The organism is Variovorax sp. (assembly GCF_035634955.1).
GTDB lineage: Bacteria > Pseudomonadota > Gammaproteobacteria > Burkholderiales > Burkholderiaceae_C > Variovorax.
Window position 1 is genome coordinate 1 of the sequence record NZ_DASQBZ010000005.1, and the last position, 57671, is coordinate 57671.

The following is a 57671-nucleotide window of genomic DNA, read 5'->3' on the forward strand; positions in this document are numbered from 1 at the left end:
CCGGAGATCGAGCAGACGAGCACACAGCTGCAAGGCGTGGAGCAGCAGGTGGCGCTGCTGCAGCAGCAACAGCGCGAACACCACCGGGGGCGCGACCTGACGCAGGGACACGAGCGCGGCCTGACGATGTAGGCCGGCGCAGATGCCCAGCGTCTCGGGCAGCGCACCGCACCGCGGTTGAACGCAGAGCGACCGGCCCGAGGCGCTTTCCACCCGGGCAGCGTTCCGCTTCAGACCTTGCTGAAATCCGGCTTGCGCTTCTCCATGAACGCGGTGAACGCCTCACGGGCGGCCGGCTCGCGCAGCATGCGGCGGAAGCTATCGCCCTCCTCGGCGATGCGCTCGGGCAACTGGGCCGCCGGCGCCTTGCGAAGAAGCCGCTTGGTCTCGACCAGGGCCGACAGCGGCTTGGCGGCCAGCTTCCGGGCGATGCCGCGCGCGACGCCGTTGCACTCAGTGGGCGGCACGACGCGGTTGACCAGGCCGACCTCCTGGGCCGCCTCGGCCATGAAGGGCTCGCCCAGCAGCAGTGCCTCGGCCGCACGGTGGTAACCGAACATCTGCGGCACCAGCAGGCTGGAGCCGAACTCCGGGCACAGGCCGAGGTTGACGAAGGGCATCGAGAAGGCGGCGTTGTCGCCGGCGACGACGATGTCGCAATGGAACAGCAAGGTGGTGCCGATGCCCACTGCCGGACCGCACACCGCAGCGACGACGGGCTTGGCGAAGCCCGACAAGCCCTTCATGAAGCGGAACACGGGCGAATCCTGCCCGGCCGGTGGCGCATTGAGAAAGTCGCCCAGGTCGTTGCCGGCACTGAAGATGGTTGCGTCGCCCTGGATGAGCAGAACGCGCACCGCCGGATCGGCCGCAGCCTGCTCGACGGCATCGGCCATCGCGCCGTACATGGCGGACGTGATGGAGTTCTTCTTCTCCAGGCGGTTGAAGGTGACGGTGGTGACGCCGTCTTCGGTGTGGACGAGGATGTCGCTCATGGCTTGGTGCTTCTCGGGTTGATTCAGTTGCTGGAAAGTGCTTCGCGTACGAAGTCGAGGCGGTCCTGTCCCCAGTACATCCGGCCTGCGACGAACATGGTGGGCGCGCCGAACACGCCTCGCTCCACTGCCTCTTGCGTGACGGCCTTGAGGCGATCCTTGACGTCCTGCTGCCCGCACAGCGCCACCAACTTCCCGGCGTCGAGGCCGGCTTCGTGCAGCACGGCACCCACGACGGACGGATCGTTCATGTTGCGGCCGTCCACCCAGATGGCCTTGAACACGGCATCCACGTACGGCCCGAAGCGATCGGGCTGATGCATCTGCAGCGCGACGGCGCCGCGCATGAGCATCAGCGTGTTGATGGGAAAGTGCGGATTGTGCCGGTACGTCACGCCGTAGCGCTCGGCAAAGCGCGCCAGGTCGGCGAGCATGTAGGCGCCCTTGGCCGGCACCTCCACCGGCGAGCGGTTGCCGGTCGCCTGGAACACGCCGCCCAACAGGAACGGGCGCCACACGAGTTCGGCGCCGCTCTGCTCGGCGATGCGCGGCAGCTGGCTGTAGGCCAGGTAGGCGGCAGGGCTGCCGAAGTCGAAGAAGAACTCGACGGTCTTGCTCATCAGGGGTGTCTCCTTGTCATGTTGTGCCGGCTCAGAAGCTCTCGCACCAGGGACGCAGGTCGAGCTCGTGCGTCCACGCGTCGCGCGGCTGGCGGTGCAGCATCGCGTAGGCGTCTGCGATGTGCTCGGGATCGAGGATGCCGCCCTGCTCCTTGAGTGCGTAGCGCTCGGGGAAGTTGCTGCGGATGAATTCGGTGTCGATGGCCCCGTCCACGACCACGTGCGCCACATGGATGCCCTGCGGCCCCAGCTCGCGTGCCATGCTCTGCGCCAGCGCGCGCAGCGCCATCTTGGCGCCCGAGAACGCGCCGAACTTGGCGCCGCCGCGCAGCGAGGCGGTGGCGCCGGTGAACAGGATGGTGCCGCGGTGACCGCTTGCCGGCATCGGCCGCGCCACCATGCGCCGGGCCACCTCGCGCGCGTTCAGGAATCCGCCGAAACAGGCCATCTCCCACACCTTGAAGTACTTGCGGGCGGTTTCGGTGAGGATGCTTTCAGGCACGTTGGCGCCGATGTTGAACACCATCACCTCGATCGGGCCGACCTCGCGCTCGATCCGCTCCACCAGTTGCACCACCTCTTCTTCCTTGCGCGCGTCGCTGGCGAAAGCGTGTGCCCGGCCGCCGTCGGCTTCGATCTGCGCCACCAGCGGCTGCAGCTTGTCGAGGCTGCGCCGCGTCACGCAGGCAGCGTAGCCCTCGCGGGCGAAGCGGCGCGCGATGGCACCGCCGGTCGCATCTCCGGCGCCGACGATCAGTGCTGCGGGAACGGCGGTCATGGGTTCATTCCTTGTAGTAGACGATCTGGTTGCTCGTGGCGAGCAGGGCGCCGGCCTCGGACCACAGCTGCGCGCTCTGGTCGAAATAGCCGTTGAAGAAGCGCTGCGCCCTGGCGCGCCCGAGCAGGTATCCGGTCCCCACCCCGGCCAGGACGTTCGCGTCGGCATGGAAGTACGTGGTGATCGACACCGTGCCGGCCGGCACGCGCGTGGCGCGACGCAACCACACACGCGGGAAGAAGAGGTCGCTCATGGCCGCCAGCGAGGCGAAGTCCAGCGCACGCTGCGGCGCCTCGCGCAGCCACAGGCGGCTTTCGCTGTCGGTGCCGCTGCCGTCCCAGACCGACGGCGGCTTGCCGCTGATCGGGCGCATCTCGTACTGGGCGAGCCAGGCCACGCCCTCCGGGCCGATGCGGATCGGCTCGACGTCGCTCGGGCGCGGCACCTCGGGCGGCGGCAGGTCGCTCTCGCTCCAGGTCTCGCGACGCAGCGCGGTCAGGACGGTCGCAGTCGTGTTCACCTGGCCATTCTGCGAGATGCTGACGGTCCAGTGCTGCGTGGAGCGGTTGGTGCGCACCGGCAATGCCAGGATTTCGAACGCCCCGGCCTCGATGGCGGCGGCGAAGTTCACGGTCAGCGACACCGGCTCGCCCAGAAGGTCCGGATGCTTGAGCACCGCCTGCAGCGCCAGCGCGGCCGTCGCACCACCGAAAGGCCCCACCATGTTCCAGTAGGCGGGGCTGGTCGTCCCGGTGAAAAGGCCGGAACGCAGGTCGCTGTGCTGCAGAGCCAGCGCCTGGTCGAAAGGATGAAGGGTCGTCATGCCGGCAGTGTGCGCCCGGGCCTCGTGCTCGCGCAGTCGTGTACGCGACGCGGAAGCGGCCCGGGCGGCAGCGTCGGTTCAGACGCGCTCGAAGATGCCGGCTGCGCCCTGCCCCATGCCGACGCACATCGTCACCATGCCGTACTTGAGCTTCCTGCGCTGCAGCGCATGCACCACGGTGGCCGAGCGGATGGCGCCGGTGGCGCCCAGCGGGTGGCCCAGGGCAATGGCGCCGCCCATCGGGTTGACCTTGGCCGGGTCCAGGCCGAGCGTGTTGAGCACTGCCAGGGACTGCGCGGCAAACGCTTCGTTCAGCTCGAACCAGTCGATGTCCTGCTGCTTCAGGCCGGCGTAGCGCAGCGCTGCGGGAATGGCCTCGATCGGGCCGATGCCCATGATCTCCGGCGGCACGCCCTTGCTGGCAAAGCTGACGAACCGCGCCAGCGGCTTGAGGCCGAACCGCTTGACGGCTGCCTCGCTGGCCAGGATCAGCGCACCGGCGCCGTCCGAGGTCTGGGAGCTGTTGCCGGCGGTGACGCTGCCGCGCGCGGCGAACACCGCGCGCAGCCGGGCGAGGCCTTCCAGGCTGGTGTCGGGGCGCGCGCCCTCGTCCAGGCTCACCGTGCGGGTGCTGGCGACGGACTCGCCGGTTTCCAGGTTGGCGGTGCGGTCGGTCACCTCGATGGGCGTGATCTCGTCGGCGAACTCGCCGGCCTGTTGCGCCGCCAGGGCGCGCTGGTGCGACTGCAGCGCGAAGGCGTCCTGCGCCTCGCGGCTGACGTTCCATTGGCGCGCCACTTTCTCGGCCGTCAGCCCCATGCCGTAGGCGATGCCCACGTCGCCTTCGCGCTCGAAGATTGCCGGCGACAGCGAGGGCGAATTGCCCATCATCGGCACCATGCTCATGCTTTCCACGCCGGCGGCGATCATCACCTCGGCTTCGCCCACGCGGATGCGGTCGGCAGCCATCTGCACCGCCGACAGGCCGGAGGCGCAGAACCGATTGACGGTGATGCCGCCGACGGAGGTCGGCAGCCCGGCCAGCACGGCGCCGATGCGCGCCACGTTCAGGCCCTGCTGCGCCTCCGGAATGGCGCACCCGCAGATGATGTCCTCGATGGCCTTCGGGTCCAGGCCCGGGGCCTGCGCCAGCGCGGCCTTGAGCGTGGTCGCCAGGAGGTCGTCCGGGCGGGTGTTGCGGAAATAGCCGCGATGCGAGCGGCCGATCGGCGTGCGGGTGGCGGCGACGATGTAGGCGTCTTGAACTTGTTTCATTGTCGGCTCCGGATCAGTTGCGCACGGGCTTGCCGGTGTTCAGCATGCCCATGATGCGCTCCTGCGTCTTGGGGTTCAGGATCAGCGAGCAGAAGGCCTTGCGCTCGAGCGTCATGAGGTATTCCTCGGTCACCAGGGTGCCGGCGTCGACGTCGCCGCCGGTGACCACGCCGGCGATCAGGCTGGCGATGTGGAAATCGTGTGCGCTGATGAAGCCGCCGTCGCGCATGTTGACCAGTTGGCCCTTGATGGTCGCGGCACCGCTGCGGCCGGCCACCTTGAACTTGCGCTTGAGTGGCGCGCGCCAGCCGGCCTCGCTCATCGCCTTGACCTGCTGCAGGGCCACGTAGAGCAACTCGTCCTTGTTGGGCACGATGATGTCGCTGTCGAGCAGGTAGCCGAGCTGGCGCGATTCCAGGGCGCTGGTGCCGACCTTGGCCATGGCAGCGGCGGTGAAGCCTTCGGTGAGGAACGGCAGCAGGTCGTTGCCGGTGGAAGCCTCGGCGCGCTCGGCGGCGCGGCGGGCAATGTAGGTCAGGCCGCCCGCGCCCGGAATCAGGCCGACGCCCACTTCCACCAGGCCGATGTAGCTTTCCATGGCCGCCACCCGGGCCGCCGAATGGATGGCCAGCTCGCAGCCGCCGCCCAGCGCCATGCCGCGCACGGCGGAAACCACGGGCACGCCGGCATAGCGGATGCGCAGCATCACGTCCTGCAGCGCCTGCTCGGCCCCTTCGACGGCGCTGATGCCGGCCAGCGCGAAGGCCGGCAGCATGGCCTGAAGGTCGGCGCCGACGGAGAACTTGTCGTCCGGCGACCAGATCACCATGCCCTTGTATTCGCGTTCTGCGAGCGCCACCGCCTCGGCCAGCGCCTCGGCCACGTCGGGGCTGATGGCGTTCATCTTGGAGTGGATCGAGGCGATCAGCACCTCGCCGTCCAGCGTCCAGACACGCACGTCGCCCTCGTCGCTGATGGTGGTGCCCGCGTCTTCGGCGCGCTGCGCCTGGTCGCCGAGCACGCCTTCGGGGAACAGTTGCCGTGCATGCACCGGCAGCCGGCGCTGCGGCACGAATCGCTGCTCGCTCGCGCTCCACGAGCCTTCGGGCGTGTGCACACCGCCCGCGCGCGCGACCGGCCCCTCGAACACCCATTGCGGCAGAGGCGCCTTCGACAATGCCTTGCCGGCCTCGATGTCCTCCTGGATCCATTGCGCCACCTGCGTCCAGCCGGCTTGCTGCCACAGCTCGAACGGGCCTTGCCGCATGCCGAAGCCCCAGCGCATGGCGAGGTCGACGTCGCGCGCGCTCTCGGCAATGGTCGCCAGATGAACCGCGGCATAGTGGAAGCTGTCGCGCAGGATGGCCCACAGGAACTGGCCCTGCGGCCCTTCGCTCTCGCGCAGCAGCTTCAGGCGCTGCGCCGCCGGCTTCCTGAGCATGCGGCCGTAGACCTCGTCCGACTTGGCACCGCCGGGAACGTAGTCGTCCTGCGCCAGGTCGTAGCGCAGGATGTCGCGGCCGACCTTCTTGTAGAAGCCCGCCTTCGTCTTCTGGCCGAGGTTGCCCTTCTCGATCAGGCGCGCCAGCACCGGCGGCGTGGCGAAGTTCGGGTAGAAGGGGTCGGTCTCTTCGTTCAGGTTGTCCTGCAGCGTCCGCACGACGTGGGCCATGGTGTCCAGGCCCACCACGTCAGCGGTGCGGAAGGTGCCCGAGCTCGCCCGGCCGAGCTTCTTGCCGGTCAGGTCGTCCACCACGTCCGGCGTGAGCCCGAACTTTTCCACTTCCTTCAAAGTGGCCAGCATGCCCGCGATGCCCACCCGGTTGGCGATAAAGTTGGGCGTGTCCTTGGCCCGTACCACGCCCTTGCCCAGGGCGCTGGTGACGAAGGTCTCGAGGTCGTCCAGCACGTTCGGCTCGGTGGTCGGCGTGGCGATCAGCTCGACCAGGAACATGTAGCGCGGCGGGTTGAAGAAGTGGATGCCGCAGAACCGCGGCTTGATCGCCTCGGGCAGGGCCTCGCTCAGCTTGGTGATCGACAGGCCGGACGTGTTCGACGCCACGATGGCGTGCGGCGCCACGTGCGGCGCGATCTTCCTGTAGAGGTCGAGCTTCCAGTCCATGCGCTCGGCAATCGCCTCGATCAGGAGGTCGCACTCGCCCAGTCTGGCGAGGTCGTCCTCGTAGTTGGCCTGCTCGATCAGCTCTGCATCTTTCGCCACGCCCAGCGGTGCGGGCTTGAGCTTCTTGAGGTTGTCGATGGCGCGGCTGACGATGCCGTTCTTCGGGCCTTCCTTTGCGGGAAGGTCGAACAGCACGACCGGCACGCGCACGTTGACCAGGTGCGCAGCGATCTGCGCGCCCATCACGCCGGCGCCGAGCACGGCGACTTTCTTGACTTGGAATCGGGACATGGGGGTTCCTTCGAAAGGAATGAATTCGTGTATTTACCGGACGCGCGTCCAGGTCTGCGTGCGCCAGAAGGGGCCGAGGTAGCCACGCACCTCCAGCTTCGCCCCGCCGTCTACCGGCGTGAAGCTGGCGCGGTACTCCTTGCCGTTCTCGGGGTCGAGGATCTTTCCGCCCTCCCAGACGCTCTTGCCTTCGGCCTTCGCGCCGCCGCGGATGATCTCCAGGCCGGCGATCGGCTGGCCCTTGCGCTCGTCGGTGCATTCGTCGCAGCGCGTCGCCGCCCCCGGGCGCAGCGTCTTCTCGATGCGGCCCTCGAGCGCGCCGCCGCGCTCGACGATCCGGATCTCGGCCTTGGCCTCGCCCGACTTGTCGTCGACGCTGCGCCAGGTTCCGACGGGCGTCGTCTGCCCGAAGGCGCTACCGGCGCCCAGCAGCAACACACCGACGAGCGCAGCGAGCCCCGTCCGGGAAAACCTGCGAAGCACGGTAGCCTGGGAAGGGGTCATGTCGTTCAGGCCAGTGCGGCGTCGGTGTCCATCAGCGACCGCGCGCCGGCGCGCGCCGTGCGCATCAGCGTCGCCGTCTCGGGGAACAGCTTGGCAAAGTAGAAGCGCGCCGTCTGCAACTTGGCCTTGTAGAACGGATCGGTGTTGCCGGCGGCGATCTCGCGCAGTGCCACCTGCGCCATGCGGGCGAACAGGTAGCCGAACACGAAGTGGCCGGCCACGCGCAGGTAGTCCACGGCAGCGGCGCCCACTTCGTCCGGGTTCTGCAGGCCCTTGAAGCCGATCTCGGTGGTGAACTTGGTGAACTGGTCGCCCAGGCCGGCGATCGGGTTGATGAACTCGGCCATCTTCTCGTTCACGCCTTCCTCTTCCACCAGCTGCGCCACCAGCTTGCCGAACTTGCGCAGCGTGGCGCCGTTGTTCGACAACACCTTGCGGCCCAGCAGGTCCAGCGACTGCACGGTGTTCGTGCCTTCGTAGATCATGTTGATGCGGTTGTCGCGCACGAACTGCTCCATGCCCCATTCCTTGATGAAGCCATGGCCGCCGAAGACTTGCATGCACGCGTTGGTGGCGATGTGGCCGTTGTCGGTGATGAAGGCCTTGACGATCGGCGTGAGCAGCGCGACCAGGTCGTCGCTGTCCTTGCGCACCTTCTCGTCCGGGTGGTGGTGCGCCTTGTCCAGCAGCAGCGTGCAGAAGATCTGCAGTGCGCGGCCGCCTTCCGCGTACGCCTTGGCCGTCAGCAGCATCTTGCGCACGTCCGGGTGCACGATGATCGGATCGGCTTCCTTGTCCTTGGCCTTGGGGCCGGACAGCGAGCGCATCTGGATGCGGTCCTTGGCGTAGGCCAGCGCGTTCTGGAAGGCCACCTCGGTCAGGCCCAGCGACTGGTTGCCCACGCCCAGGCGCGCCGCGTTCATCATGACGAACATCGCCTGCAGGCCCTTGTTGGGCTCGCCCACCAAGGTCCCGGTGGCGCCCTCGATGACGATCTGGGCGGTGGCGTTGCCATGGATGCCCATCTTGTGCTCCAGGCCGGCGCAGAAGATCGGATTGCGCTCGCCCAGCGAGCCGTCGGCCTTCACGTGGAACTTGGGCACCACGAACAGGCTGATGCCCTTGCTGCCCTTGGGTGCGTCCGGCAGGCGGGCCAGCACCAGGTGGACGATGTTCGGCGCCATGTCGTGTTCGCCGGCCGAGATGAAGATCTTGTTGCCGGTGATGCGGTAGGTGCCGTCCGGCTGCGGTTCGGCCTTGGTCCGCAGCAGGCCCAGGTCGGTGCCGCAGTGCGGTTCGGTCAGGCACATGGTGCCCGTCCATTCGCCGCTGGTGAGCTTGCCCAGGTATGTCTTCTTCTGCTCGTCGGTGCCGTAGGCGTGCAGCGCCTCGTAGGCGCCGTGCGACAGCCCCGGGTACATGGTCCAGGCCTGGTTGGCGCTGTTGAGCATCTCGTACAGGCACTGGTTGACGACGAACGGCAGGCCCTGGCCGCCGTAGGCCGGGTCGCAGGACAGCGCCGGCCAGCCGCCTTCGACGAACTTGGCGTAGGCCTCCTTGAAGCCCTTGGGAGCGGTCACCTCGTGGGTCGACTTGTCGAGCGTGCAGCCCTCGGTGTCACCCGTGATGTTCAGGGGGAAGGTGACTTCGGCCGCGAACTTGCCGGCTTCCTCGATCACCGCGTTGAGCGTCTCGGCATCGACCTCGGCGTGGGCCGGCATGGCCTTGAATTCGTCGGTGACCTTGAGGACTTCGTGCAGCACGAATTGCATGTCGCGAAGGGGCGGGTTGTAGGCTGGCATGCGTGGCTCTCCTGGAGATTTAAGAAGCGTGTGACAAGGGGAAAGAAGAAAGACTGTTGGCGGGCCTGACCGTCAGACCACCGCCTTGAGCTTGTTGCGCGCCGGCGAAGGCTCGGCTGCCTGCTCGGCGGGCAGGTGCGCGCCCGGCGCCGCGCTGCGCGCAATGATGTTCGCGAAGCCGGTGTTGGCGCGCGCCAGCGACTGCGGGCTGCGCAGGAAGCGCGCCTCGTAATGCAATGCCAGGATCAGCGCATGGATCTCGAAGGCGATCTGACGTGCATCGGCCTCGGCGCGCAGGTGGCCCTCTTCCTTGGCCTGCTCGACGGCGCGCAGCATGGCGGCCAGCCAGATGTTGACGGACTCGGCCAGCGCGTCACGCACCGGCCCGGGCCGATCGTCGAACTCCACCGCGCCGCTGATGTAGATGCAGCCCGAGTCGATCTCGGCGGAACTGCGCTTCATCCAGTTGCCGAACAGCGCCGTCAGCCGTGGCAGGCCACGCGGGGCGGTCAGCGCCGGGTAGAACACCTCCTGCTCGAAGCGCGCGTGATATTCGCGCACCACCGAGATCTGCAGTTCCTCGCGCGAGCCGAAATGGGCAAACACGCCCGACTTGCTCATCTGCGTGACCTCGGCAATGGCGCCGATCGACAGTCCTTCCAGCCCGATCTGGGCGGCCAGGTTCAGCGCGGCGTCGACGATGACGGCCTTGGTCTGCTGGCCCTTCTGCGGGGCGCGTGCAGCCTTGGCGGGGGCTTTGCGGACGGGCATGGAAGTCTGAAAAATAATACGAACGATCGTTCTATTTTGCAGGAGCTTCGTCGCCGCGCCAAGTGCAAAGACCGGCCATCGTCAGGGGATATTCGCGGGCGCCCCCCGGCCGCTCGAAATGCGGGCGGGGCGCTGGCGCGCGCCATGTCGGCGCGCGCGGGCCATGCGAGCCGAAGGCTCAGAGCTTGAAAGGCACCACTTCCTGGCGCTGCTCGCCCAGGCCCTCGATGCCCAGGGTCATGACGTCGCCCTTTTTCAGGTACAGCGGCGGCTTCATGCCCAGGCCGACGCCCGGCGGGGTGCCGGTGGTGATGACGTCGCCGGGCTCGAGCGTCATGAACTGGCTCAGGTAGGAGACCAGCTTGGCAACGTTGAAGATCATCGTCCGGGTGTTGCCGGTCTGCATGCGCTGGCCGTTCACGTCCAGCCACATCGAGAGCTTCTGCGGATTGGCGATCTCGTCGCGGGTGACGAGCCACGGGCCGATCGGGCCGAACGTGTCGCAACCCTTGCCCTTGTCCCAGGTGCCGCCGCGCTCGATCTGGAACTCGCGTTCGCTCACGTCGTTGATCGTGCAGTAGCCGGCGACGAAGTTCAGCGCGTCCTTCTGCGACACATAGCGGGCGCGCGTGCCGATCACCACGCCCAGCTCGACTTCCCAGTCGGTCTTCTTGGAGCCCTTGGGCAGCATGACCGGGTCGTTGGGGCCCTGGATGCAGGAGATGGCCTTGGTGAAGACCACCGGCTCGGCCGGGATCGGCAGGCCGGACTCGGCCGCGTGGTCGGCATAGTTCAGGCCGATGGCGATGAACTTGCCGACGCCGGCAACGGGGCAGCCCATGCGCGGCTTGCCACGCACCAGCGGCAGCTTGTCGGTCTTGGCCTTCGCAATCCTGGCGAGGGCCGCGTCGCCCAGCTGCGCCGGGCCGATGTCCTTGACCACGGCGCTGAGGTCGCGCAACTGGCCGTTCGCATCGATGAGGCCGGGCTTTTCCTTGCCGGGGTTGCCGTAGCGGACGAGTTTCATGAGTTTCCTTTTCTAGGTTCTGGTGACGATATTTTCAGGCAGCCATGGCCACCGCAAGGCCCGCCGCTCAGTACGTGCTGCGGCCGCCGGACAGGTCGAACGTGGCGCCGGTCGCGAAGGAGCAGTCGTCCGTGCACAGCCATGCCACGGTGGCGGCCACCTCTTCGACCGTGCCGAAGCGGCCCATCGGGATCTTCGACAGCATGAAGACGATGTGCTCGGCGCTCATCTGGTCGAAGATCGCCGTCTTGACGGCCGCGGGGGTCACGCAGTTGACCCGGATGCCGGTGTCCGCCAGCTCCTTGCCCAGCGACTTTGTCAGCGCGATCACGCCGGCCTTGCTGGCGCTGTAGGCACTGGCGTTGGGGTTGCCTTCCTTGCCGGCCACCGATGCGATGTTGACGATGCGCCCGGCGTTCTGCGCCCGCATCTGCGGCACCACTTCGCGGCAGCAGATGAACAGGCCGGTGAGATTGACGTCCATCACCTGGCGCCATGCGTCCACCGGGTAGTCCCACACCTTGGCATTGGGGCCGGTGATGCCGGCGCTGTTGACCAGCGCGTCGATGCGCCCGGCATGCGCGATGGTGCCCGCCACCGCCTTGGCGACCGAAGCCTGTTGCGACACGTCCACCGCCAGCGCATGGGCGCTCTCGCCCAGGGCTGCGGCAGCCCGCTGGGCCGCGTCGCCATCGCGGTCCCACAGCGTGACGCTGCCGCCGGAGGCGATCAGGCGCTGGGCAATGCCCAGCCCGAGGCCCGACGCTCCGCCGGTGACGACCGCATGGCGGCCCTTGAAGTCGAGCTGGTTCATATGGTGATGCCTCCATCGGCGGCATAGGCCTGGCCGGTGACGAACTGCGCCTCGTCGCTGGCCAGGAAGACGATCAGCGGCGCGATTTCCTCGGGCTGCGCCAGCCGGCCCATGGGCTGGCGGGCAATGAAGGCCTTGCGCGCCTCGACCGGGTCGGCGTTGGCATTGATGCGATCGGCCAGCGACGGCGTGTCCACCGTGCCCGGGCACACCGCATTGCAGCGGACGCCGCGGGTGACGTAGTCGGCCGCCACGCTCTTGGTCAGGCCCAGCACCGCCGCCTTGGTGGTGCCGTAGACACAGCGGTTGGGCAATCCCTTGATGCTCGAGCACACGCTCGCCATGTTGATGATGCTGCCGCCGCCCCGTGCCAGCATGCCGGGCAGCACCGCCTGGATGGCCCGGAACTGGGCCCGGACATTGAGGTGGAAGGCGAACTCCAGTTCGTCATCGGTGGCCTGGTCGATGGCGCCGTTGTGCACTACGCCGGCGCAGTTGAACAGCACGTCGACCGCCGGCATGCGCGCCACCAGCGCGCCGATGGCGGCCTTGTCGAGCACGTCGAGCCTGGCGGCCGTGATGTTGGGCACGTTCGCATAGCGCGCCAGCAACTGCTCGTTGACGTCGGTGGCCCACACTTGCGCGCCTTCCTTCGCCAGCGCCAGCGCGCTGGCGTACCCGATGCCTTGTCCGGCCGCCGTCACCAGCGCCGTCTTGCCCTGCAATCTCATGCCTTCGTCTCCTGGAGGTTGTGCCCTGGACCCGCTGCTCCGGGTTTGGCCCGATGGGGGCGCTGCGGCGCCTCGCGTATTCTGAACTGGTCTTACCACTTGTCCAATTCGGGACAAGCCCTAAGACCCGGACCACAAGCCCAACGCCCGTGCCCATCCAGACCGTCGAACCGCAGCGCCTGTACCGCCAGATCGCCGAACAATTGCGCGCCCTGATCGCGCAGGGCGAGTTTGCGGTGGGCGCGCGGCTGCCCGCCGAGCGCGACCTATCGCGCCAGCTCGGCGTGAGCCGGCCCTCGGTGCGCGAGGCCCTGATCGCACTGGAGGTCGAGGGCTGGGTCGAGGTCCGCACCGGATCGGGTGTGTATGTGCTCGATCGCGCCGCCGCCGCGCCTGCGCCTGCGGTGGAACTGGCCTCGCCCGAATGGGGCCCGCTGGAACTGATCCGCGCCCGCCGCGTGGTCGAGGGCGAAACCGCCGCCATCGCCGCCTTGCAGCGCAAGGCGCGCGACGTCGACGCCATGACGCGCGCCATCGAGACCATGGGCGAACTGGCCGACCGCGGGGTGATGCCGCTCGAAGGCGACCGCGCGTTCCACCTGGCCGTCGTGCAGGCCTGCGCCAACGCCGTGCTGACCGAGACGGTCATCGGCTTCTGGGATTCTCGCAAGGGCCCGATCTTCACCCGGCTGGGCGGCTACTTCGAGACCGAGCAGTCATGGCGGCTGGCGATCGCCGAGCACGAGGCGGTGCGCGACGCGATCGCCGCGCGCGACGCGCAGGCCGCCCGCGCGGCCATGCACGCGCACATGGACAACTCGCACCGGCGCTTCAACACCAGCTGGCGCCGGGCCGGCAAGGTCTGAACGGCTGACACGGCGGGCCGCCGCCATTTGTTTTCAACCACCACAGAGAAGGAGACAAGGCAATGATGAACAAGCGCGATGCCCTCAAGACCCTCGGCGCCGCCGCCCTGGCCGCCACCGGGCTGCCCGCGGCGCGGGCACAGGCGACCAAGCTCAAGTGGGCGCATGTCTACGAGACGTCGGAGCCCTTCCACAAGTACTCGGTGTGGGCCGGCGAGGAAATCAAGAAGCGCACCAACGGCAAGTACGAGGTGGAGGTGTTTCCGGCCTCCACGCTCGGCAAGGAGGCCGACATCAACCAGGGGCTCACGCTGGGCACGGTGGACATCATCCTCACCGGCGCCAGCTTCGCCGGACGCAGCTATCCGCCGCTGGCGGTGTCGTACTTCCCGTTCATCTTCCGCGATGCCGAGCACCAGCTGAAGTACGCCAAGAGCGATGTGTTCATGGAACTGGCCAAGGGCTACGACGGCAAGACCGGCAACCACATCACGGCCCTGAACTACTACGGCGCACGCCACGTGACCTCGAACGCCGCCCACCCCGTGGCCAAGCCCGAGGACATGAAGGGCCTGAAGATCCGGGTGCCCGATGCGCCGGCCTACCTGGCGTTCCCCAAGTCGCTGGGCGCCAACCCGACGCCCATTGCGTTCGCCGAGGTGTACCTGGCGCTGCAGAACAACACGGTGGATGCACAGGAGAACCCGCTGCCGACCATCGAGGCCAAGAAGTTCTACGAGGTGCAGAAGAACATCTCGCTGACCGGGCACATCGTCGATTCGCTGCTGACCATCTGCTCGGGCCAGCTGTGGGCCAAGTTGTCGCCCGCCGAGCAGAAGATCTTCACCGAGGTGATGCAGGAAGCAGCCGAGAAGACCGGCCGCGAGATCATCGCCTCGGAAGAAAGGCTGGTCGGCGAGTTCAAGAAGAAGGGCCTGAACGTCATCACGGTGGACAAGAAGGCGTTCAGCGACGCGGTGCTGAAGAACACCAAGCCGACGGACCACGGGTATCGGCAGCAGGACTACGACCGCATCGTAGGGCTGTAACTCACCCCCAGGCTACCCTGCTTCGCAGGTCCGCCAGCCCCCTTCCAGGGGGCGCCATCTGCGGCCCGGCAAAGCCGGTTCCGCGATGGCCCCGAAGGGGCTTCGCTGCGCTTGCCGCGCGTGAGTCATGCACTGAAGGAAAAGCGTTTTGAACGATCTGAGCGAACAGAAAATCATTGATGACGAGGGGCACTTCCATGCCGAGGACGAGGCCGTGGACCTGTCCGACACCATCGTGGAGGGCTGGATCGCGCTGGCGCTGTTCTGGCTGCTGGGGCTGACGGTGTTCTACCAGTTCATCACCCGCTACGTGATGAACGACTCGGCCGCCTGGACCGAGGAGGTCTCGCGCTACATGCTGATCGGCGTGGTGTTCATCGGCGCGGCAATCGGCGTGGCGAAGAACACCCAGATCCAGGTGGACTTCTTCTACCGCCACATGCCGGCGGCGATGGGCCGCTGGCTCTCGCGCGCGGTCGACCTGCTTCGCATCGGCTTCTTCGGCGCCGCAGTGGTGATGACCGCGCAGATGATGGCCAAGGTCGGCAACACCTCGCGCATGACCATCGTCGACGCACCCATGAACATCGTCTACGGCATGTGCCTGTTCGGCTTCGCGGCAATGACGCTGCGATCGATCCAGGTGGCGCGGCTGCACTGGAAGCGCGGCTACAGCGTGCTGGAGCGGCCCGAGACGACGATGTCGGACCGCTGAACGCCGCGCAATCACGCTCACCACAGGCCGCAATCCCATGCTGAAAGTCTTCTTCCTCCTCTTCATGATGGGCGGCATTCCGGTCGCCATCGCCATGGCCGGCGCCTCGCTGGTCTACATCCTGGGCACCGGCAACCTTCCGCCGTTCGTCGTCATTCACCGGATGGTCGGCGGCATCGACAGCTTTCCGCTGCTGGCGGTGCCCTTCTTCATCCTTGCCGGCAACCTGATGAACAACGCCGGCATCACGACCCGCATCTACAACTTCGCGCTGGCGCTGGTGGGTTGGCTCAAGGGCGGGCTCGGGCACGTGAACATCGTCGGCTCGGTGGTGTTCGCGGGCATGAGCGGCACGGCGATCGCCGACGCGGCCGGCCTGGGCACGATCGAGATCAAGGCCATGAAGGAGCACGGCTATTCACCGGAGTTCGCCGTGGGCGTGACGGCAGCCTCGGCCACGCTGGGGCCGATCATTCCGCCCAGTCTGCCGTTCGTCATCTACGGGATGATGGCCAACGTATCGATCGGCGCGCTGTTCCTGGCCGGCATCCTGCCGGGCGTGATCCTCGCCGTGCTGATGATGCTCACGGTGGCGTACTTCGCCCACAGGAACAACTGGGGCGCGGACTTCAAGTTCTCGGGCTCGCGCCTGGCCAAGGCACTGGTCGAGCTGGCGCTCGTGGTCGCCTGGCCGCTGCTGCTGTGGCTGGCGGTGGAGAAGGCGGGCCTGCCGACGCAGCCCACGGTGATCGCCGGGCTGGTGCTGCTGTTCGTGCTCGACAAGATCTTCCGCTTCGAGGCCCTGCTGCCGATCATGACGCCGGTGCTGCTCATCGGCGGCATGACCACCGGGCTGTTCACCCCCACCGAAGGCGCCATCGCGGCCTGCGCCTGGGCGATGGTGCTCGGCTTCGCCTGGTACGGCACGCTCACCTGGAAGCGCTTCGTCAAGGTGTGCCTGGAGACCATCGAGACGACGTCCACCGTGCTGTTCATCGTGGCGGCCGCGTCGATCTTCGGCTGGATGCTGACCGCCACCGGCGTGACCACCGGCATCGCCAACTGGGTGCTCGGTTTCACCAAGCAGGCCTGGGTGTTCCTGCTGCTGGCCAACCTGCTGATGCTGTTCGTCGGATGCTTCCTGGAGCCCACCGCGGCCATCACCATCCTGGTGCCGATCCTGTTGCCGATCGCCACGCAGCTCGGGGTGGATCCGGTGCACTTCGGCCTGGTGATGGTGCTCAACCTGATGATCGGCCTGCTGCATCCACCCATGGGGCTGGTGCTGTTCGTCCTCGCGCGGGTGGCCAACCTGAGCTTCGAGCGCACCACCATGGCCATCCTGCCGTGGCTGCTTCCGCTGCTGGCCAGCCTGGTGCTGATCACCTACTGGCCAGCCCTGGTGCTGTGGCTGCCCAAGCAGTTCTACTGACACCGGCGCAAGATGCGCACATCAGAACGACAGACCCGCGAGATCCGCCATGAACCCGTACATCCGATTGCATCCCGGCGATGACGTCGTCATCGCGCGCAGCCAGCTGCTTGGCGGCACACCGGTCGAGGGCGTGACCGCCCGCGGCCTCATCCCGGCAGGCCACAAGATGGCCACCCGAGCCATTGCCGCAGGCGCACCGGTGCGGCGCTACAACCAGATCATCGGCTTTGCCAGCCGGCCGATCGAGCCGGGCGAGCACGTGCACACGCACAACCTCGACATGGGCCCGGACAAGGGCGACTTTGCCCGCGACTATGCCTTCGGCGCGGACGTCAAGCCGGCGCCGGCGCCCCGCGAAGCCACCTTCATGGGCATCCGGCGGCCGGGCGGACGCGTGGCCACGCGCAACTACATCGGCGTGCTGACCAGCGTGAACTGCTCGGCCACGGCGGCGCGTGCCATCGCCGACCACTTCTCGCGCCAGACCAACCCGGCGGCCCTGGCCGACTTTCCGAACGTGGACGGCGTGGTGGCGCTGACGCACGGCACCGGCTGCGGCATGGACACGCAAGGCCTGGGCATGCAGATCCTCAACCGCACGCTGACCGGCTATGCCACGCATGCCAACTTCGCCGGCGTGCTGGTGGTCGGGCTGGGCTGCGAGGCCAACCAGATCAACGCCTGGCTGTCCACCGGCAACCTGCGCGAGGGCGACAACCTGCGCGTGTTCAACATCCAGGACAGTGGTGGCACCCGCAAGACGGTGGAGCGCGGCATTGCGCTGATCAACGAAATGCTGCCTCAGGCCAACGCCGTCAGGCGCGAGCCCTGCTCGGCAGCGCACATCACCATCGGCCTGCAGTGCGGCGGCTCCGACGGCTACTCCGGCATCAGCGCCAACCCTGCGCTGGGCGCGGCCGTGGACCTGCTGGTGGCGCATGGCGGCACCGCCATCCTCAGCGAGACGCCCGAGATCTACGGCGCAGAGCACCTGCTGACGCGCCGCGCGGTGCGGCGCGAGGTGGGCGAGAAGCTGGTGCAGCGCATCAAGTGGTGGGAGCACTACACCGCCGTCAACCAGGGCGAGATGAACAACAACCCGTCGCCGGGCAACAAGGCCGGCGGGCTGACGACCATCCTGGAAAAGTCGCTGGGCGCGGTGGCCAAGGGCGGCACCAGCAACCTTGAAGCGGTGTACGAGTATGCCGAGCCGGTGGATGCGCATGGCTTCGTCTACATGGACACGCCGGGCTACGACCCGGTGAGTGCGACCGGGCAGGTGGCAGGCGGCGCCAACATGATCTGCTTCACCACCGGCCGCGGCTCGGCCTACGGCTGCGCGCCCTCGCCCTCGCTCAAGCTGGCGACCAACAGCGCCCTGTGGCAGCGCCAGGAGGACGACATGGACATCAACTGCGGCGAGATCGTCGATGGCAGTGCCGACATCGCCGGCATGGGCCGCCGCATCTTCGAGCTGGTGCTGGCCACCGCCTCGGGCCAGCGCAGCAAGAGCGAGCAGCACGGCTACGGGCAGAACGAATTCGTGCCCTGGCAGGTCGGTGCCGTGATGTAGCCGCCGGGCATTCGCCCGCACTTTTTCCGCGAAAGGGATTTCATGTCGAAGACGTTGCAGGCCGCGCGCCTGCGTGAACAGGTTGCCGCCATCCTGCAAGGTGCCGGCAGCGCCGCCGAAGAGGCGCGCACCGTGGCCGACAACCTGGTTCTGGCCAATCTGAGCGGACACGATTCGCACGGCATCGGCATGGTGCCGCGCTACGTGGACGCCGTGGCCGAGGGCGGGCTCCAGCCCAACACCGCAATGCGCGTGCAACTGGACGCCGGCACTTTGCTGGCGCTGGACGGCCGGCGCGGCTACGGCCAGGTGGTGGGCATGCAGGCCATGGAACTGGCGATCGCGCGCGCGCGCGAACTGGGCAGCTGCATCATGACGCTGGCTCACGCACACCACCTCGGGCGCATCGGACATTTCGCCGAAGCAGCAACCGCGCAGGGCCTGGTGTCGATCCATTTCGTCAACGTGCTGTCGCGCCCGGTGGTCGCGCCCTGGGGCGGCGGCGACGGCCGCTTCGGCACGAACCCGTGCTGCATCGGCGTGCCGCTGGCGGGACAGCCGCCCTTCCTGCTCGACTTCGCCACCAGCCGCGTGGCGCAAGGGAAGATGCGCGTTGCGCACAACAAGGGCGAGCGCGTCCCGCCCGGCCACCTGATCGACGAACACGGCCGGCCCACCGACGACCCGGGCGTGGTGGTGGTGCCGCAATCGAACGGGCTCTTCGGCGCCTTGATGACCTTCGGCGAGCACAAGGGGTACGGGATGGCCGTGGCGTGCGAACTGCTCGGCGGCGCGCTCAGCGGCGGCGGCACCTGGCACCGGCCGGCAGACCAGGCCCGCTCGGTCTACAACGGCATGCTGACGGTGCTGATCGACCCGGCCCGGCTGGGCACACAGGACGCCTTCGAGGCCGAGGCCCGCGCCTTCGTCGACTGGCTGCGCCAGGGCCCGCCGGGCGCCGGCTTCGAGGGCGTGCAGGTCGCCGGCGATCCGGAGCGGCGTGCCCGCGCAGCGCGCGAGCGCGACGGCATCGTGGTGGACGATGCGACGTGGGCGGAACTGGTCGCGGCCGGCGCCAAGGTCGGCGTGGCAGTGACGGATTGACGCAGACATGCGCAACCATTGCAAAAAGTTGCGCCAACGATCCTGATGCCGATGCGCTAAGGTTGCCCTTCATCCACCAATCAAGGAGCAACACATGAAGACCATGACACCGTGGCGCATCACCGGGCGGGCCGCCTTCCTGGCGGCACTGTTGTCAACCGGCCTGGCCGGCGCGCAAGCGCAGAGCCTGGATTCGCTCAAGGGGGCTGCCAGCAGCGCGCTGGGCGGCAGCAGCGGCGGCAGCAGTACCGGCGGCCTTGCAGGAATGGCCGGCATGGGCGGTGCAGGCATGGGCGGGATGAGCGCCGGCACCATGGGCAACGCCGCCGGCGTGCTGGAGTATTGCTTCAAGAACAACTACCTCAGCGGCGACAGCGTCTCGGCCGTCAAGGACGGCCTGATGGGCAAGATGGGCGGCACGTCGGCCGCTCAGTCCGACAGCGGCTACATGGACGGCGCCAAGGGCCTGCTCAAGGGCGGCGATGGCAAGACCATGGACCTCAGCGGCAGCGGCCTCCAGAAGCAGGTGACGCAGCAGGCCTGCGACTTCGTCCTCAAGCAGGGCAAGTCGCTGCTCTGACGCAAACGGCGCGCCCAGGAGGCACGCCGTCTTCGTGCGTGGCCGGCCTCAGCGCCGCGGCAGATCGAAGCGGTCGAGGTTCATGACCTTGGTCCACGCCGCGGCAAAGTCACGCACGAACTTCCCTTCGTCGCTCGCATAGACCTCGGCCAGCGCACGCAGTTGCGCATGGGCGCCGAACACCAGGTCGACGCGCGTGGCCGTCCACTTGGTCTCGCCGGTCTTGCGGTCGCTCGCCTCGTACTGGCCGCGCGCGCCGGCCACCGGCTTCCACTCGGTGCCCATGTCGAGCAGCTGCATGAAGAAGTCGTTGCCCAGATGGTCCTTCCTGCCGCCGAAGACGCCGTGCGCGCTGCCGCCGAAATTGGCGCCCAGTGCGCGCATGCCGCCGACCAGCACCGTCATCTCGGGCGCGCTGAGCGTCAGCAGTTGCGCCTTGTCGATCAGCAGCGTCTCGGCGCGGACGCCGTAGTCGGCCTTCAGGAAGTTGCGGAACCCGTCCGCCAGCGGCTCGAGCACCGCCATGGCCTGTACGTCCGTCTGCGCCTGTGACGCGTCGGTGCGGCCGGGCGAGAACGGCAGGGCCAGCGCATGGCCCGCATTCTTCGCCGCCTGCTCCACGGCGGCGTCGCCGGCCAGCACGATCAGGTCCGCCAGGGAAATCTTCTTGCCGGCGTCGGCGGATGCATTGAATTCGGCCTGGATGCCTTCGAGCGCCTCGAGCACCTTGGCCAATTGCTCGGGCTGATTGACGGCCCAGTCCTTCTGCGGCGCCAGCCGGATGCGTGCGCCGTTCGCGCCGCCACGCTTGTCCGAGCCGCGGAAGGTGGAGGCCGACGCCCAGGCGGTGGTGACCAGCTGCGACAACGTCAGGCCCGAGGCCAGCACCTTGGCCTTGAGTGCGGCCAAGTCCTTTTCGTCGACCAGGGGATGGTCGACTGCAGGAACCGGGTCCTGCCACAGCAATTCCTCGGCCGGCACTTCCGGGCCGAGGTAACGGGCGCGCGGACCCATGTCGCGATGCGTCAGCTTAAACCAGGCGCGCGCGAAGGCGTCGGCGAACTGGTCGGGGTTCTCCATGAAGCGGCGCGAGATCTTCTCGTAGGCCGGGTCGAAGCGCAGCGACAGGTCGGTCGTCAGCATGGTGGGCACCAGCTTCTTCGAAGGGTCGTGCGCATGCGGGATGGTCGCGCCCGCACCCTTGGCCACCCACTGGTGCGCGCCGGCCGGGCTCTTGGTGAGCTCCCACTCGTAGCCGAACAGGTTCCAGAAGAAATTGCCGCTCCACCGGGTCGGCGTGGTGGTCCACGTGACCTCCAGGCCGCTGGTGATGGTGTCCGCGCCCTTGCCGCTGCCGAACTTGTTCGACCAGCCCAGCCCCATCTGCTCGAGGTCGGCCGCCTCGGGCTCGGCGCCCACGTTGTCCGCCGGGCCTGCGCCGTGGGTCTTGCCGAAGGTGTGTCCGCCGGCGATGAGCGCCACGGTTTCCTCGTCGTCCATGGCCATGCGGCCGAAGGTGTCGCGGATGTCGCGGGCGGCAGCAATGGGGTCGGGGTTGCCGTCCGGGCCTTCCGGGTTGACGTAGATCAGGCCCATCTGCACGGCCGCGAGCGGGTTCTCCAGCTTGCGCGAGTGGACGTCGCCGTCGGCAGGGTCGTCCGAGACCAGCACCGCCTCGTCATCCGGCTTGGCCACGCCTTCGTCGCCGTGGGCGTACCGCACGTCGCCGCCCAGCCACTTGGTCTCGCGGCCCCAGTAGACGTCCTGGTCGGGCTCCCACGTATCTTCACGGCCGCCGCCGAAGCCGAAGGTCTTGAAACCCATCGACTCGAGCGCGACGTTGCCGGTCAGGATCATCAGGTCGGCCCACGAGATCTTGTTGCCGTACTTCTGCTTGATGGGCCACAGGAGCCGGCGCGCCTTGTCCAGGCTGACGTTGTCGGGCCAGCTGTTGAGCGGCGCGAAGCGCTGCTGCCCGCGGCCGGCGCCACCCCGGCCGTCACCCACTCGGTAGGTGCCGGCGCTGTGCCAGGCCATGCGGATGAACAGCGGTCCGTAGTGGCCGAAGTCAGCCGGCCACCAGTCCTGCGAGTCCGTCATGAGGGCGTGCAGGTCTTTCTTGAGCGCCGCCAGGTCCAGGCTTGCGAAGGCCTTGGCGTAGTCGAAGTCCTCGCCCATCGGGTTGGACTTGTGCGAATGCTGGTGGAGAAGGTCCAGCCTCAGCTGGTCCGGCCACCAGTCGCGATTGGTGGTGCCGCCGGTGCCGGCGTGGTGGAAAGGGCATTGGCCGTCGGCCGTCTTGGTGTCGCTCATGCGGGGCTCCTCTGGTTTCCTGCGTCTCGGAATAGAGGCCCCATTCTGCTGGCGCGTGCCGCCGCGGGGAATGGCATTTGACTATGCGCGGCATAGACGCGCGCGCCGCCTTTGACGCGCGACGCCGAGGTCGTTCAGACGAGCAGCGCGACGGCAGCGTCCAGGTGCTCGGACGGCAGCCGCCGAAAGCCCGAGCGCGCATAGCGCTGCAGGCGCCCCACTGCGAAGGCGGTCAGCGCCGAGGCACGCACCTGCGCGTCGACCGTGGGCGTGTCCGAGCCCTCGGCGAGGGCTGCCGGGCGCAGCGTCTGGCGCAGGGTCGATTCGAGCTTGTCGAAGAAGTTGTTCATGCGCTGCTGCAGCCGGTCGTTCTCGAACACCAGCGCGTCACCGACCATGACGCGGGTCATACCGGGGTTCTTCTCGGCGAACTGCATCAGCATCGTGACAATGCGAGCCGCCTGATGGGCACTGGCCTGCCGTTCGTCCCCGACAGCCGCAGGCCCCTGCTCGATGATCTGATTGATCAAAGTGAAGACGCTCTGCTCGATGAAGTCGATCAGGCCTTCGAACATCTGCGCCTTGCTGGCGAAGTGACGGTAGAGCGCGGCCTCGCTCACCTCGAGCCGCGCGGCCAGCGCAGCGGTGGTCACACGCTCGGCACCGGGCTGCTCCAGCATGGCGGCCAGCGTCTGCAGGATCTGGACGCGGCGTTCGCCGGGCTTGGGGCGCTTGCGCACGGGCGCTGGTGTGCGGTCCTCCGCCGAGGCCACAAGTCCGGGATCGCGCGACTCATCGTTCATGGGAGACCACAGAAAGTGTAATTAATTGATTCTCGCACGCCGCAGTGAGCACGCGCCTTCCGGGTCAACCCCGTGATTTCGCGCAGAATCATCCACTTTCCAGCCCTGCAGCGGAGGCTCAAAGATGAAAAATTACGTACTCGTGACCGGTGGCGCGGGCTACATCGGCAGCCACACCTGCGTCGCGCTCGCCGCCGCCGGATACACCCCGCTCATCCTCGACAACCTGTGCAACAGCAGCGCCAAGGTGCTGGATCGGCTGGCAACCATCAGCGGCGCGGCGCCGCGCCTGATCGAAGGCGACGTACGCGATCGCGCCCTGCTCGACCGCGTGTTCGCGCAGGAGCCCGTGCAGGCCGTGATCCATTTCGCCGGGCTGAAAGCAGTGGGCGACTCGGTGGTCGATCCGTTGCTCTATTACGACAACAACGTCAATGGAAGCCTGGTGCTGGCCGCCGCGATGCGCGCCGCCGGGGTCCGCACCCTGATCTTCTCGTCGTCCGCCACGGTCTACGGCGAGCCGGACGAGTCGCCCATCCCGGAAAGCGCGCCGACCCGCCCGGCCAACCCGTATGGCCGCTCCAAGCTGATGGTCGAAGAGTGCCTGGGCGACCTGTACCGGTCCGAGCCGGGCTGGCGCATTGCGCTGCTGCGCTACTTCAACCCGGTCGGTGCGCACGAGAGCGGCCTGATCGGCGAACACCCGCAGGGCAAGCCCAACAACCTGATGCCGTTCGTCAGCCAGGTGGCGGTCGGCACCCGGCCGGAACTGGTCGTGCACGGCGGCGACTACCCGACACCGGACGGCACCGGTGTGCGCGACTATGTGCACGTGATGGACCTGGCCGAAGGCCATGTGGCCGCCCTGCGCCATGCACTCGCCCAGCCGCAGGCGCTGCTGACGGTGAACCTGGGCACCGGCCGCGGATGCTCGGTGCTGGAAGTGGTGCAGGCGTTCGAGCGCGCCAGCGGGCGGCCGGTGCCGCGCACCATCGGCCCGCGCCGGCCCGGGGACGTGCCCGCCTACTGGGGCGACCCGGCTGCGGCCGCGGAGGTACTGGGCTGGCAGGCCCGCCGCACGTTGGACCAGATGTGCGCAGACAGCTGGCGCTGGCAGTCGGGGAATCCAGAGGGGTATTGACCGCAGCGGCAGGAGCGGCGCGGCCCCAAAGGCTGGCAAGCAAAGCGAAGCCCCTTCGGGAACACCCATGGAACCGGCTTGGCCGGGCCATCGGGTGTGCCCCCTCGAAGGGGGTTGGCGGACCTGCGAAGCAGGGTAGCCTGGGGGTGAGCCTACCTCGCCCTGATCATGGTGCCGTAGGCCTGGTCGCTCAGGATTTCGAGCAGCATGGCGTGCGGCACCCGCCCATCGATGATGTGCACCGCGTTGACGCCGCTCTTGGCCGCGTCGAGCGCGCCCTCGATCTTCGGCAGCATGCCGCCGGAGATGGTGCCGTCGGCGAACAGGTCGTCGATTTCGCGCGCCGACAGGTTGGTCAGCAGCTTGCCGTCCTTGTCCAGCACCCCGGGGGTGTTGGTCAGCAGCATGAGCTTCTCTGCCTTGAGCACGGTTGCCAGCTTGCCCGCCACCACGTCCGCATTGATGTTGTAGCTCTCGTTTTCCTCGCCGAAGCCGATCGGGCTGACCACCGGGATGAACGCGTCGTCCTGCAGCGCCTTGACCACGCCGGGGTCGATTGCCACGATGTCCCCGACCTGGCCGACGTCATGCTCGATGCTCGGATCGCCGCGGTCGGCCAGCTTGAGCTTGCGTGCCCGGATCAGGCCACCGTCGCGGCCGGTCAGCCCCACCGCCTTGCCGCCCGCCTGGTTGATCAGGCCGACGATGTCCTGCTGCACCTCCCCGGCGAGCACCCACTCGACCACTTCCATGGTTTCGGCGTCGGTCACGCGCATGCCCTGGATGAAGTGCCCCTTCTTCCCGAGCCGGTTGAGCGCGGATTCGATCTGCGGCCCGCCGCCGTGGACCACAACGGGGTTCATGCCGACCAGCTTGAGCAGCACCACGTCCTCGGCGAAGTCGGCTTGCAGGGCCGGATCGGTCATGGCGTTGCCGCCGTACTTGATGACGATGGTCTTGCCGTGGAACTTGCGGATGTAGGGCAGCGCCTGGGCCAGGATCTCGGCCTTGTCGCGCGGCGGAATGTTCAGGACGGTGTCGGTCATGAGCGTGTGGGATGAGCGAGGATGGATGGGGCGGGAGTCAGTCGTGCCCGGCCAGGTCGCGCAGCCAGCGCGGCACCTTGAAGCGCACGATCATGAGGTAGGCCGCCACATAGGTGGCGATGAACACCAGCGTGAAGATCATCAGGATGCCGGTGCGGTTCCAGAACAGCACCGCCGGCACCACCGACAGCGCGGCGAGTGTCCACAGGTACGGCGACGTCCGGTTGTTGCGCGAGAGCAATTGCTTGGCCTCGTTGTCGTGCACCACCTGGCGCACGATGCGGCGGAACACCAGCTGGTGGAAATGAAGCGCATCCGCCGTGCCGGGCGACTGCCCGCGCGCCAGCTTGCGGTAGATGGAGAACATGGTCTCCCAGACCGGGTAGATCAGCAGCAACATGGGAAACCAGGGCGACACCAGCGGGTGCCGCTGCACCAGCATCACGCTGGCCACCGCGATCACCATGCCCCAGACGTAGGCCCCGCCGTCGCCGGCGAAAATCTTGCCGCGCGGGTAGTTCCAAAGCAGGAAGCCGGCGGTGGCGCCCAGCAGGCACAGCACCATGCCCGCCAGTTGCCGGTCGCCCAGCTGCAGCGACACGTGCGAGATGGCCAGGCACACCAGCACCGCCACCGTGCCGGCCAGGCCGTTGTAGCCGTCGATGATGTTGAAGGCATGCGGCAGCCCGCCGATGGCGATGGCGGCCAGCGCCAGGCCGGCGAACGGCAGGGTCAGAACCCACACGTCGATCACGTCGATGCCCACGTGGTCGAGCTTGAGCCCGAAGACGAAGCACAAGAGCAGCGCCGAGCCGATGGTCAGGCCCAGGCGATAGCGCACCGACACGCGCTGGGTCACGTCTTCTACGATCCCGCCGAGCACGGCGGGTGCGAGGCAGGCCAGCATGATCGCCGCGTCCTTGATGCTGGCGGGCACATTGACCACGTCGGTGAGCAACCCCGCCGCGAACCAGCCGGCGCCCATGCCAAGGAACACGCCGGCGCCGCCCAGGCGCGGCACGTGGCCGGCATGAAAGCGTTGCGGCATGTCGGTCCCGTAGCGACGGGCATGGCGTCGCGCGCGCCGCATGAAATACAGGACGGCGACGGCCGAAACCAGGAAACTGATGACGATCAGGGCAAGCATGGGACGTGAAGTTGCGGAACCCTAGAATTCCCGGGCGAAATTAGACCATGCGCAGTCCCACATCCACCGAACAATCCGCCAGTCGCCCCGTCACCGTGTCGATCGTCAGCCACGGCCAGCTGGCGATGATCGTGCCGCTGCTGGAGCAGCTCGATGCCCATTGCGCGGGCAGCATCGAGCGGGTGCTGCTGACCCACAACATACCCGAGCCTGATCTGCTGGCCAGCCGGCAATGGGGCTTCGCGCTCGAACGCATCCACAACCCGGCGCCGCTGGGTTTCGGGGCCAACCACAACGCGGCGTTCGGCCGCTGCGCCAGCGCGTGGTACCTGGTGCTCAATCCCGACATCCGGCTGGACGCGGACGTCCTTGCGCCCCTGGTGGCCAGGGCCGAGCCCGACGCGGGCCTGCTGGCCCCGCGCATCCTGGAGCCAGGCAGGACCGAGCCGGAGCAGCACCGGCGCATCATCACGCCACGCGAGATCCTGACCCGGCGCAAGCCCGGCTACCCGATTCCGGCCGTGCCGGACTGGATTCCGGGACTTTTCATGCTGCTGCGAAGCGCCGCCTACCGGGAAATCGGCGGCTTCGATGCAAAGCGTTACTTCATGTACGGCGAGGACTTCGACATCTGCGCGCGCCTGCGCCTGGCCGGATGGCGCATCCAGATCGCCGAGGACCTGCGCGCCCGCCACGAGGCGCAGCGGGCCAGCCGCAGGAGCTGGCGGCATCTGTGGTGGCATGTGACGAGCCTGCTGAAGGTGTGGACGTCGGGGCCGTTCTGGCGACTCAGAGGCGGCGGCGGGCAGGCCTGACGCGTCGGCGCGAGCGCCAGGCGTTCGCCTCAGGGATGAATGTCCTGCGCCAACACCTGGCGCAGCATGTCGCGCGAAAAGCGCTCGTCGGAGAACCGGCGCTCGCCCACGGCGAGCCTTTCCCAGAAGCCGTCGTCCTGCATGATGCGGACGATTGCATCGGCCATGGCCTGCGCCTCGTCATGCACCGGCACGACCGCGTCCAGCCCGTCGAGCCCCTGCATGCCGACCGGGGTGGTCACCAGCGGCAGGCCATGGTGCAAGGCCTCGATCACCTTGCCCTTGACGCCGGCGCCGAAGCGCAGCGGCACGACGGCCACGCCGACGGTGCGGTAGAAGTCGATCAGCACCTGGTCGGACACGTAGCCGGTCAGGCGCACGCAGTCGCCGGCCAGCGCCTGGACCTCGGGCGTGGGATTCGATCCGACCAGGACGAGTTCTGCATCAGGCACCTGCTCGCGGACCTTGGGGAAGATCTCGCGCACCAGCCATTTGGCCGCATCCACGTTGGGCGGATGGCCGAAACCGGCCACGAACATGAGCTGGTGGCGGCGACGTCCCGCCAGGCCGACGGGCTTGATCTCGTCGTCGAAGAAGAACAGGGGGACCGTGTGCGCGCGGGCTTCGGGCAGCAGCGCCTTGACCGTGGCGGTCTCGGAGGCGGACGGGTAATAGACGACGTCGACCGCCTTCCACAGCGACTCCTCCACCACGCGCAGCTTGGCGGACTGGCCGAGCAGGCGGTCGTCTCGCGTGTGCGCATGCTCGCCCAGCAGGCGCTGGTAGTGCAGGTCGTGGCCGTAGAAGATGACCTTGGCGCGGGGCGCATGCTTGCGCACGGCGGGCAGGCATTCCTGCGCGACCTCCGGGCGGCTGAGCAGTACATAGTCGAGCTGGCCGGCAAATTCTTCCACCCATTCGGCGAAGTCGTAGTCGCCGTAGAAGACCTCGATGCCTTCCTGTTGCAGCAGGCGCGTGTAGTCGGGGTCGCGCCAGAGGTTGGCAGGCCAGAACTTGGTGTTCAGGCCCATGGCCTGCAGCTCGCGCAGGATGCACCACATGCTGCGCGAGCCGGCGTCGCGGTCCGGCTGGGGGACGTAGTGGTCGACGATGAGAATGGTCTTGCGATGGGTCGAACGGTCGCGTGCGAGAAACGTCAGCTTTCCGTGCTGCATGTGATCACGGTCCAGCACCGTCGCCCAGCGTTCACGGAACTTGTGCTGGTTGGTGACCTGGTGCGCCTTGACCCCCGATCCAGTGTCGGTGCCGTGAGAGATGCCCTCGTAGTGGATGACGACCGAGTCGGGCTGGTAGTACAGGCGCTTGCCGGCCGCACGGACGCGGAAGGCCAGGTCGGTGTCCTCGTAATATGCGGGCAGGTAGTACTCGTCGAACCCGCCGAGTTCGTCCCACAGGGCCTTCGGGATCAGCAGCGATGCGCCGGAGCAATAGTCGACTTCCTTGACGTAGCTGTATGCGGCAAGCGTCGGATCGTCCAGCCGACCATCGTTGTATGCCGAACCGTCGCGCCAGACAATGCCACCCGCTTCTTGCAGGCTTCCATTGGGGTAGATCAGTTTGGAGCCGACCATGCCGCAATCCGGTCGACTGCCGAACAAGGCGAGCATGCTGTCGAGCCAACCCGGCGTGACTTCCGTGTCGTTGTTCAGCAGATAGATGAATTCGCCCCGAGCCTGCCGGCAAGCCGCGTTGCATGAGCGCAGGAACCCGAGGTTCTGCGGATGCACGATCAGGCGCAGGCCGGGAATCTCCCCGATCCGCAGGATGTCCGTGTCGCCCGATGCATCTTCGGCCACGATCACTTCCACGCTTGCTTGAGGCAGTTGCTCTGCGATGGAGCGCACGCAATTGAGCGTATGCCCCAAATTTCCGTAAGCAGGAATGACGATGGAAACCAACGGCCGCTCCACAACCTCGAAGCTGAGCAGCGTGAGTACGCGGTCGACATCCGACGGGGGTACGGGGCCTCGACCGACCGGCGCAAGTGCGATCCCCGCTTGCTGGCGCTTCCACACCTCGTAATGGGGCACCCCCTTGAACATCGGGCCCACCACCCTGTAGGCGGCCGAAGCCAAACGCTGCTTCGTCTTTCGGGACACTGGCAGGTCCTTGTAGGCCTGACGGGCCCAACGCACGACGCGAGAGCTGATGTATTCACGCATGAAAGAATTCTTCGGCGCCTTCGCCGGACTTGAAAGCCTGAAGTTGGAACGCCGCGGCTACCGACGAACCGAATGGATCCTGGAGCCTACCTGAAGTAAACGGACGCTTGGGCGCCGCTCAGCCCCGCAGGGCCAAGGCAGACTCATCGGCCACAGCGCGCAGCTTGGCTGCGAATTCTGCCGAACAATCAGCCCACGTTCGAGGGCGAAAAGAACTTGCGATCGCGCGCTCATGTTGCAGCCGATAGGCCTGGTCTCGGCTCAGGCGAAGAATCTCGTCTCGCCAGCCGAGGTGGTCGCACGGGTGGTACGAGGGGCAGAGATTCTGTGTCGCTTCCTGCAGTGACGAGCCGGTGGACACAACGCAGGTCTTGCCGAAAGCCAGCAACTCGGCGGCAGCCAACCCCCAACCTTCATAGAAACTGGGGAACACGCCGAACTCGCAGCCGGCGTAGAGACTCTGAAGCAATTCATCATCGACGTCGCTCCAGACCTGTATGTAGCCATCGCGCCCAGCCTGCGAGCGTGCCAGTTCCGCCAACAGGTCGTCCACGCCCCATCCCCTGGCGCCCACCAGAAGCAGTCTCGGAACCTCCCCCCGGAACGCGGCATGGAACTCCCGCCACAGATTGAAGAGCAACCTGTGGTTCTTCCTCGCCTCCAATGTACTGACGTAGATGACGTAGGGGCCACCCCGGCGAAACTCCTCCAAGCGGGCGGATCTGGATGGGTCCGCCCCCCCCACAGGTGGCAACGCCGACGCCAGCGGAACGGCCGACACCGCACAGACCGGGCTATCCGTGCGTTCCTTGTCCCAAAGCCTCAGGACATCTCGTTTGGTGGATTCCGAAATCGTGACCACGAGATCGGCGTTCGTTCCAAGTCCAAGCAGATGTTCTCGCAGTCTCGAGGCGAATTCATCAGAGATGGAGTACTCGGGAAAGTCCACGACAATCGTGTCATAGCAGGCCAGAACCACCTTGCACCCGGTCTCCTGCTTGATGGCACGTACCTGTTCGGGCGGAAGATGATCCCAGTCGGCGCCCACCGAAACGAAGACATCGCCGACGCTCAGCCCGGGCGGCGCTGCGGGGACATTGGCGCCGCTCGCCTGAGCGCGCCCCTTCGGATCGGTCGTTTCATGCCCCAACCCACCAAGGAGCATCTTGGCGCCCTGGAACAGGGCGCGCGGCAGGACGTGCCGAGCCGCGGCGGTCAGGCGGGACGCAAGCTCAGTTCGAGCCGAAACCCGCTCGGGCTCGACCGTCTGCGCGCACCAGGAGTCGCCCAGCACAAGGTCCACCTCGCTGTCACGCATAAGTATGCGCATACTTGTGTTGGCATCGAAGCGGCAAAAACGCATGCCCGGAAGCTGGTTGCGCAGATTCTTCGCGAACTCCCGCTCGACGCGGACAACGCCCACGGGGTTGCGCCGCCACGCGTAGCTGGTTGAAATATCAAGGTAAATCGTCATGGAGGAGCGCAGCGCCGGGCACTTTGCGGCGACCGCGGCCGGACGCCGACGCGAGATTCAGGCTGATGGGGCGTCGCGAGGAGATCGCGAATGTTACCCGCGACCGCTTGTGACCTTCTGTTGCAGGTGGCGCCCGTAGAATCTTCTCAGACAATGAAACGAGGATAAACGAATGCGTCTGCTACCCGTAGTGCTATCTGGCGGATCCGGAACTCGGCTATGGCCAGCATCGCGCCAGACCTACCCCAAACCGTTCATGAAAATTGGCGGTAGCAGCCTGCTTCGGCAGGCCATCGAGCGCGGCCAGGCTTGCGGCAGCGGTGAAGTGCTCATCGTGACCAACAAGGACCATCAGTTCCTCACGCAGGACGTGCTCGATCAGATGCCTGACGCCCCGCGCGCGACGTTCCTGCTGGAACCGAAAGGGCGCAATACTGCTCCGGCCATCGCTTTGGCGGCCCTGCAGTGCGAACGAGAGTACGGCGACAGTACCGTAATGCTGGTACTGGCGGCGGACCAATTGATTCCCGACGTCGAGGCTTTTGTCGCCAGCGCCAGTGAAGCCTTTCGCTTGGCCGAGCAAGGCAAGTTGGTGCTTTTCGGAATCAGTCCGACAACACCGGAAACCGGCTTCGGCTACGTAGAGGTGGCACGCGCGGCGCGCGAACCCCAGGCCGTGCGACGCTTCGTCGAAAAGCCCGACCTGGCAACCGCGCAAGGGTTTCTGGCCACCGGTCGTTACTACTGGAACAGCGGCATGTTCGCCTTCACGGCGCGGGCCATTCTCGATGCGCTGGAGCATCACGCCCCGGAAGTCATGCGCGCCGCAAAGGCCGCATTGACAAGCGCCCAGAGCAAGGACCAATGCGTGCACTTCGATGCGCATGCATTTGGCCTGCAACCAGACATCAGCATCGACTACGCCGTCATGGAGCGGGCGGACAACGTGCATGTCGTGCCGGCCAAGTTCTCCTGGAGCGACGTCGGATCGTGGCCGGCCGTGGCACATGCGCAAGTCGCGGACTCGAGCGGCAACACCTTCGATCGTGAGGTAGTCGCCATTGACACCACCGGCACGCACGTGCAGGTTGAAAGCCATGGCCCGAAAGTCGTTGCGACAGTCGGCATACACGACACGGTGATCGTTGATACCCCCGATGCCCTGCTCGTGTGCCACAAGGACGCGGCGCAATCCATCAAGCAGGTAGTCAGCGCGCTCAAGACACGTCACGCGGAACTGACAGAGTTGCCCGCCACCGTGCACCGCCCGTGGGGAACCTACGCGTCGCTCAAGGAAGAAGAGGGCTACAAGGTCAAGCGCATCACCGTCAAGCCAGGTCAATCGCTCTCGCTCCAGTATCACCATCAGCGCGCCGAGCACTGGGTCGTGGTGCAAGGGAAGGCGATTGTGCAGATCGGCGACACCGAGCACGAGACGATTCCTGGACAATATCGCTATATCCCCCTCAAAGAGAAGCATCGCTTGACGAACATAGGTGAAGAAACTTTGGTACTGATCGAAGTGCAGTGCGGCAACTATCTTGGCGAAGACGACATCGTCCGGCTTGCCGACTCCTACGGACGCGCATGAGTCAGGCACATTCCAATCTGCATCGAAGCGCCTGGGGCGACTGGTGGGAAGGCACGCGTCGCACCGACATATGGTGGACGCTGGCCTGGTTCGACATCGTTCTGCGCTATCGCCGTTCGATGCTCGGCCCGCTGTGGCTCACGCTCAGCATGGGCGCGATGATCGGCGGCATGGGCCCGCTTTACAGTTCGCTGTTCGGCACCGAGTTGAGCAAGTTCTTTCCGCACCTGGCGCTGGGGATCATCTTCTGGACGTTCTTCAGCAGCATGGTGACAGACTCGTGCAACGCGTTCATCGCGTCAGGGAACTACCTCAAACAAGGCTACTTTCCCATCAGCCTGTTCGTCTGGCGCAGCATGTCGCGCAACCTGATCCAGTTCGGCCATCAGATCGTGCTGTACATCCCGGTGGCATTGTGGGCGGGCATCACGCTCAAAGCCCATGCCCTGCTGTTCATTCCAGCCTTTGCCCTGTTTCTTATCAACGCGCACGCCCTGGGGCTTGTCCTCGGGCTGATCTGTACACGCTACCGGGATGTCGCCCAGATTGTCACAAGCGTGATGCAGATGGCGATGTTCCTGACGCCGGTGTTCTGGCTTCCCGAAAGCTTGCCTGGCCGCGCCCGCTACATCCTTTGGAACCCGTTGGCGCAAATGCTGGATCTCCTGCGCGCGCCGCTCATGGGCGGCGTGTCCGAGGCCCACAATTGGCACGGCATCCTGATGTGGACAGCATTCAACCTGGCCGCTTCGAGTTGGCTATTTTCCCGTTACCGCCGCCGGGTGGTTTACTGGCTGTAAACCCGATGCCTTATATCTCCCTCAAGAACGTCTCCGTCAATTTCCCGATCTATGGCGCCGGCGCCAACTCACTGAAGAAAACGCTGGCCGCCTCCGTAACCGGCGGCAGATTCGGCCAGGAGACCGGCGTCAAGGTGGTCCAGGCGCTCAGCAATATCAACCTCGAGCTCAAGGCCGGGGACCGCTTGGGCCTGATTGGCCACAACGGCGCAGGCAAGTCGACCCTGTTGCGCGCGTTGGCAGGTGTCTACGAGCCTTCTTCCGGGGACTTCGAGCGGCGGGGCACCGTCGCGAGCCTGATCGATCCCTCGCTGGGAATCGAGCCGGATGCCACCGGCATCGAGAACATCATGCTGCGGGGACTGGTCATGGGCTTGAGCAAGAAGCAGATCGACGAATTGACTCCCGAAATCTGCGAATTCAGCGGCTTGGGCGAATATGTCGACATGCCGGTGCGCACCTATTCCACCGGCATGTTGATGCGCCTGGCCTTCTCCATCTCAACCAGCATCAGGGCCGATATCCTCCTGATGGACGAATGGCTTTCAGTCGGTGACGCCGAGTTCACCGAGAAAGCCGAACAGCGCATGAAGGACGTGGTGTCTGGCGCCGGCATCCTGGTGCTGGCGTCGCATTCGCCCACACTGATCGCCAACGAGTGCAACCGGGTTCTCCATCTCGAACATGGGCGTATTGTCGAGCAATCGTCGAGCGCATGAGCAGGGTAGCCGTAGCCCATCTACGGAGCCGGAACCATGAATGCGACCGGCGAGATGCCCCATAGTCAGTTCAAACACTTCGCAAGAAGGGCGGCTAAAGCCGCGTGGTGGCTTGTCACCCCCTGGCGCATGCCGCAGCGCATGAAGTTCTTGCGCGAGCGCTCGGCCGTCCGTGCGCGCGAGGCGGTACTCGCTCCCTTCGTGGAGAGTGAACGACAGCGCATGGCGTTGCGTCGGCAAGGCGCCCCGGTCCCACCAGCCCCTCTTCTCGACCTCTTTGACGATAGCGAACTATCGCAGGTCGCCGGAGTCCCGCCGAGCCAGGTTCTGCCGCTGCCTGTGGCTCCGGGCGCCGTCACAGACCGTTGGTCCGCCGCGGGATTCCTGATCGACCTGAGGCGCAGGCGCAGCGACCTTCGAATGCGCTTCCCCCGTGCCTTCACGGACGGCAAGAGTGAATTCGGTGCATGGCTCCAAGGCGAAGGTGGCGACGAGTTGGGGGTCGACGAAGTGGCTGTCGTTCACCTGCTGCAGGCTCTGGAGGCACGGCTGTCCGATCGTGCGCGCCAGGCCTTTCTGGCGAGCGAGTTGCTCGACTCTTTGATGCCGCACGGGCTGACCCCCGTCGGCATGAGGCCGTTGTTTCGTTGGTTCATGCGCTGCGGGATGAGCGATGCGCACCTTCGGCTGGAAGAGGTCTGGTGGCTCTTTCTCGAAGCAGCGGAGGATCCTGCTCGCGAGCTTTCGCTGGCGTACTGTTTCGCACCGGAATGGCAGCAACGCCACCCCGACGGACTGACCGTGTTCGGACGCGACGCGTTTGCGAACTGGTTTTCCGCGGAGTACGGTGCATCCGGCGAGTGGCTCGACGCGTCGGCGTGGCCACCCCAGGGATCGCCGTCGCAGCAGATCCGGTTGAGCTACTGGAGCCGTGAGCGGTGGCGGGAAGCGCACCCGAACGCGCTCTCGGATGACGCTGCAGCACGCGCGCTGCTGACGTGGTTGTCATCGGCTACTGGCCCCTTGCCGAGCGATGTAGCGCAGTGGTGCGCCGCCCTCGACGTGCAGTCGGTTGCAGCCGAGTTGACAGGCCTTGGTGCCAATGTGATCGGCCACTTCTGCTTTGCATCCGGCCTTCGAGTCTCGGCCGAGTGCATGGTCGAGGCCATGCAATCCGTGGGAGTGACGACGTCGCTGCGCGACTTGCGCACCGACGCCAAGGATGAGCCGCACCATGTGGATTTCAGGGGAATGGAGTATCACGACGTCACGATCATCCACACGCAGCCCGAGCCATTCTTCGACCACGCGTACCGCCTTGCCAACCTCGCTGAACGCGATCCCCGCACGTATCGCGTGGGGTACTGGTATTGGGAATTCGACTCTATTCCCGACGCGTGGATGGCGCACGCCAAGGGGCTGGACGAGGTATGGACGGCGACCGACTTCGTTGCCAAGGGATTGCGGGAAAAGCTTGCCATCCCCGTTCGCACGATGTTTCCTGGCGTGAAGCTGGCGCCCTTCGAGCGACGCGGCAAGTCGTACTTCGGCCTCTCCGAGGTGCAGTTCACCTTCTTGTTCACGTTCCACATGATGAGTGTGATGGAGCGCAAAAATCCGCTGGGGCTGATCCGGGCGTTCAAGACAGCATTTCCTGGTGATGAACCGGTCCGCCTGGTGCTCAAGACATCATTTGGCGACCGGCATCCGACCCAATTGCAAAGACTGCGCGCGGCTGCAAAAGGCGCCAACATCACGGTGATCGATCAGGTCTACACGCCCGACGAAGTGCTGTCTCTGATGGATGCATGCGACGCCTACGTGTCGCTGCATCGGAGCGAGGGACTCGGCCTGACCATGGCCGAGGCGATGCTGATGGGCAAACCCGTGATCGCGACGAACTTCTCGGGCAACGTGGACTTCATGAGCGAGGACAACAGCCTGCTCGTTCCCTACGAACTGGTTAAGCTTGGTCGGCCGATACCGCCTTACGACGCCGAGCTGGAATGGGCCGAGCCTTCCATCGAACACGCGGCCCGACACATGAGGCGCCTCTACGAAGATCAGGCGTGGGCACGCGAGATTGGCCTTCGCGGCAAGGCAAGCGCGGAAGGTGCTCTTTCCCTGGAGACTGCGGGACGGAAGTTTGCGGAACGGCTCGAAGAGATCCGGAGTCGCAGGAAGACGGGCTAGGCGGACACTTCGAAGTCCGCCCGCCCGCTCCTGCATGCGGCGAAGGAAGCGCCGACACCAAAGGTCAGGCGTGATGAGCGATGAAGTCCTCGTAGGTATTCTTCAATCCTTCGACAAGACCCATACGGGCGCGCCAACCCAGCGCATGCAGTCGACTTACATCGAGCAACTTGCGCGGTGTTCCGTCGGGCTTGCTGGCGTCAAAGGTAAGGACACCTTCGAAACCCACTGCCGTCTTGACGGCCATTGCAGCTTCACGAATGGTCACGTCCTCACCCACGCCCACATTGATGAGAGGCGCCGCAGACGGATCGGTAAGCGGGGCGAATTGCTCATCTGGCAGTTCGACGAGAAACTGGATGGCGCGGCCCAAATCGGCTGAGTACATGAACTCGCGCCGTGGCTGACCTGATCCCCAGACGACTACCTCGCGATCACCACGCAGCTTTGCCTCGTGAAACCGGCGGATGAGAGCCGGTAGCACATGTGAATGCTCGGGATGGTAGTTGTCCCCAGGGCCATACATGTTGGTCGGCATCACGGCCAGATACTGGGTGCCGTACTGTCGATTAAATGACCAACACGACTCCACGCCGGAAATCTTGGCCAGCGCATATGGCCGATTCGTAGCCTCGAGTGGGCCGGTCAGGAGATACTCTTCCTTGATTGGCTGGGGGCATTCACGGGGATAGATGCACGAAGAGCCGAGAAAGATCATTCGGCGCACGCCCGCCTCATACGCGGCGTCGAACACGCTCAATTGAATGCGCAGGTTCTTGTGCAGGAAATCAACAGGCAAATTATTGTTGGCGAGAATTCCGCCGACCTTGGCTGCACACATCACGACCATGTCGGGGCGCTGTTCCAGGAAAAACTGGCGCGTGGCTCGAAAGTCCTCGAGGTCGAGTTCGGCATGTGTGCGGTTGATGAGCGTGTTGGCTGGATCGCCCTTCAGTGCTTTGCTGACGGCGGTGCCGACCAGCCCACGGTGACCTGCGACAAAAATCTTTCTTGATGTCATTCGAGTGCTTCCAGTGAGGGCGGGAGCGCCTGATCGACCGCTCAGGGTCGGCTGAGAGTGTGACGTACGCGACGCGCGACCTTCAGTATGGGGTACCAAAGCGGCCGGGCGGCCTGCAGCCAAGTGTAGCGACGCGCAATGGCTCGCAGGACCTCAGTCAGGTTCGCCGATTCGATCGGCGCAGATGCCGGCCGAGCGGCCGGAGCAATCGGTGATTCGGCGGCGAACGCGTGCTGATACTTGCCGACATAGAGGCGCTCGCTGGGCGTCAAAACGAAATCCAGAATTCCCTCCTCAGCCGCAAGCCACTGACCATGGCCAGCAACAACGCTCTCCCTCGCCAGCACTCCCATTCCCGAGACGTTGGAAAAGTCCAGCGGACGAGGCGCATCGCGGTCGTACAGCAAACCATTGACCCCTGGAAGGATGTATTCGTTCATCGTGCCGTGATTGGGAGCAACCACACATTTTCCACGCGCCATCGCCTCGAGAAATGACTGGCCGATCCCTTCCTCCATTCGCGGGGCGAAGTACACATTGGCGCGATCGATCAGCGCTGTCAGTTCGCTCCGATCCTTGAACCAGGTCGAAGTGGTGATGTTGTGAAACGCCACATCGGCCGCGTCGGGCAGTCGCGGCTCTGGCGCCCCAGGGTCGCCGGCAATATGTAGATGGAAACCGTCGAAGCGGGTGCCCTCGATTAGCCGTCGCACCAAGGTCCAGTTGATTTGGTCCTCGCGTCGCAGCCACAGAAAACCTCGCAGTCCAGGCGCCGAAGAAGGCACAGAGGGCTCGGCCGACTGGTAGTAGCGCGCCCAATGGCTAACGATGCCAAATCCGGTCGCCAGACAATGCAAGGCACTCGAGAAATTCAGCACCTTGGAACCCTGGAAAGGCGCCCAGAACTGGGCTTGCATCTGCATCGGCCCCTGCCAAATGCCGAACTGATCCAGCATGGGAATGTAGATGACGTTCGGATGCACCTGCCTGAAGGCGGCGGTGCCCGGCGGGCAATACGACTGGAACATAATGACTATGTCGTGCCCCTGCACGGCACTCCATTCCACAGCCTTCCCGCCGCGCCAGGCTTCGTCCCAGAAGTCCTCTACTTCGTGACCACGTCGGCGCAACATGTCGCGCAGAAAATTGGTTGACTGCGTAGTGCGATGATAGGAATGATCGACGTAGGCGATCCTGGCCATGCGCGCTTACCTCCGCATCCAGGCATAGCCGATTTGCGCCGCCTTGTACAGGCGCGGAAAACGGCATAGAAGACCCTTGCCTAGATCTTTAGCCGAGCGGCTCAGAGGCGGCACGGCAGATCCGTCGGTCGACGCGGTCAGCGCGGGCCGGTCTGAGGGATGCTCCAGCTTCGTCATTGCCGCCCAGGTGAGCGCCAGTTGGAAATCCGGCCGATGCAAATTCTCGGCGAACAAGCGCCGGAGCAACGAGGTCGCGGCCTCGTGCGGGCGCTCGACCTCCTCATGCGGTTGATGCGCAAACAAGAAGTAGCCGTCATACAAGCCCAAGACTTCCTGTCTCGAGAGAAACGGGAAGCGCTCTGCAATCACGCGCTGGCATTCCCGGCTGTGCCCTTGCGCGTCCCCCGACGTGCCGCCTAACGAATAGTTAACCGTCACTTCGCGGGTATATGCGAACTGCACGCCGGCGTCCAAACAGCTCATCACCCACTTGAAATCTGCGGCGATGCGAAAAGTGGCATCGTAAGGCCCGGAACGCTCATACGCACCGCGCGTGGCGTATACCCCGTTGTGGCAGACGTTGGCGCAAGCAAAGTAGCTGCCAGGATGCACGAACATGGGAGGCCATTCGGCCGCCACCTCGCCCGCCTGCGTGTAGATGACTGCCCCCGTTGCCAACAGCGCCGCTGTGTCGACCCTGCCACGCATACGTCGCACCGCGATCTCCGCCGCATGGGGCTCCAGCCAGTCATCTGAGTTGAGGATGCAGATCAACTGGCCGTGCGCGAGTGGCACCGCTTTGTTAATGGCGTCGTAAAGTCCGCTATCAGGCTCCGAAACGAAATAGTCGAGCCGCGCGGCATTTCGGAGAATCACGTCCACCGTTCCGTCGGTCGACGCTCCATCGAGCACGATGTGCTCCACGTTGGGATAAGTTTGTTGCTGCACACTCTCGATTGCACGCTCTAGCGTGGCAGCGTTGTTGCGCACGACCGTAACGTAGCTCACCAACGGCAACTCGTCGGTGCCACGCTTAACAACACCGTCCGCGCGCAATCCGCCAGCACGCCGAAGGGGCGAATCCGAGGCGGTCAGCGCGTCGGACCACATGGGCCATTGGCTGGGCCGCGCCTGAACCTTCATATCGAAGAAAGGTCCAGCAGCGCCATTGCGGTAACCCAGGAACGTCGCTGGAGCCAGAGGGCTCTCGGGCTCCGCGCCGGGATACTGCCATAGCATCGACATCGGCTGGGCTCGCATACGTCGATCGGTGTCAAGCAGCGCCTCCACGAGCGCAGAGCGGCCTTTGCCGGCGTCTCGCCTGTTTTGCGAGGCCAACACTGTGACTTGTGCGGGGCTCAGATCGGGCCTCGCACGCAACACATCCTCCTTTGCCTGCGGCGTGGGCACGAAAAGCACTGACCTCCTGTCGATCGCTGCGAGCAGGTCGCACTCGCCCGTCGGCGTATCAGATCCTAGGGACGCAGGCGACACCACCGGCGGCACAATGATGTGGGCAACGATCGCGAACAAATCATTCCGCCAACCAGGCGGAACGTGCCCCGCCGGTTGCACCAGGATGGCCGGCTGTCCCCCCGGTCCCGCGTCCACCGGCATCGATCGCTGATCGATTCCTCGTTGGCGCAGCTCGTTGTCAACCTGATCCCCGCGCCCGACGCCTGCCACCAATTGCAGGTCGAACAAGCCTGCGCGCATGAGCTCTGCATACACCCGTTCGCATTCGGCGGCCACCTCGGTCCGATGCGGATGCGCTAGCGCATCCATGTTCAACATCACTCGAGGCTTGTATCCATTCATTACTTGGCGCGCTCCGACGCAAAAGGCGTCTTCAGTCTCTGCAGATTCTACGTGAGCCCTTCGTAAGAAATTCCTTACAACACTACCCGGGAGACCGCGAAAACTTAGCTGTGGCGCCACCGCACTGCGCCCCCTTCGCGCAGACGGAAGGGCACGACGCGTCCGTAGAATGCCAATACTTCCATCATTGCATCCACGCGCGAAACATACTGATACGAGCCGATGAAGATCCTCCAACTGGCAACCTTTCCGATCGTCGAGCCTCGACATGGTGGTCAGCTCAGGACGCGCCACATCTACGACGAATACAGAAAGGCGGGGATAGATGTCGATTTCGTTGGCATCTTCCCTCAGGGCGCCTATTCGCAGCACGCAAGTTCGGATCTGCAGCTTCCAGGGGACTTGGCGGGAAGGGTTCTGCGGGAATACGAACACCCTGTCTACGACTACATATGGGGCACGCACATTGCGTCACTCCCGGTCGCACGCGATGCCCTCTTGGCACGCATTCGCCAGGCCACCTACGACTTCATCCAAATCGACCACATCTGCGCCTGGCCGTTGGCCCGCGAGTGCCTGTCAATCCTGAGACCGGGGGAAGCCAAACCGCGCATCATCTACTCGGCGCACAACATCGAGCACGAAATGAGACGCCAGGTTCTCAGAGAATTGCGCGCGCCGTCCGCGGCAATCGAACAGTACGGAGACGCCGTGCTTGCTCTTGAGCGTGAGGTGGCCACTCGAGCAACGCACGCGTTCGCAGTGTCAACGGTCGACCGCAATTTCATCAACAGTGTCGGACGCCGCAATGATTGCGTGCAAGCCAAGAACGGCACCGCCTACTCCACTGTGCCTGAAATCGCGACCGAAGACTGGCGGCCTGTGCTGCCGCGGGATCCCTTCGCAGTCTTCATCAGCAGCGGCCACTTGCCCAATGCCGTCGGGTTTTCTGCCGCATTGGGCGACTCGCTGGCATTCCTGCCGCCGGACAGAAAGCTGGTCATCGCAGGCGGCGTGACGCCCGTCATCGAACGAACCGAGCCTTACCGACGGTGGGCGGCGATCAACAACTCTCGCACGTTGCGTCTCGGCGTCGTCGACGACATTGGTATCGCGGCGATGCGCCGGTTCGCGCACGTGTTCGTACTACCCATCACCGCCGGTGGCGGGTCCAACATCAAGACAGCTGAAGCACTCTTGACCGGCGCGCATGTGTTGGCGACGCCCACTGCCTTCCGCGGGTTCGAGGAGTACATCGACGAACCGGCCGTGCATGTCGAGGCCGACCCCGACCGTTTCCGAAAGAAACTTGTGGCACTGCTGGAAGGCGAACGCGCACAGCTGACCGAAGCCGAACAGGCGGTGCGCAAGCGCCTGCTGTGGGAATCGACTTTGTCGCCAATGATCTCCAAACTCCTCTCACTAGAAGAATCGTCGCCCAATGCGCAAGGAACAGCTGGTCTGGTTTGATTTCACCACCTCATTGCAGTGGACGCGCCCGGCCGTCGGCATCGTCCGTGCCGAGCAGGAAATCTGCCGGTGGCTCTTGAGAAAGCTGGAGAATCGCCTGCGTCTGTGCGTATTCGACGCTTCGACCGGGCAGTTCCAAGAACTGGATGTCCGAGAGGCATGGCGAGTACTCGAACAGGGCTGGCGCGCCCCGGACGCCGCCACGGCCCAGGCGACATATCCTGCGGCCGCACCTGTATCCCCTGCGCCATCCCCGCCCGTCGGGCGAGCCAGGCGCATTGAGAAGTTCCTTCGCAAGATCGCCCGCGCTGCCCTGGCGCGAATGCCATCGGCCTATCAGCCCAGAACTCGCAGCTACTTGGTCGCCGCTCACCGAATCCTTGCGTATGCATACAAGGAATTCGTGGCGGTACGGGCGGCCGGCACTCCCTCGCCCCCACAGGTGAACGCCGCGACGCCCGACCAAGCGAGCGCTGGCCCCGCGATGGGCAGCCGTCCAGCCAGCTTCCGGCGTGGCGACGTTTACATCACCCTCGGGTTGGACTGGGATTACGGCGGAAAGATGGAGGCGCTGTATCGCGAGAAAACAGTCAATGGGCTCAGGATACTCAATTTCGCCTACGACATCATCCCAGTGAAGTTTCCGCACTACTTCCCAAGCGGCAAGTTCGACCTGTTCTCGGTTTATTTTGCCAACATGGGCTGGACGGCCGACCGGATCATGTGCATTTCGGAATGCACCGCGCGCGATCTGGACGCGTTTCTCAAGCGTGTAGGCGCACCTCGCCCGCCGATGTCGGTGGTGCGCCTGGGTGACGCACTTCCGGCGACTGAAGCGAGCGAGCCTTGCGCGGAGATCGCGGCGCTGCGCGCGGCGCCTTTCCTCTTGACGGTGTCCACCATTGAGATAAGGAAGAACCACGAATCTCTATACAAGGCTTACGTCGAACTGATCGAATCCGGCTTCGACGTTCCGATGCTGGTCGTTGTTGGAATGCTCGGTTGGCACGTCGACGACTTTATGCACTCGCTGGGCAACGACCCCCGGGTTGCCGGGAAGATTGTCGTTCTCAATCACGTCACCGATTCCGAACTGGCATTTCTTTATCGCAACTGCTTGTTCACGCTCTATCCGTCGCTGTATGAAGGATGGGGACTGCCAGTCGCGGAGAGTCTCTCATACGGAAAATTTTGCTTGGCTTCAAACGCCGCATCCATCCCGGAAATTGCCGGCGACATCATCGACTACGTAGAGCCTTGGGATGTGCCGCAGTGGGCCGCAAAGATCCGCCTGTACTGCAGCGACGCCGATGCATTGGGCCGGCGCGAGGAAACCATTGCCGACCGGTATGAACACACCTCGTGGGAGTCGACTGCCGAACAGATGATCGCGGCCATCCAGAGCATCTCCATCCCTCCCGATGAGGACAGCTCTGGCCCTCCTTAGGTCCGCTTCCGCCGCCAGAGCCGGCCAACGAAGCGCGCAGGCGCCGTGAGTCGCCACGATCTCGAGCGGTAGAGCGCCGCCAGTTCATTGCCCAGCCGGCCGACATCGTTGCGCGCGACGAGCAAGCTCGCCTCGGCCGCCGCGGCGCGCGAGCCAGTTTCGAGCTCACGGGCCCTGGACTCCTCCAGGGCGACCGACATGACGTCCAATTGCCTGGCCTTCTCATCAAGCGCCTGGGCGCCATGGGCGAGATCACGTAGGAGCTCATCGCGATGCTCGGATAGCTGACCCAGTTGCGCATTCTTGGACGCCAACGATGACTCGCACAATGCCAGTTGGTCCTGGCTACCGCGCAGTGCAGCCTCGAGCCCGGAAGCGCGGGCAGCCTCGGACGCCAGTCTTGATTCGACCTGCGTCCGGCAGTCTCGCTCGTTGTCCAGCTCAGACTTGAGCCTCACCTCGGTCTGCGCCAGTTGCGCACGAAGCAAATCCAACCCTGCTTCGGCGTCGGAAAGGCTGACGCGCGTTTGCGCAAGTTCTTGGCGCGCGCTAGCGAGCGGCGCCATCACGAAGTCGTCATGCACATTGGGCGGATAGCGAAATGCGCCTCTGAGCATGGACATCTCCTGCGCCAGGTAGTAACGGTTGAGGCCGTCTGCGTAGACGAAATCGTAGTGCGCCCCCATCATTTGCGGCTCCCACTCGGAGTGGGTTTCCTCCTGGGAGTTTGGCAGGGTGGATTCGACAACGACCACCCAGGGGCGATGCCGGCGCCAATCGTGGCCACGCAGAACCCGGGCTTCGAAGCCCTCGACGTCAATCTTCAGAAAATGGACCGCCTGACCGACGGGCACATGCCGCGCCCAGACCGTACTCAAGGTTTCGACCGCGACCTCGATCTGTTCGATGGGATGACCAATACCTTTGTGCCGGTCGGCGATCGCGGTATCCAGCGTCGACAAGCCGGTTGCGCCGACCAGGTGAATCGTCGCGACGCCGCGGCTATCTCCCAAGGCACATCGAAGATTGATGTCGCGCGGTCGTCTCTCGACAAGTTGCGCGTGGTAGGTCGGGTGTGGCTCGACATTGATACCGCTCCATCCAGCGTCACTGAAAGTTCGCGTGACCGAATCGACGTCGGGCGACTGGGCACCCACATCGATGTAGAAGCCCCTTTCGACATGCTGCAGGGCCCGCCAGAGCATCACGTCTTCGAAATTTTGTGCGTAGGAGATGATCGCCATGGGCAATTTTGAGACAACAAATCTTATAGTCCGAAACTCAGGAGAGCGCCCGCAGCCCAGGCACGAACGGGAAGGGGGCACTCGACACTGGCAAAATGCTGCTCCATGGCGATTGCGGCCGCGCCCCATACCGATCCAGGAACCAAGTCAGAGGACCAAATGAACAAACGCGCAGTAGTGACAGGGATTTCAGGGCAGGATGGAGCCTATTTGGCCGAGCTTCTATTGAACAAAGGTTACGAAGTATTTGGAACCTATCGCCGCACCAGCTCGGTCAACTTCTGGCGGATAGAAGAACTAGGCATCCAGAACCATCCCAACCTGAACCTCGTCGAATACGACCTTACAGATCTCGGAAGCTCCCTCAATCTCATCCGGGAGGCCGCGCCGGACGAGGTTTATAACCTGGCAGCCCAAAGCTTCGTCGGGGTCAGCTTTGATCAGCCGACGACCACTGCGCAGATCACCGCCATCGGTGCGCTGCACCTTTTGGAGGCGATTCGGCTGATCAACCCAAAGATCCGCTTCTACCAAGCCAGCACGTCCGAGATGTTCGGCAAGGTCCAGGCCGTCCCGCAAGTTGAAGACACACCCTTCTATCCGCGTAGCCCCTACGGCGTTGCAAAGCTGTATGCGCACTGGATGACAGTGAACTACCGCGAGAGCTACGATATCTTCGGATGCAGCGGTATCTTGTTCAATCACGAAAGCCCACTTCGCGGGCGCGAGTTTGTCACTCGCAAGATCACAGACAGTGTGGCCAAGATCAAGCTAGGCAAGATGAACGTCCTGGAACTCGGCAACCTGGACGCCAAGCGCGACTGGGGCTACGCCAAGGAGTACGTGGAAGGCATGTGGCGCATGCTTCAGGCCGAGGAGCCAGACACCTACGTCCTGGCAACGATGCGCACAGAGACGGTTCGCGACTTCGTTCAGATGGCATTCAAGGCAGCCGACATTACAGTGGAATTCAGGGGATCCGGCGAGTCCGAAATCGCCGTCGACACCTCCACCGGCAAGACGGTGATGCGCATCAACCAAAAGTTTTATCGTCCGGCCGAGGTTGACCTCCTGATCGGAAGTCCGGCCAAAGCCACCGAAAAGCTTGGCTGGAAACCGCATACAACCCTGGAGCAACTCTGCCAGATGATGGTGGAGGCGGACTTGCGGCGAAACAAGCAAGGGTTCTCGTTTTGAAGCTTCTGCTGACGGGCTCCAACGGTTTCACCGGTCGGCCCTTCCGGCACCACGCGCAGGTGGCCGGCTATGAGGTGCTTCCCCTCCATGCCGACCTGCTTGATACCGACGCGCTGACTCGGGAAGTGCAGTCCGTCCAACCTGACTATGTGGTTCATTTGGCTGGTATCGCGTTTGTCGGGCACTCTCGGGAGGAGGCTTTCTACGGGGTCAACGTGCTCGGCACCACCAACCTGCTCGACGCGCTGGCGAGCCTACCGTCGCCACCGTCCATGACCCTGCTGGCGAGCAGTGCCAATGTGTATGGCAACTGTGCACAGTCACCGATCTCAGAGGACCAACCACCAGCGCCAGTCAATCACTACGCTATGAGCAAACTGGCGATGGAGTATATGGCGCGCGCGTATATGCATCGCTTGCAGTTGGTAGTGACGCGGCCCTTCAACTACACGGGACCGGGGCAGGACGAGGCCTTCGTCATCCCCAAGTTGGCCAAGCACTTTGCCGAGCGCGCCCCATCGGTTGCGTTGGGTAACCTGCACGTCGAGCGCGAGTTCAACGACGTGCGAAGCGTTTGCGCCGCCTACCTGTTCCTGCTTCAGAAAGGTGTCGCCGGCGAAATCTACAACGTCTGCTCCGGCCGGATGCACAACCTGCAGGAGATCATCCAGGAGTTTGAGCGCATTGCTGGCCACACTATGGACGTTCGAGTGGACCCTCACTTTGTCCGGCCCAACGAAGTGCATCAGCTGTGCGGCAATCCGGGCAAACTGAAGAATCTCATGGCCAATGCCGGCCTCCCCTGGCGCTTGCCAAGCCTGACGGAAACCCTGACCAGCGTCCTTGACAGCGTGGCAATACCACGCGGCTGACCGATATAGACGTATTGAGTATGCCGAGGCAAACGCGCCAACGCTGCTGACAAAGGGGATCAGGTAATCCTAGCGAGCGTTGCCCGTATCTGCAGCGTTGAGGCTAAACTTGCAGCTCATGCATTGCATGGCGCTCCGCAAGACAGAGTGAATCAATAAGAGCATAGCTTTTGTCAAACTCTTGTGAGGAACTTCAAGTGGGATCGTTCTGCTACGCGCATCTCGATCGATATATCTCGTCCGGCTTCAACGAGGTTGAGGGATGGTGCAGTTCCGGGCTTGCCGAGATATGTAAGCTGATCGACACAAGCCAGCGAACCCACTCGGTCCATCTCCAAGCTGGAGTCGCGGAAATCGGCATTCATCATGGCCTGTTCTTTATCTTGCTGAACAGTTTGTGCGAGGAAGATGTCACTTCGTGGGCCATCGACGTCTTCGAGAACCAAGCACTGAACGTCGATCAATCCGGTCGCGGCTCAAGAGAAGCGTTCACCAGAAACCTCGAAAGATTCGACCGTCACAACGGTCGCAATGTCCGCGTCTTGGAATGTGATTCGACGACCGTCCGCTTGAGAGACTTGGTCACGTCCCCGATCCGGATCTTCTCGATAGATGGCGGACACACCGTCGAGCACACGGTATCCGACCTCCACGCGGCGCAAAGCGTCCTGCATCCCGAGGGCGTGGTGATCCTTGATGACATCACCAACGCTCACTGGTTGGGCGTTATCGAAGGGTGCATGCATTTCCTCCACTCAAGGACCACCCTCGTCCCTTTCGCAATTGGACACAACAAGCTCTTCCTGTGTAACCTCAGCTACGCAAAACGATACGGCGATCTCTTTCGCGATTCCCCTTTTGTCGCCAAGGAGTCTGTGCGATTTTGCGGCTGGGACATCGTCGCGATGGATGTGCCTGTATCCACTACGGCGGTGACCGATGCTCCCGTGCGCGTTGAGGCAGCCGCAGTCGAGAGCGAACTTCGAACAGTGCGCGGCGACGAGCCATCGCGCTCGTCTCTGGCGCCAAACGTTGCAAAACTAGTGAAATTTGACTACGAGAAATATCCTAAGCGCCTGAATCTCGGATGCGGCTACGATGTTCGGCCAGGCTATTTGAATGTTGATTTGCATGAGCGGCACGGTCCGGATCTCGTTGCAGACGTGACGAGTCTGGACATGCTGCCAGACGGCGAATTCGTTGAAATCGTTGCCCAAGATGTGCTTGAGCACGTGGAGCGGCACAAAGTACATGTTGCGCTCAAGGAATGGGCGAGGCTTCTCGCACCAGAGGGGATCCTCCAGGTTCAGGTACCCAGTCTTGAGTTGATGTTTCGTATGCTTGCGCACCCGAACAACAGACAGGCCGACGAAGCAGCAAAGGTGATCCACCTTATGTACGGAACTCAAGCCTATACGGGGGACTACCACCTTTCGGGTTTCACTGCGCCCGTACTCGAGAAGCATCTCAATGATGTGGGCCTTCAGATCTGCCGCGCGGACATCGCGCACGGCTGGTGTTTCAACGTCTATGCGCGAAAGACCGAGGAGCTCACCGATCCCTGCGAGTACGTGTACAGCAGCTATTTCCGCGTGCTTGGCCGGGCTGCCGACCCCGATGGACTCACCCATTACGTCCGCGAGGTACAGGCAGGGATGCCGCGTGAGCAGGTGATCCGCGAACTCGAGACCAGCGAGGAAGGCCGAATTCTCCGAGAGATGCCGTTTTACCTGCTCGGGCACGTATCCGCTGACCGGCGTCTGATCAACGACGGGCAGCGCGCTCTGCCGGCGCCCACGCAAACTCGCCCCACCGTTCGCCAAGCCCTACGGCAACTCAAGGCGGCGATGCTCGGTTAGCCCTCAGACTTGCGACTCACACGAACACATCGGCTTGGTCGAGTCCGACGCCTGCCGAATCTTTGGCTGAAACCAGTGGATGCTGGCCCACTTCAGGCCATGCAATCGAGATGCGGGGATCATTCCACGCGACCACTCGCTCATGCGCCGGCGCATAGAAATCGGTTGTTTTGTACAAGAATTCTGCAGTTTCCGACACCACCAGGAATCCATGCGCAAAGCCCTCCGGCACCCAGAGTTGTCGATGGTTGGCGGCGCTGAGGTCCACACCCACCCATTTGCCGAAGGTTGGGGATGATCGGCGCAGATCGACAGCCACATCGAAAACGGCGCCGAACGTCACGCGCACGAGTTTGCCTTGGGGTTGCAGAACTTGGTAGTGCAAGCCGCGCAACACTCCTTTTGCAGATCGCGAATGGTTGTCCTGCACGAACTCGACGTGTCGACCGACCGCTTGGTCGAAGACCTTCTGGTTGTAGCTCTCCATGAAGAAGCCTCGCTCGTCGCCGAATACGTTCGGCTCGAGAATCAACACTTCTGGAATGGCGGTTGGCGTGACTTTCATCGGTGCCTTTCGTCCTTCAGCAAGCGTAGCAGGTACTTCCCATATTCGTTTTTCTGCAATGGTTGCGCAAGCCTCGTCAACTGCTCGGAGTCGATATAGGCATTTCGCCACGCAATCTCCTCGGGACAGGCGATCTTGAGTCCTTGTCGGTGTTCGAGCGTGGCGATGAACTGCCCGGCTTCCAACAGGCTCTCGTGCGTGCCAGTGTCAAGCCAGGCAAAGCCTCGTCGCATGATCTGCACCTGCAACTGGCCTTGATCTAGGTAGGCTTGGTTGACAGCGGTGATTTCCAGTTCACCGCGCGCGCTGGGTTTGACCGACTTTGCGATCTCAACCACCTGATCGTCGTAGAAATACAGGCCTGTGACAGCGTAGCTGCTCTTCGGATTGGCTGGCTTCTCCTCGATGCTCCTGGCTTGGCCTTGGTCGTCGAACGCGACCACGCCATAGCGCTCTGGATCATGCACATGGTAGGCAAATACGGTTGCACCAGATGGCTGCTCATCGGCCGCCTTAAGCAAGGACTCCAGGTCATGCCCATAGAAGATGTTGTCACCCAGAACCAGCGCACTCGTGCTGTTGCCTACAAACCTGTCGCCGATGACAAAGGCCTGCGCCAGCCCGTCAGGACTGGGTTGCACCGCGTACTGCAGGTTGAGTCCCCACTGGCTACCATCGCCTAGCAGTTGCTGAAATCGGGGCGTGTCCAACGGCGTGCTGATGATCAGCATATCTCGGATGCCCGCCAGCATCAGGGTGCTGAGCGGGTAGTAGATCATCGGTTTGTCGTAGATGGGCAGCAACTGCTTGCTGAGGGCCAGGGTGGCCGGATGCAGCCGAGTGCCGGATCCACCGGCCAGGATGATGCCCTTGCGTGGGTTCGCCATTTCTTGTGCTCCTTAGGATCGCAGCGCTTCATTGAGCATGCGAGCCACGCCTTCTTGCCAATGAGGCAGGTTCAAGCCAAAGACTTCGCGCAGCCTGCTCGTATCCAATCTCGAGTTGTGCGGGCGGGTCGCCACTGCCGGAAATGCCGACGCGGGCACGGCGTCCACGCCATCCGGGCCAGCCTTGAGCACCTCGCCGAGTGCCTGCGCTTGTGCCAGCACGAAACGCGCGTAGCCATGCCACGTCGTCTCGCCAGCCGCCACCAGGTGGTACAACCCTGCCTTGGACGGCTCATGCATCAGCGAGCGAATCGCATGGGCTGTCACGTCAGCGATGAGGTCAGCCCCCGTAGGGGCACCAAACTGATCGTCAATCACCGTCAGGCGCTCGCGCTCCTTGGCCAAGCGGAGCATGGTCTTGGCGAAGTTTCCGCCGCGCACGGCGTAGACCCAGCTGGTGCGCAGAACCAAGTGTCGCTCGCAATGACGGGCCACGAGTTGCTCGCCCTCCAGCTTCGTCTGTCCATACACGCTCAGTGGCCCAGTTGCATCGAACTCGCGCCAAGGCCTGTCGCCCCCCCCATCGAACACATAGTCCGTGGAGTAGTGCACCAGCAGGGCGCCAACGTCTTGCGCGGCTTGCGCCAGCACGCCAGGCGCAGCAGCATTGAGAGCCCGCGCCAACTCGGGCTCGCTCTCGGCCTTGTCGACTGCCGTGTGCGCCGCGGCGTTGACGATCACGTTGGGGCGCAGCCGAGTCACGGTGTCCGCCAACCGCTCCGGCCGACTGAAGTCGGCCGCATATTCCGTGCTAGTACGGTCGAGTGCGACCACATCTCCCAAGGGCGCCAGGCTGCGCTGCAGTTCCCAGCCAACCTGGCCGTCCTTGCCGAACAACAACACCTTCATTGCTCGGCCGCCGCTTCGTACTGCTTGGACATCCATTCACGATAAGCACCGCTTTGGACGTTGCGCACCCACCCAGTGTTTACCAGGTACCACTCGACGGTCTTGCGGATACCGGTGTCGAAGGTCTCTGCCGGTTTCCAACCCAGTTCCCGCTCGAGTTTGCGGGCGTCTATCGCGTAGCGGCGATCATGGCCGGGGCGGTCGGTCACATACGTGATCTGCTCGGCATACGGCTTGCCGTCGGCTCGGGGACGCTGTTCGTCGAGCAGCGCGCAGATCGTCCTCACGATGTCGATGTTGGCCATTTCGTTCCAACCGCCCACGTTGTATGTGTCGCCAACGCGGCCTGCTTCGAGCACTCGACGGATGGCACTGCAGTGATCCTTCACGTACAACCAATCTCGCACCTGCATACCGTCGCCATACACGGGCAGGGGCTTGCCGGCGAGCGCGTTGACGATCACCAGCGGAATCAGTTTTTCTGGAAAGTGGTACGGCCCGTAGTTGTTGGAACAGTTGGTCGTCAGCACCGGCAACCCGTAGGTGTGGTGCCAGGCCCGCACCAAGTGATCGCTGGCGGCCTTGCTGGCCGAGTAAGGACTGTTGGGTACGTATGCGTTCTGCTCGGTAAAAGCCGGGTCGGTGGGGGACAGCGTTCCATACACTTCGTCGGTGGACACGTGCAGGAAGCGGAAGGTCGCCTTCTTGTCATCCGTGAGACCGTTCCAGTAGCGACGCACCGACTCCAGGAGCCTGAACGTGCCCAGGACATTGGTTTGGATGAAATCCTCAGGGCCATGGATCGATCGATCGACATGAGACTCGGCCGCGAAATTGACGACAGCGCGCGGCTGGTACTCGGCGAGCAGGCGGTTCACCTGCGCACTGTCGCCGATGTCGCCCTGCACGAACACGTGCGCGGGATTGTGCTTGAGCGACTCGAGGGTCTGAAGATTGCCGGCGTAGGTCAGCTTGTCCAAGTTGACGACAGGCTCGTCGCCTCGGGAAAACCAGTCGAGCACAAAATTGCCACCGATGAAGCCGGCGCCGCCAGTGACCAAAATCATTGCATACCTCCGATGTCTTTCCAAGTTGGAGACCTGGAGGAAAAAATTATCCCATCTGCGCGGGCCTCCATCGCGAAGCGGCCTAACCCGGGAACAAGACTCAACTACTCAGTGACGACTGACAAGGTCATGGAAACGAGGCCAAAACCGAGTTCGCGCCGGTCCGCGCGGCCATGGACATCGGACGGCCTCTTGGCATCCGCAATGTTGATCGTGATTATCGAGAGGCGACGTCTCTTCAGGAGGCTAGCATCGATATCAACGTGGAGGTTTGCAAGGTCATCAAATGCTTCCATGGACGGCAAGCAGGTCTGACCATCGATATCGATCGAGACGATGGACGCGTCCACATAGAAGCGGCCTCGAAGCGTGAGACGCAGCGCGCCGTCCCCGAAACTCTGCTCCGGAGCGAGCGGAACCAAGATCCGGGAAACTGGGCCGTTGCTCCAAACCCCCCAACTCTCGGCCTCGTGCCACCCCGGACCAAGCCAGTTCAACGTCTGTGCAGACTCCTCGAATGCGTACGTGGTGCCGAGCTGCATGAGAAAAGTGCTAGGCAGCCCTGCGGCGCCCGCATCCAATCCCCACCGCGCGCCGAAAATCGTATCCAAGGTTCCCGCTGCAAAGGATGACGGCGTCGGACGACTCCGCAAGTTCAACATGTCCAGGAAGCCGGGCATACGCACCAATTTCCGAAGGTTTTCGCCACTCCCGATTTCTGCGGTGACAGTGAACCAGGGTGAGCACGTGGAGGGAAGCCTGGTCGGGTTTGATCGATCGGGAACAATGGCCGTTCGTCCCTGTATGCCAAAGCACTGCGCCTCCTTCACGGCGCCTGACGACAAGGCACCGACGAATCGCAGATTCCTCGCGCAGAACATGCCGTAGATATTGTGGTCGATGGGCAACGCATTCGGAAGCGTACTCAACAACGCCGCCAGATCGTCGTTGTTTGAGGCGTAGGGGTGCTGCTTCACCAGCAAGACATCAACCTCGGAGGCCCACGAAGCAATCTGGGCCGCGGCTGAGCTTGGCTTGATCAACTGTCCATCGTGTACTAGGGCGAGGTCAATTTCGGTTTGACCGGCAAACAATCCTACGACCAGCGACGGATGGACGAGGGTATCGTTGCCCCGACGCGCGAAGTACGCTCTGATCGTGGTTGCGGCGTTCGAGAAGACTTCTTTCGATACGTGGCATTTCGCAAGCTCACGTCTAATGCCTTCGTCATTTGTTCGTATGCACAAATGCAGGTGAGGAGCGAACCGCATCGGGTCTACTTCGACGTCCATGACGCCCGCGCCTTGTTCGTCTATATACCTTAGCAGTGAGGGGGGGAGGCCCCACCCGATTACCAATGTCTTTGGGCCGATGCGCAGCGGGTATTCGCGAGCAAGTGCTGACGTTAGATCGGCGATCCCCGCTGCTGCCCAGCCGGACACCGACGGTTCCAGTTCCAAGGAACGCATGATGGCCCCTACGGGGATGCCGCCGCCGTCGGAACATGCGTATTCATCGCGAACCTTTAGGCCGAGTCGACGCAGTCCATCCCCGAAGAAGGCGGAGAGGAAGCGGCGATTGGCCGGGTATGACGGCAGACCATTGTCGGTCGTACGAAAAAAGTCGTCCATGAAGACGACTTCTTCAAAGCGATTCTTGCTCACAACGGATCTTGAATTGAGACTAGCGAACAACGATCAGACAATCACTTGAGTATTTCGATCAAAGGAACATCAGCCTGCTGTCCACAACGAGACCTGCAGGAAGATAGCGAAGCAATTGACGGATGCGTCAGTGTCAAAATGCAGATCCAAGTCTTCCATTGCAGCAATCTTCATTGTGGTCGAGTCGATTTAGACCACATGCGATGGGGCTTATTGTCCGTGAGAGATCACAAAGCGCGGCGCCCGATTCAGAGCGGAACATGCGCGCGACCGTCGCCTTTCACGATTCTTTCGTGGTCCTCTTCGGTCAAGTTGCAGAACGCGCAACGACTGCCTCACCTTGCGCTAGAGTCTTCTCAGGAGACAGCCAAACGATATCAAGAAAAGGGGCCGCAACCCATGGCCAGCATCAAGAAGGCGCCACACCTTACCGTGCAACCCATTCTTTGTGCCGCATCGAACTTGCCCGATCGGTGCGGGGAACGTTACCCACCTCGACGTCGCGGTTGCGCAGAACGGGTCGAAAGGAGCGGTGGGCCAGGTTAGCGCCGGGCTCCTACGAAGGATGACGAGTAGCCCGACGACGAAGTGGAAGGCAACCTCACATGTCCCCGTCCAAAACCACTCCAAGCGCTGACGCCGCCCACGGCGCCCCCTGGAAGCGCCCGCCTTTCGAGGACATCCCCACCCTCGATGCCCCGACCGTCCTCACGCAATGGCAGCGGCTGCACGCCGGCCAAGGCCGATTCGCGCTGCCCGAGGACAGCCTCGCCGAGGGCTGGGCCGCCTACCACGCCGGCGATTTCGAACGCGCCGCCACGGTCGGGCTGGCACACGGCGGCGCCTGCGGACTGGCACTGGCCGACCGCGCCGCCGCCATCTATGCCAACTACCTCGAGCCACGCGAAGCGATGCGCCTGTCGATGTTCCGCGTGGTGGCGGAACGGGCGGCGGCGCGGGCCCGCGCCACGCCGGACGACGTGCAGGCGCACTACTGGCATGCCTATGCCCTCGGCCGCTACAGCCAGCGCGTGAGCGTGACGCGCGCCCTGGCGCAGGGACTGGGCGAGCGCGTCAAGAGTGCGTTGGAGCGGGTGCTCGCACTCGATCCGGATCATGCGGACGCGCATCTGGCGCTGGGCTCGTTCCATGCCGAAGTGATCGACAAGGTGGGCGCGCTGGTGGGACGCATGACGTACGGCGCGCGCCCCGAGATCGCGGTCGCCTGCTTCGAGCGCGCCCTGGCGCTCAATCCCCATTCGCCGATCGGCCCGATCGAATACGCACAGGCCCTGCGCATGCTGTTCGGCGAGTCGCGCCACGACGAGGCCATGCGCCTGCTCGAGCGCGCCGCCGCCTGCACGCCCGCGGACGCTCGAGAACGGCTCGACGTCGAGTTCGCCCGGGAGGCGCTCGGCAATCGGTGAGCACGGCCCAGCAGGCATCTGCATACTCCTTGAGACATGAAGCACAATGGCGGCATCAGCATCCAGCTTCCACGTTGCCACCTCCAAGGAGATCCGCCCATGTCCGATCTGCAAGCCCGCTTCGAAGCCGCCGAGGCCAACTCCAAGCTCCTGCCCGCGCGGCCGGACAACCCGACCCTGCTGAAGATCTACGGCCTGTACAAGCAAGCAACCCAGGGCGACAACACCGAGAAGAAGCCTGCCTTCAGCGACATCGTCGCCCGGGCCAAATGGGACGCCTGGACAACGCGAAAGGGCCTGTCTTCCGACGATGCCAAGCAGCAATACATCGATCTGATCGACTCGCTGCGCGACGCCTGAAAGCGCGGCCTACCTGGCCGAATCGAAGGACGCCGACTGCATCGGCGCCGACAGGCCGCGCGCCGCCTCGCGCAGCGCCCGGTCGCGCTCGTCCTTGGGCAAGTCCGCCAGTTGCCTGACGCGTGCGAAAAAGGCCGGCCAGGGCGCGCTCGTCTTCCGGCTTTCCTGCTCGAACAGCGCCTCGAAGCCGGGCACCAGTTCGTCGTACGCCGCCTGGGTGGCAAACAACGCATTGTTGGCCCGCTCCACCCAGCCGTCGTAGGCCCGCTGGCGCGGCCCGGCCCAGCCGGCGCGCAGCGCGGCATAGCGCTCGCGGAAATCGGCCATCACCGCCAGCTTGTTGGCCGTCATGCTCGCGCGCGCTTCATCCGTGTCTGCCTTTTGCGCGTAGACGGCCGCCAGGCGCCTTCGCGTATCCAGCGCCAGCGCGCGGAACTGCTGCCGCTGGGCATCGAACGCGGCGTAGGTCTCGCGCGCCTGGGCGCCGGCATGCGTGCGCAGCCAGCTCGATCCGCCCAGCCGCTCGACACTGGTCGCGAACGACTCGTTGAACATGGTGTCGCCCGCGACGTAGACCACCTGGTGTGCGAGTTCGTGGAAGATCAGGCGCGCCAATTCGCCCTCGGGGTAGCCGATGAAGGACGACAGCAGCGGATCGCCACCGGCCCAGTCCAGCCAGCCGAGCGTCGAATAGGCCGGCACCGGGTAGACCGCCACTTCCAGCCCTTGTTCGCGCAGCGCCGTCGCTTCCTGCTGGGCGTCCGCCAGGGCGTAGTAGCCGCGGTAGCCGACGCAGCCCGCCACCGGAAAGCACCAGGTCTTGAGGGTGAGCGAATCGGTCGGCGCCGCCACCACGTTCCACAGCGCCGCGGGGCGGTGCAGGTCGGCATAGCGGGTATAGCTGCTGTTGTCCGGCAGCCCGAGCTCATCGCTGGCGTAGCGGCGGATGCGCTGCGTCAGCTCGAGCTTCTGCTTGAGCGGCGCCGGCGTGGCCGGGTCGGCCATCACCTCGGCCACCGGCCGCGCGTCGCGCATCAGCCGGACGTGGCCCGCAGCCGCCTGCCAGTAGTAGCCCAGGCCGGAATAACCGCTGCAGCCGGCCAGCACCGCGCCTAGCAGCAGCACCAGCGGCAGGCGCGCCCGTCTCGTCACGCTGCGGCCACCGTGGCGGCCGGCGTGGCCACGTCCTGCGCCGCCTCCACCTGCACCAGGCAGTCGTAGAAAGTCGGCCCCCGGCCGATGTCGGTCAGCCGTTGACTGGTCAGCTGGTTGACGTTGGTGCCGTCGAAGCCCAGCTTGCGCCACCAGATGCCCAGGCCGTGCACCACGCCGGGGCGGGCCCGGCGCGAGACCTCGGCGCGGCAGCGATGCTCGCCGCGGCTGTTGAACACCCGCACCATCTGTCCGCTGGCGATGCCGCGCGCCGCCGCATCGGACGCATGGATCTCCAGCAGCGGCTCGCCCTCGATGGCGCGCAGGCTGGTCACGTTGACGAAGCTCGAGTTGAGGAAATTGCGTGCGGGCGGCGAGATCATGGCCAGCGGATAGTCGCTCGAACTGCCGGCCGGCTCGTGATTGGGCAGGTAGTCGGGCAGGCCGTCCTCCCCCATGTCGGCCAGGCGCTGGCTGAAGAACTCGCACTTGCCCGACGGCGTGGGAAACCCGCCTTCGGCGAATGGGGCATCGGGCAGACGCAGCGAGGCAAAGCCCTGAGCGGCCAAGGCCTCCCGGTCGATGGCGCCGGGCGCGAAAGCCTGGTGGCACAGCTGCTCGTCCGTGTCCGAGAAGCATGGTTCGTCCAGGCCCATGCGCCGCGCCAGTTCGCGGAACACCCAGGCGTTGGAGCGCGCCTGCCCGCGCGGCGCCAGCGCCGGCGTGTTGAGCAGGACGTCGGTATGGCCGTAGCTCGCGTGGATGTCCCAGTGCTCGAGCTGGGTCGTCGCCGGCAGCAGGTAGTCGGCATAGTCGGCCGTGTCCGTCTGGAACTGCTCCATCACCACCGTGAACAGGTCCTCGCGCGCGAAGCCCGCCACCACCTTGCCCGACTCCGGCGCCACCGCCACCGGATTGCTGTTGTAGACCACCAGCGCGCGGATCGGGTGCGCGGTGTCGAGCAAGGCATCGCCGATGGTGACCATGTTGACAGTACGCGGCCGCCGGCCGGCCAGCAGGTCCGGCCGCTGCAGTGCAGCCCGGTCGACCGGGAACAGGCCCGAACTGCTCAGCAGCACGCCGCCGGCGGCGTCGCGCCAGGCGCCGACCAGCGCCGGCAGGCAGGCCACCGCACGCGCCGCGTTGCCGCCGCCGCGCACGCGCTGCATGCCGTAGTTCAGCCGGATCGCGGCCGGCCGCGTGGTGCCGTAGGCGCGCGCCAGCTCCTCGATCTGCGCCTGCGGCACGCCGCACACCGCCGCCGCGCGCGAAGGCGGCCATTGCAATGCGCGCTCGCGCAACTGCGGCCAGCCCACGGTGTGCCGGGCGATGTAGTCGTGGTCCAGCCAGTCATGGACGATCAGCTCGTGCATCAGCGCCAGCGCCAGGGCCGCGTCGGTGCCCGGCAGC

49 protein-coding genes (1 of these 49 running past the window's edge) are annotated in these 57671 nt (G+C 64.7%); 20 read left to right on the forward strand and 29 right to left on the reverse strand.

Annotation, left to right across the window (positions count from 1 at the left end; all coding sequences use genetic code 11):
- Positions 1-230: 230 nt before the first annotated feature.
- The 12 genes from VES41_RS01880 to VES41_RS01935 form a co-directional block, all read right to left on the reverse strand.
- Entirely contained in the window at positions 231-995 is a 765-nt protein-coding gene (locus VES41_RS01880; protein ID WP_324812265.1) for an enoyl-CoA hydratase, read from the reverse strand.
- Between the two features lie 23 nt (positions 996-1018).
- A complete protein-coding gene (locus tag VES41_RS01885; RefSeq protein WP_324812268.1) occupies positions 1019-1615 on the reverse strand; it encodes a 2-hydroxychromene-2-carboxylate isomerase in 597 nt (198 codons plus the stop codon).
- 31 nt (positions 1616-1646) lie between these two features.
- A complete protein-coding gene (locus tag VES41_RS01890; protein WP_324812271.1) occupies positions 1647-2393 on the reverse strand; it encodes an SDR family oxidoreductase in 747 nt (248 codons plus the stop codon).
- A gap of 4 nt (positions 2394-2397) precedes the next feature.
- Positions 2398-3216: a thioesterase family protein gene (locus VES41_RS01895; protein ID WP_324812274.1), complete on the reverse strand. Its 819-nt coding sequence runs from the start codon at positions 3214-3216 to the stop codon at positions 2398-2400.
- 78 nt (positions 3217-3294) lie between these two features.
- Positions 3295-4491 carry an acetyl-CoA C-acyltransferase gene (locus VES41_RS01900; RefSeq protein WP_324812276.1) on the reverse strand — a complete coding sequence of 399 codons (1197 nt, stop codon included), beginning with the start codon at positions 4489-4491 and terminating at the stop codon, positions 3295-3297.
- Between the two features lie 13 nt (positions 4492-4504).
- A complete protein-coding gene (locus VES41_RS01905; RefSeq protein ID WP_324812279.1) occupies positions 4505-6904 on the reverse strand; it encodes a 3-hydroxyacyl-CoA dehydrogenase/enoyl-CoA hydratase family protein in 2400 nt (799 codons plus the stop codon).
- Between the two features lie 33 nt (positions 6905-6937).
- Complete coding sequence (locus VES41_RS01910) at positions 6938-7408, reverse strand: DUF2147 domain-containing protein (protein WP_324812281.1); 471 nt, start codon at positions 7406-7408, stop codon at positions 6938-6940.
- Positions 7409-7413: 5 nt separating this feature from the next.
- On the reverse strand, positions 7414-9210 hold the full coding sequence (locus VES41_RS01915) for an acyl-CoA dehydrogenase C-terminal domain-containing protein (RefSeq protein WP_324812283.1): 1797 nt from the start codon (positions 9208-9210) through the stop codon (positions 7414-7416).
- 72 nt (positions 9211-9282) lie between these two features.
- Positions 9283-9981 carry a TetR/AcrR family transcriptional regulator gene (locus tag VES41_RS01920; RefSeq protein WP_324812286.1) on the reverse strand — a complete coding sequence of 233 codons (699 nt, stop codon included), beginning with the start codon at positions 9979-9981 and terminating at the stop codon, positions 9283-9285.
- Positions 9982-10159: 178 nt separating this feature from the next.
- Complete coding sequence (locus VES41_RS01925) at positions 10160-11008, reverse strand: fumarylacetoacetate hydrolase family protein (RefSeq protein ID WP_324812289.1); 849 nt, start codon at positions 11006-11008, stop codon at positions 10160-10162.
- A 67-nt stretch (positions 11009-11075) separates the two neighbouring features.
- A complete protein-coding gene (locus tag VES41_RS01930) occupies positions 11076-11822 on the reverse strand; it encodes an SDR family NAD(P)-dependent oxidoreductase (protein WP_324812292.1) in 747 nt (248 codons plus the stop codon).
- Positions 11819-12553, reverse strand: a complete 735-nt coding sequence (locus tag VES41_RS01935) for an SDR family oxidoreductase (RefSeq protein WP_324812295.1) — start codon at positions 12551-12553, stop codon at positions 11819-11821. Before VES41_RS01935 ends, VES41_RS01930 begins: the two co-directional genes overlap by 4 nt.
- Before the next feature lie 149 nt (positions 12554-12702).
- Here VES41_RS01935 and VES41_RS01940 point away from each other — a divergent pair, with 149 nt between their 5' ends.
- The 7 genes from VES41_RS01940 (at position 12703) to VES41_RS01970 (ending at position 19875) form a co-directional block, all read left to right on the forward strand.
- Positions 12703-13419: a FadR/GntR family transcriptional regulator gene (locus VES41_RS01940; protein WP_324812298.1), complete on the forward strand. Its 717-nt coding sequence runs from the start codon at positions 12703-12705 to the stop codon at positions 13417-13419.
- A gap of 62 nt (positions 13420-13481) precedes the next feature.
- Positions 13482-14468: a sialic acid TRAP transporter substrate-binding protein SiaP gene (locus VES41_RS01945; RefSeq protein WP_324812301.1), complete on the forward strand. Its 987-nt coding sequence runs from the start codon at positions 13482-13484 to the stop codon at positions 14466-14468.
- Positions 14469-14625: 157 nt separating this feature from the next.
- The gene (locus VES41_RS01950; RefSeq protein ID WP_324812391.1) at positions 14626-15183 is read left to right on the forward strand and encodes a TRAP transporter small permease; all 558 of its coding nucleotides are present in this window, start codon (positions 14626-14628) and stop codon (positions 15181-15183) included.
- A gap of 37 nt (positions 15184-15220) precedes the next feature.
- Complete coding sequence (locus VES41_RS01955) at positions 15221-16615, forward strand: TRAP transporter large permease (RefSeq protein ID WP_324812303.1); 1395 nt, start codon at positions 15221-15223, stop codon at positions 16613-16615.
- Positions 16616-16664: 49 nt separating this feature from the next.
- Positions 16665-18191, forward strand: coding sequence for an altronate dehydratase family protein (locus VES41_RS01960; RefSeq protein ID WP_324812305.1), 1527 nt, complete (start codon positions 16665-16667; stop codon positions 18189-18191).
- Between the two features lie 42 nt (positions 18192-18233).
- Positions 18234-19295 carry a malate/lactate/ureidoglycolate dehydrogenase gene (locus tag VES41_RS01965; RefSeq protein WP_324812307.1) on the forward strand — a complete coding sequence of 354 codons (1062 nt, stop codon included), beginning with the start codon at positions 18234-18236 and terminating at the stop codon, positions 19293-19295.
- 94 nt (positions 19296-19389) lie between these two features.
- Positions 19390-19875, forward strand: a complete 486-nt coding sequence (locus VES41_RS01970; protein WP_324812309.1) for a DUF2501 domain-containing protein — start codon at positions 19390-19392, stop codon at positions 19873-19875.
- A gap of 48 nt (positions 19876-19923) precedes the next feature.
- On the opposite strand, the gene katG is transcribed toward VES41_RS01970, so the two are convergent.
- Together katG and slmA are read right to left on the reverse strand one after the other, a co-directional pair.
- Positions 19924-22188: a catalase/peroxidase HPI gene (gene katG / locus VES41_RS01975; RefSeq protein WP_324812312.1), complete on the reverse strand. Its 2265-nt coding sequence runs from the start codon at positions 22186-22188 to the stop codon at positions 19924-19926.
- A gap of 134 nt (positions 22189-22322) precedes the next feature.
- A complete protein-coding gene (slmA, locus tag VES41_RS01980) occupies positions 22323-22991 on the reverse strand; it encodes a nucleoid occlusion factor SlmA (RefSeq protein WP_324812314.1) in 669 nt (222 codons plus the stop codon).
- Positions 22992-23115: 124 nt separating this feature from the next.
- On the opposite strand from slmA, the gene galE reads away from it, so the two are divergent.
- Complete coding sequence (gene galE / locus VES41_RS01985) at positions 23116-24132, forward strand: UDP-glucose 4-epimerase GalE (protein ID WP_324812318.1); 1017 nt, start codon at positions 23116-23118, stop codon at positions 24130-24132.
- A gap of 152 nt (positions 24133-24284) precedes the next feature.
- Here the strand turns inward: galE and argB are convergent, their stop codons facing one another.
- On the reverse strand, positions 24285-25178 hold the full coding sequence (gene argB / locus VES41_RS01990; RefSeq protein ID WP_324812321.1) for an acetylglutamate kinase: 894 nt from the start codon (positions 25176-25178) through the stop codon (positions 24285-24287).
- Between the two features lie 37 nt (positions 25179-25215).
- Complete coding sequence (locus VES41_RS01995; RefSeq protein ID WP_324812323.1) at positions 25216-26325, reverse strand: glycosyltransferase; 1110 nt, start codon at positions 26323-26325, stop codon at positions 25216-25218.
- A 47-nt stretch (positions 26326-26372) separates the two neighbouring features.
- On the opposite strand from VES41_RS01995, the gene VES41_RS02000 reads away from it, so the two are divergent.
- Positions 26373-27140, forward strand: coding sequence for a glycosyltransferase (locus VES41_RS02000; RefSeq protein WP_324812325.1), 768 nt, complete (start codon positions 26373-26375; stop codon positions 27138-27140).
- A gap of 29 nt (positions 27141-27169) precedes the next feature.
- Here VES41_RS02000 and VES41_RS02005 read toward each other — a convergent pair whose 3' ends face one another.
- Together VES41_RS02005 and VES41_RS02010 are read right to left on the reverse strand one after the other, a co-directional pair.
- On the reverse strand, positions 27170-29260 hold the full coding sequence (locus VES41_RS02005; protein WP_324812327.1) for a glycosyltransferase: 2091 nt from the start codon (positions 29258-29260) through the stop codon (positions 27170-27172).
- Positions 29261-29441: 181 nt separating this feature from the next.
- On the reverse strand, positions 29442-30797 hold the full coding sequence (locus VES41_RS02010) for a glycosyltransferase (RefSeq protein ID WP_324812330.1): 1356 nt from the start codon (positions 30795-30797) through the stop codon (positions 29442-29444).
- 172 nt (positions 30798-30969) lie between these two features.
- Here VES41_RS02010 and VES41_RS02015 point away from each other — a divergent pair, with 172 nt between their 5' ends.
- From VES41_RS02015 to VES41_RS02030, 4 genes are read left to right on the forward strand one after another with little or no spacing between them, the layout of a single operon-like run.
- Positions 30970-32388, forward strand: a complete 1419-nt coding sequence (locus tag VES41_RS02015; protein ID WP_324812332.1) for a mannose-1-phosphate guanylyltransferase/mannose-6-phosphate isomerase — start codon at positions 30970-30972, stop codon at positions 32386-32388.
- Positions 32385-33188 (forward strand): ABC transporter permease, encoded by an 804-nt coding sequence (locus VES41_RS02020; protein ID WP_324812334.1) that lies wholly within the window; start codon positions 32385-32387, stop codon positions 33186-33188. Before VES41_RS02015 ends, VES41_RS02020 begins: the two co-directional genes overlap by 4 nt.
- A 5-nt stretch (positions 33189-33193) precedes the next feature.
- On the forward strand, positions 33194-33907 hold the full coding sequence (locus tag VES41_RS02025; RefSeq protein ID WP_324812393.1) for an ABC transporter ATP-binding protein: 714 nt from the start codon (positions 33194-33196) through the stop codon (positions 33905-33907).
- A gap of 36 nt (positions 33908-33943) precedes the next feature.
- Positions 33944-36100 carry a glycosyltransferase family 4 protein gene (locus tag VES41_RS02030; RefSeq protein ID WP_324812337.1) on the forward strand — a complete coding sequence of 719 codons (2157 nt, stop codon included), beginning with the start codon at positions 33944-33946 and terminating at the stop codon, positions 36098-36100.
- 64 nt (positions 36101-36164) lie between these two features.
- Here the strand turns inward: VES41_RS02030 and VES41_RS02035 are convergent, their stop codons facing one another.
- From VES41_RS02035 to VES41_RS02045, 3 genes are read right to left on the reverse strand one after another with little or no spacing between them, the layout of a single operon-like run.
- Positions 36165-37121: a GDP-L-fucose synthase gene (locus tag VES41_RS02035; RefSeq protein WP_324812339.1), complete on the reverse strand. Its 957-nt coding sequence runs from the start codon at positions 37119-37121 to the stop codon at positions 36165-36167.
- A gap of 41 nt (positions 37122-37162) precedes the next feature.
- A complete protein-coding gene (locus VES41_RS02040; protein ID WP_324812341.1) occupies positions 37163-38323 on the reverse strand; it encodes a glycosyltransferase family 4 protein in 1161 nt (386 codons plus the stop codon).
- Between the two features lie 6 nt (positions 38324-38329).
- Entirely contained in the window at positions 38330-40141 is a 1812-nt protein-coding gene (locus VES41_RS02045; protein ID WP_324812344.1) for a glycosyltransferase family 2 protein, read from the reverse strand.
- Positions 40142-40363: 222 nt separating this feature from the next.
- Between VES41_RS02045 and VES41_RS02050 the strand changes: the two genes are divergently transcribed.
- On the forward strand, positions 40364-41611 hold the full coding sequence (locus VES41_RS02050; RefSeq protein WP_324812346.1) for a hypothetical protein: 1248 nt from the start codon (positions 40364-40366) through the stop codon (positions 41609-41611).
- Positions 41583-43058 (forward strand): glycosyltransferase family 1 protein, encoded by a 1476-nt coding sequence (locus VES41_RS02055; protein WP_324812349.1) that lies wholly within the window; start codon positions 41583-41585, stop codon positions 43056-43058. Before VES41_RS02050 ends, VES41_RS02055 begins: the two co-directional genes overlap by 29 nt.
- Here the strand turns inward: VES41_RS02055 and VES41_RS02060 are convergent.
- Positions 43055-44302, reverse strand: a complete 1248-nt coding sequence (locus VES41_RS02060; protein WP_324812351.1) for an FkbM family methyltransferase — start codon at positions 44300-44302, stop codon at positions 43055-43057. The two genes, VES41_RS02055 and VES41_RS02060, sit on opposite strands and share 4 nt — an antisense overlap.
- A gap of 159 nt (positions 44303-44461) precedes the next feature.
- On the opposite strand from VES41_RS02060, the gene gmd reads away from it, so the two are divergent.
- From gmd to VES41_RS02075, 3 genes are all read left to right on the forward strand, one after another.
- Complete coding sequence (gene gmd, locus VES41_RS02065) at positions 44462-45499, forward strand: GDP-mannose 4,6-dehydratase (RefSeq protein ID WP_324812354.1); 1038 nt, start codon at positions 44462-44464, stop codon at positions 45497-45499.
- A complete protein-coding gene (locus VES41_RS02070; protein WP_324812357.1) occupies positions 45496-46371 on the forward strand; it encodes a GDP-mannose 4,6-dehydratase in 876 nt (291 codons plus the stop codon). Before gmd ends, VES41_RS02070 begins: the two co-directional genes overlap by 4 nt.
- 197 nt (positions 46372-46568) lie before the next feature.
- Positions 46569-48230: a class I SAM-dependent methyltransferase gene (locus tag VES41_RS02075; RefSeq protein WP_324812359.1), complete on the forward strand. Its 1662-nt coding sequence runs from the start codon at positions 46569-46571 to the stop codon at positions 48228-48230.
- A 16-nt stretch (positions 48231-48246) separates the two neighbouring features.
- Here VES41_RS02075 and rfbC read toward each other — a convergent pair whose 3' ends face one another.
- The 5 genes from rfbC to VES41_RS02100 all read right to left on the reverse strand — a co-directional run bounded on the left by rfbC (position 48247) and on the right by VES41_RS02100 (position 53322).
- A complete protein-coding gene (gene rfbC, locus VES41_RS02080; RefSeq protein WP_324812362.1) occupies positions 48247-48795 on the reverse strand; it encodes a dTDP-4-dehydrorhamnose 3,5-epimerase in 549 nt (182 codons plus the stop codon).
- Entirely contained in the window at positions 48792-49682 is an 891-nt protein-coding gene (rfbA, locus tag VES41_RS02085; RefSeq protein WP_324812365.1) for a glucose-1-phosphate thymidylyltransferase RfbA, read from the reverse strand. The genes rfbC and rfbA overlap by 4 nt, the downstream gene beginning before the upstream one ends.
- A gap of 12 nt (positions 49683-49694) precedes the next feature.
- Entirely contained in the window at positions 49695-50591 is an 897-nt protein-coding gene (rfbD, locus tag VES41_RS02090) for a dTDP-4-dehydrorhamnose reductase (protein ID WP_324812368.1), read from the reverse strand.
- On the reverse strand, positions 50588-51658 hold the full coding sequence (gene rfbB, locus VES41_RS02095) for a dTDP-glucose 4,6-dehydratase (protein ID WP_324812371.1): 1071 nt from the start codon (positions 51656-51658) through the stop codon (positions 50588-50590). The genes rfbD and rfbB overlap by 4 nt, the downstream gene beginning before the upstream one ends.
- 104 nt (positions 51659-51762) lie before the next feature.
- Positions 51763-53322, reverse strand: coding sequence for a hypothetical protein (locus VES41_RS02100; RefSeq protein WP_324812374.1), 1560 nt, complete (start codon positions 53320-53322; stop codon positions 51763-51765).
- 605 nt (positions 53323-53927) lie between these two features.
- Between VES41_RS02100 and VES41_RS02105 the strand changes: the two genes are divergently transcribed.
- A complete protein-coding gene (locus VES41_RS02105) occupies positions 53928-54749 on the forward strand; it encodes a hypothetical protein (RefSeq protein WP_324812376.1) in 822 nt (273 codons plus the stop codon).
- 99 nt (positions 54750-54848) lie between these two features.
- Positions 54849-55109, forward strand: coding sequence for an acyl-CoA-binding protein (locus tag VES41_RS02110; protein WP_324812378.1), 261 nt, complete (start codon positions 54849-54851; stop codon positions 55107-55109).
- 9 nt (positions 55110-55118) lie between these two features.
- Here the strand turns inward: VES41_RS02110 and VES41_RS02115 are convergent, their stop codons facing one another.
- Positions 55119-56261 (reverse strand): aminopeptidase, encoded by a 1143-nt coding sequence (locus tag VES41_RS02115; RefSeq protein ID WP_324812380.1) that lies wholly within the window; start codon positions 56259-56261, stop codon positions 55119-55121.
- Positions 56258-57671 carry the 3' portion of a molybdopterin oxidoreductase family protein gene (locus VES41_RS02120; protein ID WP_324812383.1) on the reverse strand. It continues 671 nt past the right edge of the window, so 1414 of the gene's 2085 nt are visible here — the last part of the coding sequence; the start codon falls outside the window, past its right edge; its stop codon occupies positions 56258-56260. The genes VES41_RS02115 and VES41_RS02120 overlap by 4 nt, the downstream gene beginning before the upstream one ends.

Excerpts from the sequence above, each read along its gene's own strand:
- VES41_RS02020 (WP_324812334.1), top strand. The coding sequence starts at position 32,385 with ATGAGTCAGGCACATTCCAATCTGCATCGAAGCGCCTGGGGCGACTGG.
- VES41_RS02030 (WP_324812337.1), top strand. The coding sequence starts at position 33,944 with ATGAATGCGACCGGCGAGATGCCCCATAGTCAGTTCAAACACTTCGCA.
- VES41_RS02040 (WP_324812341.1), bottom strand. The coding sequence starts at position 38,323 with ATGGCCAGGATCGCCTACGTCGATCATTCCTATCATCGCACTACGCAG.
- VES41_RS01900 (WP_324812276.1), bottom strand. The coding sequence starts at position 4,491 with ATGAAACAAGTTCAAGACGCCTACATCGTCGCCGCCACCCGCACGCCG.
- VES41_RS02035 (WP_324812339.1), bottom strand. The coding sequence starts at position 37,121 with ATGACATCAAGAAAGATTTTTGTCGCAGGTCACCGTGGGCTGGTCGGC.
- slmA (WP_324812314.1), bottom strand. The coding sequence starts at position 22,991 with ATGAACGATGAGTCGCGCGATCCCGGACTTGTGGCCTCGGCGGAGGAC.
- VES41_RS02000 (WP_324812325.1), top strand. The coding sequence starts at position 26,373 with ATGCGCAGTCCCACATCCACCGAACAATCCGCCAGTCGCCCCGTCACC.
- galE (WP_324812318.1), top strand. The coding sequence starts at position 23,116 with ATGAAAAATTACGTACTCGTGACCGGTGGCGCGGGCTACATCGGCAGC.
- VES41_RS02110 (WP_324812378.1), top strand. The coding sequence starts at position 54,849 with ATGTCCGATCTGCAAGCCCGCTTCGAAGCCGCCGAGGCCAACTCCAAG.
- VES41_RS02060 (WP_324812351.1), bottom strand. The coding sequence starts at position 44,302 with ATGGCGATCATCTCCTACGCACAAAATTTCGAAGACGTGATGCTCTGG.
- VES41_RS01955 (WP_324812303.1), top strand. The coding sequence starts at position 15,221 with ATGCTGAAAGTCTTCTTCCTCCTCTTCATGATGGGCGGCATTCCGGTC.
- VES41_RS02045 (WP_324812344.1), bottom strand. The coding sequence starts at position 40,141 with ATGAATGGATACAAGCCTCGAGTGATGTTGAACATGGATGCGCTAGCG.
- VES41_RS01930 (WP_324812292.1), bottom strand. The coding sequence starts at position 11,822 with ATGAACCAGCTCGACTTCAAGGGCCGCCATGCGGTCGTCACCGGCGGA.
- VES41_RS02025 (WP_324812393.1), top strand. The coding sequence starts at position 33,194 with ATGCCTTATATCTCCCTCAAGAACGTCTCCGTCAATTTCCCGATCTAT.
- VES41_RS01890 (WP_324812271.1), bottom strand. The coding sequence starts at position 2,393 with ATGACCGCCGTTCCCGCAGCACTGATCGTCGGCGCCGGAGATGCGACC.
- rfbD (WP_324812368.1), bottom strand. The coding sequence starts at position 50,591 with ATGAAGGTGTTGTTGTTCGGCAAGGACGGCCAGGTTGGCTGGGAACTG.
- VES41_RS02015 (WP_324812332.1), top strand. The coding sequence starts at position 30,970 with ATGCGTCTGCTACCCGTAGTGCTATCTGGCGGATCCGGAACTCGGCTA.
- VES41_RS01965 (WP_324812307.1), top strand. The coding sequence starts at position 18,234 with ATGTCGAAGACGTTGCAGGCCGCGCGCCTGCGTGAACAGGTTGCCGCC.
- VES41_RS01885 (WP_324812268.1), bottom strand. The coding sequence starts at position 1,615 with ATGAGCAAGACCGTCGAGTTCTTCTTCGACTTCGGCAGCCCTGCCGCC.
- VES41_RS02010 (WP_324812330.1), bottom strand. The coding sequence starts at position 30,797 with ATGACGATTTACCTTGATATTTCAACCAGCTACGCGTGGCGGCGCAAC.
- argB (WP_324812321.1), bottom strand. The coding sequence starts at position 25,178 with ATGACCGACACCGTCCTGAACATTCCGCCGCGCGACAAGGCCGAGATC.
- VES41_RS01945 (WP_324812301.1), top strand. The coding sequence starts at position 13,482 with ATGATGAACAAGCGCGATGCCCTCAAGACCCTCGGCGCCGCCGCCCTG.
- VES41_RS02050 (WP_324812346.1), top strand. The coding sequence starts at position 40,364 with ATGAAGATCCTCCAACTGGCAACCTTTCCGATCGTCGAGCCTCGACAT.
- VES41_RS02055 (WP_324812349.1), top strand. The coding sequence starts at position 41,583 with ATGCGCAAGGAACAGCTGGTCTGGTTTGATTTCACCACCTCATTGCAG.
- VES41_RS01905 (WP_324812279.1), bottom strand. The coding sequence starts at position 6,904 with ATGTCCCGATTCCAAGTCAAGAAAGTCGCCGTGCTCGGCGCCGGCGTG.
- VES41_RS01970 (WP_324812309.1), top strand. The coding sequence starts at position 19,390 with ATGAAGACCATGACACCGTGGCGCATCACCGGGCGGGCCGCCTTCCTG.
- VES41_RS01895 (WP_324812274.1), bottom strand. The coding sequence starts at position 3,216 with ATGACGACCCTTCATCCTTTCGACCAGGCGCTGGCTCTGCAGCACAGC.
- rfbA (WP_324812365.1), bottom strand. The coding sequence starts at position 49,682 with ATGGCGAACCCACGCAAGGGCATCATCCTGGCCGGTGGATCCGGCACT.
- rfbC (WP_324812362.1), bottom strand. The coding sequence starts at position 48,795 with ATGAAAGTCACGCCAACCGCCATTCCAGAAGTGTTGATTCTCGAGCCG.
- VES41_RS01920 (WP_324812286.1), bottom strand. The coding sequence starts at position 9,981 with ATGCCCGTCCGCAAAGCCCCCGCCAAGGCTGCACGCGCCCCGCAGAAG.
- VES41_RS01910 (WP_324812281.1), bottom strand. The coding sequence starts at position 7,408 with ATGACCCCTTCCCAGGCTACCGTGCTTCGCAGGTTTTCCCGGACGGGG.
- VES41_RS01880 (WP_324812265.1), bottom strand. The coding sequence starts at position 995 with ATGAGCGACATCCTCGTCCACACCGAAGACGGCGTCACCACCGTCACC.
- katG (WP_324812312.1), bottom strand. The coding sequence starts at position 22,188 with ATGAGCGACACCAAGACGGCCGACGGCCAATGCCCTTTCCACCACGCC.
- VES41_RS01960 (WP_324812305.1), top strand. The coding sequence starts at position 16,665 with ATGAACCCGTACATCCGATTGCATCCCGGCGATGACGTCGTCATCGCG.
- VES41_RS01935 (WP_324812295.1), bottom strand. The coding sequence starts at position 12,553 with ATGAGATTGCAGGGCAAGACGGCGCTGGTGACGGCGGCCGGACAAGGC.
- VES41_RS01915 (WP_324812283.1), bottom strand. The coding sequence starts at position 9,210 with ATGCCAGCCTACAACCCGCCCCTTCGCGACATGCAATTCGTGCTGCAC.
- gmd (WP_324812354.1), top strand. The coding sequence starts at position 44,462 with ATGAACAAACGCGCAGTAGTGACAGGGATTTCAGGGCAGGATGGAGCC.
- VES41_RS01995 (WP_324812323.1), bottom strand. The coding sequence starts at position 26,325 with ATGCTTGCCCTGATCGTCATCAGTTTCCTGGTTTCGGCCGTCGCCGTC.
- VES41_RS02105 (WP_324812376.1), top strand. The coding sequence starts at position 53,928 with ATGTCCCCGTCCAAAACCACTCCAAGCGCTGACGCCGCCCACGGCGCC.
- VES41_RS01925 (WP_324812289.1), bottom strand. The coding sequence starts at position 11,008 with ATGAAACTCGTCCGCTACGGCAACCCCGGCAAGGAAAAGCCCGGCCTC.
- rfbB (WP_324812371.1), bottom strand. The coding sequence starts at position 51,658 with ATGATTTTGGTCACTGGCGGCGCCGGCTTCATCGGTGGCAATTTTGTG.